Consider the following 56,507-nt stretch of genomic DNA (forward strand, 5'->3'; position numbering starts at 1 on the left):
GCGCTGCGTCCCCTGCTCCCCGACTACGTCCTGTCCATGCCCCGCGGCGCCGCCGTGGTCTACCCCAAGGACGCGGGCCAGATCCTGGCTTTCGCGGACATCTTCCCCGGCGCCCGCGTCGTGGAAGCGGGCGTGGGCTCCGGCTCCCTCAGCAGCTTCCTGCTGCGCGCCATCGGCGACCAGGGCATGCTCCACAGCTACGAGCGGCGGGCCGACTTCGCCGAGATCGCCAAGGACAACGTCGAGCGCTACTTCGGCGGCCCCCACCCCGCGTGGCAGCTGACCGTCGGCGACCTCCAGGACAACCTGTCCGACACCGACGTCGACCGCGTCATCCTCGACATGCTCGCCCCCTGGGAGTGCCTCGAAGCGGTCAAGAAGGCCCTCGTCCCCGGCGGCATCCTCTGCTGCTACGTGGCGACCACCACCCAGCTGTCCAAGACCGTCGAGTCCATCCGCGAGATCGGCTGCTTCGCCGAACCGCAGCCCTGGGAATCGATGATCCGCAACTGGCACGTGGAAGGCCTGGCCGTCCGGCCCGACCACCGCATGATCGGCCACACCGGCTTCCTGGTCACCGCCCGGCGCCTCGCCGACGGCGTCGAGCCCCCGCTGCGCCGCCGCCGCCCCGCCAAGGGCGCCTACGGCGAGGACTACGAGGGCCCCGGCAGCGGCTCCGGCCGAGGCTGACCCACCCACAACCCCACGGCGCCGTGCCGCACTTCCCGCACCACACCGGGAACTGCAGCACGGCGCCTCCGCGTTACCCGCCTGGCCCCGCCACCCGCCGTGTGGGCAATCGTGCCGCCGGGCGATGGGGGTGCCCCCTGCTCGAGCGAAGCCGAGAGCTTGGGGGAGGGTGGGCACACGGCACCGCAGCCCCCGCACTCGCTCCGGACCCCGCCCCGCACCTGCGCCAAGGCCCCTGCCGCGCCCCGCCAAGCGGACCACGGACCCACCGGTTCCGCCCGGCGCAGCGGTATGGCACGATGCTGGCTCCCCGTCATCCCCCGCGCAGGAGACGCCCCCGTGCACAACCCCGCCGAGCCCGCACTCCCGCACAACGACGCCCGCCCCCTGCACTGGCTCGCCACCGCCGCCGCCATGGCCGCCGTCATAGCCGGCGCCGGACTCCTCCAGCCCACCGCCGTAGCCGGCACCCCAGGAACCCCCGGCAAACCCGGAACCCCCGCTTCCCGGATCGCGGCCCCCGACGCCGCACTCGCCCACTACCCCCTGGACTGCCGCGGCGGCCCCCACCAGATCACCGCCACCGCCCACGGCGACCTCGACGGAGACGGCCGGCCCGAGACCGTGGCCGCCGTACGCTGCGACGCCGGCCTCGGCACCCCGCCCAACGCCCTCTACGTCCTCACCCAGGGCACCGCCGCCGGCACCCCGCCCCGGGTCGTCGCCACCCTGCTCCCCGCGGAACAGCGGAAGAACGTCACCGAGCTCACCGTGACCGACGGCAAGATCACCGCCACCCTGCTCGGCTACTCCACCCCCGACGTCCCCCGCTGCTGCCCCGACACCCGGCAGCACGCCAAGTGGGCCTGGACCGGCGGAAAATTCAGCCAGGAGCTGACGGACGCCGCGGCACTCCACGCCTGACGGTCACACCACGCCACCCACAGTCACCGGCCGCACCGGGTCCCCCCGCGCAGCCGGTCACCCCGTGTGCCCGACATCTCCGCCGATACGGCGACACATCCGGTTACGCGACGTCCGGGCCGTACACCTCGACGCCGTCCGAAACCCGCCGCACGTGGATGCACTCGCCCGGACATTCCCGGGCCGAGTCCACCACGTCCTGCAACAACGGCAGCGGCACCGGAGTCGTCGCCCCCGCCTCCTGCAGCAGCTCCTCCTCCGCGCCCTTCACGTATGCCAGACCGTCGATGTCCAGCTCGAACACCTCCGGCGCGTACTGCACGCAGATCCCGTCACCGGTACACAGGTCCTGATCGATCCAGACCTCCAGCGGCTCCCCGGCCGTACCGCCGCCGGTCCCCTCGGCCGGAGCCTCCTGCTGCACGGTCATATCCTTTGCGCTCCCCTGGTGCTGTGCGCGTGCTCTGCGCGGGCGTTGAACGCCTCGACCTTACAACTGGCCGCTTTCCGATGTTGAACGGTGGGTATTCCCCTGGCGTGAGGGGATACGCAAGGGTGAAGATCGGACACACCCCTACCGTCTTTGTGATCTAGGGGTTTCAATCACCACCAGCCCAGGTAGGGTCAGGAAGCGTCCAGCTCCCCTTGGAGGAGGTGAGGACCGTGGCAGCCCACGACGACGACATCAACCGCGGCATCCGGCCCGGGCGGGGGTCCGACGACCCCGCCGGTCAGGTTGCCTATCTCGAGCAGGAAATCGCCGTCCTGCGACGTAAGCTCGCCGACTCTCCGCGACACACGAGGATTCTCGAAGAGCGGATCGTCGAGCTGCAGACAAACCTGGCAGGCGTCTCCGCACAAAACGAACGGCTGGCCAATACCCTCCGCGAGGCCCGCGACCAGATCGTGGCGCTCAAGGAAGAAGTCGACCGGCTCGCCCAGCCGCCGGCCGGCTTCGGTGTCTTCCTCCAGGCGAACGAGGACGGCACCGTCGACATCTTCACCGGCGGCCGCAAGCTCCGCGTGAACGTCAGCCCCAGCGTCGACCCGGAAGACCTCCGGCGCGGCCAGGAGGTCATGCTCAACGAGGCCCTCAACGTGGTCGAGGCCATGGAGTTCGAGCGGGCCGGGGACATCGTCACCCTCAAGGAGATCCTCGAGGACGGCGAGCGCGCCCTGGTCGTCGGGCACACCGACGAGGAGAGGGTGGTGAGGCTCGCCGAGCCGCTCCTGGACATCACCATCCGCCCCGGCGACGCCCTCCTGCTCGAGCCCCGCTCCGGCTACGTCTACGAGGTCGTCCCCAAGAGCGAGGTCGAGGAACTCGTCCTCGAAGAGGTCCCGGACATCGACTACGACAAGATCGGCGGCCTGGGCGACCAGATCGAGCTGATCCGCGACGCCGTCGAGCTCCCCTACCTCTACCCGGACCTGTTCAAGGAGCACGAACTCCGCCCGCCCAAGGGCATCCTGCTCTACGGACCGCCCGGATGCGGCAAGACGCTCATCGCCAAGGCCGTGGCCAACTCCCTTGCCAAGAAGGTCGCCGAGGTGACCGGCCAGCCCGCCGGGAAGTCCTACTTCCTGAACATCAAGGGCCCCGAGCTCCTCAACAAGTACGTCGGCGAGACCGAGCGCCACATCCGCCTGGTCTTCCAGCGGGCCCGCGAAAAGGCCAGCGAGGGCACCCCCGTCATCGTCTTCTTCGACGAGATGGAGTCCCTCTTCCGCACCCGCGGATCCGGAGTCAGCTCGGACGTGGAGAACACCATCGTCCCCCAGCTGCTCGCCGAGATCGACGGCGTGGAAGGCCTGGAGAACGTCATCGTCATCGGCGCCTCCAACCGCGAGGACATGATCGACCCCGCCATCCTCCGCCCCGGCCGGCTCGACGTGAAGATCAAGATCGAGCGCCCGGACGCCGAGGCGGCGAGGGACATCTTCGCCAAGTACCTCAAGGCATCCCTCCCGCTCCACGCGGAAGACCTCGCCGAACACCAGAACTCGCCCGAGGTCGCGGTCCACAACATGATCCAGACCGTTGTGGAGCAGATGTACGCGGAAACCGAGGAGAACCGCTTCCTCGAGGTCACGTACGCCAACGGCGACAAGGAAGTCCTCTACTTCAAGGACTTCAACTCCGGCGCGATGATCCAGAACATCGTCGACCGCGCCAAGAAGATGGCCATCAAGGCATTCCTCGAGCACAACCAGAAGGGCCTCCGGGTCTCCCACCTCCTCCAGGCATGCGTGGACGAGTTCAAGGAGAACGAGGACCTGCCCAACACCACCAACCCGGACGACTGGGCCCGGATCTCCGGAAAGAAGGGCGAGCGGATCGTCTTCATCCGCACCCTCGTCACCGGGAAGCAGGGCGCGGACACCGGTCGCTCCATTGACACGGTGGCCAATACCGGTCAGTACCTCTGATCGAAAGGGGCGGCTGCGGATGCCCGGAATAGGGCACCCGCAGCCGCCTGCTTTCCACAGACACAGCCAGCCGAATCGGCCACTGATTCAATGACTGAAATGATCTCCCCACCAGCGCGGAGCCGCTCTAGGCTCTTCCGTATCGCTCCCGCACGGGAGCGCCGCCGGGCAAGGAGGGCCGCATGACCGTACGGCGCGTGATGGGGATCGAGACGGAGTACGGGATCTCCGTCCCCGGTCACCCGAACGCCAATGCCATGCTCACCTCGTCCCAGATCGTCAACGCCTACGCCGCGGCGATGCACCGGGCGCGACGCGCCCGCTGGGACTTCGAGGAGGAGAACCCGCTGCGGGACGCCCGCGGCTTCGACCTCGCCCGCGAGGCCGCCGACAGCAGCCAGCTCACCGACGAGGACATCGGCCTGGCCAACGTCATCCTCACCAACGGCGCCCGGCTCTACGTCGACCACGCCCACCCCGAATACAGCTCGCCCGAGGTCACCAACCCGCGCGACGCGGTCCTCTGGGACAAGGCCGGCGAACGGATCATGGCGGAGGCCGCCGAACGAGCCGCCCAGCTCCCCGGCGCCCAGCCCATCCACCTCTACAAGAACAACACCGACAACAAGGGCGCCTCCTACGGCACGCACGAGAACTACCTGATGAAGCGGGAAACCCCCTTCTCGGACATCGTGCGCCACCTCACGCCCTTCTTCGTCTCCCGGCAGGTCGTCACCGGCGCCGGCCGCGTCGGCATCGGCCAGGACGGCCGCGAGCACGGCTTCCAGATCAGCCAGCGCGCGGACTACTTCGAGGTCGAGGTCGGCCTGGAGACCACCCTCAAGCGGCCCATCATCAACACCCGGGACGAGCCCCACTCGGACGCCGAGAAGTACCGCCGGCTCCACGTGATCATCGGCGACGCCAACCTCTCCGAGATCTCGACCTACCTCAAGCTCGGCACCACCGCCCTCGTCCTCTCCATGATCGAGGACGCCTTCATCACCGTCGACCTCGCCGTCGACCAGCCCGTGCGCACCCTCCACCAGGTCTCCCACGACCCCGACCTGCGCCACCTGATCACCCTGCGCAGCGGGCGCACCCTGACCGCCGTACAACTCCAGATGGAGTACTTCGAGCTGGCGCGAAAGTACGTGGACGAGCGTTTCGGCGCGGACGCGGACGAGCAGACCAAGGACATCCTGGTGCGCTGGGAGGACGTGCTGGGCCGGCTGGAGAGCGACCCGATGAGCCTCTCGGGGGAGCTGGACTGGATCGCCAAGCGGGAGATCCTGGAGGGCTACCGGCGCCGCGACGGCCTGAACTGGGACGCGGCCAGGCTGCACCTGGTGGACCTCCAGTACTCGGACGTGCGGCCCGACAAGGGCCTGTACAACCGTCTGGTGGCCCGCGGCAAGATGAAGCGGCTGGTGACCGAGCCGGACGTGGAGCGGGCCGAGAGCAAGCCCCCGGAGGACACCCGGGCCTATTTCCGCGGCCGCTGCCTGGAGCAGTACGCGGACGACGTGGCCGCGGCCAGCTGGGACTCGGTCATCTTCGACCTGCCCGGCCGGGACTCGCTCCAGCGGGTCCCCACCCTGGAACCCCTCCGGGGTACCCGGAACCACGTCAAGGAGCTCCTGGACCGCTGCCGCACGGCGGAGGACCTGGTGCGGGTCCTGTCCGGCGGCAAGTGATCCCGGGCCGATCCGGGCCAGCAGCACTTGATCGCCCCGGACGCGGCTGAAAGGCCGCGCAGCCGGGAATCATGAAGACATCCGGACGTTGGAAAGTTCCGGGACGAATGCCGGACCCTCCTTGTAGGGTCCGGCGTAGGGTCTGATCTTGAGGGATCCCCGATCCGCGGGATCCCTCGTCACGAGCGTGCGAACCGAGCGGGGTGAGGTAGACATGGCGACCAAGGACACCGGCGGCGGACAGCAGAAGGCGACGCGCTCGACCGAAGAGGTCGAGGAGCAGACCGCCGAGGCGAGCACCGACCTTGAAGAGCGCATGGAAAAGCTCTCGGACGACGTGGACTCCGTCCTGGACGAAATCGATGATGTGCTCGAGGAGAACGCCGAGGACTTCGTGCGAAGCTTCGTGCAAAAGGGTGGCCAGTAGGGCCCTCTGGCCTTCGAATCGAAGGTAAACCGGGGTGGGTGCCCGAGAGTCGGGCACCCGCCGCCGCGCATGTGGATCTTTGCCGGGGGACGGGTAGGGTCCCTGCCGTATGGCCATCGCATGACCTGGAGGGAAACGCGTGGAAGCGAACAACATGAGCACCGGGCGTCTCCCAGCGGCATTCCTGACGCCGGGTTCGTCCTCCTTCATGGACTTTCTGGCGAACCACTCGCCGGAGCTGCTGCCGGGGAACCGGAAGCTGCCCGAAGGGATCGTGGAGGCGCCGCACGGGACGACGATCGTCGCGGCGACGTTCCCCGGTGGGGTCGTGCTCGCCGGTGACCGGCGGGCGACCATGGGCAACATGATCGCGCAGCGGGACATCGAGAAGGTGTTCCCCGCTGACGAGTACTCGGCCGTCGGCATCGCCGGCACCGCCGGTCTCGCCGTGGAGATGGTCAAGCTGTTCCAGCTGGAGCTGGAGCACTTCGAGAAGGTGGAGGGGACGACCCTCTCCCTGGAGGGCAAGGCCAACCGCCTGTCGACCATGATCCGCAGCAACCTGGGCATGGCCATGCAGGGCCTCGCCGTGGTGCCGCTGTTCGCGGGCTGGGACGAGGGCAAGGAGAAGGGCCGGATCTTCTCCTACGACGTCACCGGCGGGCGGTCCGAGGAGCACGGGTTCGCGGCCACCGGGTCGGGTTCCATCTTCGCCCGCGGGTCGATGAAGAAGCTGTACCGCCCGGATCTGACGGAGGAGCAGGCGACCACGCTGGTCGTGCAGGCCCTCTACGACGCCGCCGACGACGACTCGGCGACGGGCGGCCCGGACCTGGCCCGCCGTATCTTCCCGATCGTCACCGTCATCACCGACGAGGGCTTCCGGAGGCTGACCGAGGAGGAGTCCTCGGCGCTGGCCCGCTCGGTCACCGAGCACCGCCTGGAGCAGCCCGACGGCCCCCGCGCCGCCCTCCTCTAAGTCCTCGTCAGCCCAGAAGAAGAAAGGGGCGGATAGCCGGTGTCGACTCCGTTCTACGTCTCACCCCAGCAGGCCATGGCGGACCGGGCCGAGTACGCCCGCAAGGGCATCGCCCGCGGTCGCAGCCTGGTCGTGCTCCAGTACGCCGACGGCATCGTGTTCGTCGGCGAGAACCCGTCCCGCGCGCTGCACAAGTTCAGCGAGATCTACGACCGCATCGGTTTCGCGGCCGCCGGCAAGTACAACGAGTACGAGAACCTGCGGATCGGTGGTGTGAGGTACGCGGATCTGCGCGGGTACACCTACGACCGTGACGATGTGACGGCGCGTGGGCTGGCGAACGTCTACGCGCAGACGCTCGGCACCATCTTCTCCTCGGCCGGTGAGAAGCCGTACGAGGTGGAGCTGGTGGTGGCCGAGGTCGGTGAGAGCGCCTCGGGTGACCAGATCTACCGGCTGCCGCACGACGGTTCGATCGTGGACGAGCACGGCTCGGTCGCGGTCGGTGGCAACGCCGAGCAGATCAGCAGTTATCTGGACCAGCGTCACCAGGACGGGATGTCGCTGCCGGAGGCGCTGAAGCTGGCGGTGCAGGCGCTGTCCAGCCAGGCGAACGGTGCGGACCGGGAGATCCCGGCGGACCGTCTGGAGGTGGCGGTGCTGGACCGTACGCGGACCCAGCAGCGGAAGTTCAAGCGGATCCGGGGCCGGCAGCTGGCGCGGCTGCTGGAGCCGGAGGTGACGCCGGCCGCGCAGGCGGACGCGGTGTCCAATGACGAGGCGCCCGACGAGGACGCCGAGTAGGAGCGTGTGGCCGTGCCCCGGTCCGCCGTTGTGGCGGGCCGGGGCATCGTCGTGTTCAGGGGCCGGCGGGCCGGGCCGGGGGCGCGGTGGAGCCGCGTACGACGAGTTCGACGGGGAGGTCGGGGGCGGACCACTGGTGGCCCGCGAGGACGGCGAGGAGGGCGGTCATGCCGTGTTCGCCGACGCGTTCGGCGGGGAGGCGGACGGTGGTGAGTTCGGGTTCGACCGCGGTGGCGAGGGCCATGTCGTCGAAGCCGGTGACGGAGAGGTCCTCGGGGATGCGCAGGCCGAGGCGGCGGGCGGCCTTGCAGGCGCCGACGGCGAGGATGTCGTCGTCCGCGATGACGGCGGTGGGACGGGTGGCCGGGTCGGTGAGCCCGGCGAGGGCCTGTTCCATGGCGGCGGTGGCCGCGTTGACGTTGAGGGCGGACCGGACGGTGCGGTGTTCGGCGCCGGGTCCGTGGGCGCCGAGGGCGTGGTGGATCTCCCTGGCGCGGATGTCGAAGGTCCAGGAGTCGATGTCGGCGGCGAGGTGCAGGAAGCGGCGGTGTCCGAGGCCGAGGAGGTGGTCGGTGACCTGTCGTACGCCGTCGGTGATGGCGAGGTTGACGTAGGCGTCGGCGCCGCCTGCGGGGTCGCTGTCGAGCATGACGAGGGGGAGCGGGGTGGCGGTGCCGCTGATGGCTTCGAGAGCGTCGGCGGCCATGGAGGAGGCGATGACGCCGTCGAGGGCGGCCTGGGCGGAGGCGAAGGGGTCGCGGGCGGGGCCGGTGCCGTCGGGGGAGAGGTAGAGGACGACGCCGAAGCCGTGCCGGCCGGCGACGGTGGCGGCGCCGGTGTAGACGCGGGCGAAGAATTCGTTGGTGAGGGCGGGCACGACGAGGAGGGCGGTGCGGGTGGAGCCGAGGCGGAGGTTGCGGGCGGCGAGGTTGGGGCGGTAGCCGAGTTCGCCGGCGGTTTCGCGGACGAGTGCGGCGGTGCGTTCGGAGACGCGGCCGCGCCATTTGTCGCCGAGGACGAGGGAGACGGTGGCCTGGGAGACACCGGCGGCCCGTGCGACGTCGCGGCTGGTGGGTCTCGTCACGCGCTGCTCCTGGTCGTGGGGGTGGCGGGGGTTTGCGGGTGGACGGTTCGGTTGCCGCCATGGTACGTATGATGAGTCAAGTTATACGTATTACGTCGCCCTGTGGGGGCGGAGAGGGGCCGACATGGCCGCGGGGTATGCGGAGCTGCTCAGGACGCGGCATGCCGCACGGCTGCTGGCGGGCACGCTGGTGGGGCGGCTGCCGAACGCGGTCGCCTCGATCGCCATCGTGCTCTTCGTCCGGGGCGAGGGCGGGAGCTACAGCCTGGCGGGCGCGCTCGCCGCCGTCTACGGCGTGGCCAATGCCGTGGGCCAGCCGCTGCTGGGCAGGCTGGTCGACCTGTACGGGCAGCCGCGGGTGCAGCTGCCCGCGGCCGTGGTGTCGGCGCTGGGTGCGGTGTGGCTGGCGCTGGCCGGCATCGGCACGCTGGGGTGGGCGTACGCGGCCGTGGTGGTGGCCGGTCTGTTCACGCCGCCGCTGGAGGGCGGTCTGCGGGCGCTGTGGCCGGGTGTCCTGGGCGGCCGGGAGGAGCGGGTGCACGCGGCGTACGCGATGGACGCGGTGGCCCAGGAGATCATGTTCACGGTCGGTCCGCTGATGGTGACGCTGCTGGCCTCGCTGTGGGATCCGAGGGCCTCGCTGCTGGTGATCAACGCGCTCGGGGTGCTGGGCGCGCTGTCGGTGGTGGTCTCGGAGCCTTCGCGGCGGTGGCGGTCGGAGCCGCGGGAGGCGCACTGGCTGGGCGCGCTGCGTTCGGGCGGGCTGCTGGCGCTGCTGGGGTCGTTCTTCTTCGTGGGTTCGGCACTGGGGTCGATCGCGGTGGCGGGTCTGGCGTACGCGGACGGTCACGGCGGGGACGCGGTGTACGGCTGGCTGATGGCGGCGCTGGGGCTGGGCGCGCTGGTCGGCGGGGTGTCGTACGGGGCGCGGCAGTGGGCGGGGGTGCCGGAGCGGCGGCTGACGGTGCTGGTGGGGCTGCTGGCGGTGGGGTACGTGCCGCTGCTGCTGGTGCCCGGTGCGGTGCCGATGACGGCGCTGACGGCGCTGGCGGGGGTGTTCCTGGCTCCGTCGCTGGCGTGCGCGTTCATCGTGGTGGACCGGCACGCGCCCTCGGGCACGGTGACGGAGGCCTTCTCGTGGCTGGTGACGTTCTTCGGGGTGGGTGCTGCCATGGGTACCGCGCTGGCGGGGCCCGCGGTGGAACTGGGTGGGGCCAGGGCCGGTTTCGGCGTGGCGGTGGCGGGCGGTGTGCTGGCGCTGCTGGTGCTGACGGCCACTCAGCGGGTGCTGTCGGGGTCTGCGGGGCGCGGGCGCACGGTGGCGGGGTCGGCTCCGGGCGGGCAGGCGGACGGGGTGGCGGGCGTGTCGCAGGGCCCTGCTGCTGCTTCCTCGGGAAAATGATCGAACCCGGCTCTCGAACCCGGTTTCAGAACACAGCAGAAGGCGTAATGTTCAGTCATGGACCGCCGCATTTTCGGGCTGGAGAACGAGTACGGCGTCACGTGCACGTTCAGGGGACAGCGCCGACTGTCACCTGACGAAGTGGCGCGCTACCTCTTCCGCCGTGTCGTGTCATGGGGCCGCAGCAGCAATGTGTTCCTGCGGAACGGTGCCCGCCTGTATCTCGACGTGGGTTCGCATCCGGAATACGCAACTCCCGAATGCGACAACGTGACCGAGCTGGTCACGCACGACAAGGCCGGCGAGCGCATTCTCGAGGGTCTGCTGGTCGATGCCGAACGGCGCCTGCACGAGGAGGGAATCGCGGGCGACGTCTACCTCTTCAAGAACAACACCGACTCGGCGGGCAACTCGTACGGATGCCACGAGAACTACCTCGTGGCCCGGCACGGGGAATTCTCCCGTCTGGCGGACATCCTGATCCCGTTCCTCGTCACGCGTCAGCTGATCTGCGGGGCGGGCAAGGTGCTGCAGACCCCGCGTGGTGCGGTGTACTGCGTGAGCCAGCGGGCGGAGCACATCTGGGAGGGCGTCAGCTCGGCGACCACCCGGTCCCGTCCGATCATCAACACCCGGGACGAGCCGCACGCGGATGCGGAGCGTTACCGCCGGCTGCACGTGATCGTGGGCGACTCCAACATGTCGGAGACGACCATGCTGCTCAAGGTCGGGGCGACGGACCTGGTGCTGCGCATGATCGAGGCGGGCACGGTGATGCGGGACCTCACGCTGGAGAACCCGATCCGGGCGATCCGTGAGGTCAGCCACGACATCACCGGGCAGCGGAAGGTGCGGCTGGCCAGTGGCCGGGAGGCTTCGGCGCTGGAGATCCAGCGGGAGTACTACGACAAGGCGGTGGACTTCGCCGAGCGCCGGGGCATCCGGACGGGCACGGTGGAGCAGGTGCTGGAGCTGTGGGGCCGCACGCTGGACGCGGTCGAGGCGGAGGACCTGGACCGGATCGGCACCGAGATCGACTGGGTCATGAAGTACAAGCTCATCGAGCGGTACCGGGCGAAGCACAACATGACGATGTCGAATCCGCGGGTGGCGCAGATAGACCTGGCGTACCACGACATCCACCGCCGGCGGGGGCTGTACTACCTGCTGGAGCGGAAGGGCCAGGCGGAGCGGATCTGCAACGACCTGAAGATCTTCGAGGGCAAGTCGGTGCCGCCGCAGACGACGCGGGCCCGGCTGCGCGGTGACTTCATCCGGCGGGCGCAGGAGCAGCGCCGGGACTTCACGGTGGACTGGGTGCATCTGAAGCTGAACGACCAGGCGCAGCGGACGGTGCTGTGCAAGGACCCGTTCCGGTCGGTGGACGACCGGGTGGAGAAGCTGATCGCCGGCATGTAGTCCGGCATGGGGCCGGGTACGCGGTCCGGCCCGGTGGAGGCCCTGCGCGCGGTGGCGTGCGGGGCCTTCGTCATGTGCGGGGGGTTGGTCTGTGGCTACCAGCCCGTAGAGTGGCGGGGACCAGACGGATCATTCCACCTACCCCGAGGACCACAGTGCGACGCCGACTTGCTGCCGCGTTCATCGTGCCTGCCCTGATGCTCACCGCGGCCTGCGGAGGGGGTGACGACGACAAGAAGGAATCCTCGGATTCCGCGTCGGCCTCGCCCTCGACGGAGGGAGCGCCCAAGCCGGTCGATGCGGCCGACCCGATGCCGTCGGTGGCGGGTGACGCCGGCAAGAAGCCGCAGATCACCGTGCCCAAGGGCGAGCCGAGCGGCAAGTTCGTGGTGCGGACGCTGACCGAGGGCACCGGCCCGGTGGTGCAGAAGTCCGACACCGTGGTCACCAAGTACACGGGCAAGGTCTGGAAGAGCGGGAAGGAGCTGACCCCGGGTTCGTACGACGACAAGGGCCAGCCCCTGATGGTCACGCCGAACAACCCGGAGACGCTGCCGATGTTCGCCGAGGCGGTGGCCGGCAAGAAGATCGGCAGCCGGGTGCTGGTGGTGGCCCCGCCGGCGGCGGCCTTCGGCGCGCAGGGCAGCCAGCAGCTGGAGATCGGTCCGACGGACAACCTGGTGTTCGTGATGGACCTGGACCGGCTGATGCCGAAGAAGGCGGACGGTACCCAGGCGTCGCTGCCGGCGGATCTGCCGCAGATCAAGGCGGACAAGGAGGAGCCCGCCGAGATCAAGATCCCGAAGAACGACCCGCCGAAGGAGCTGGTCGCCAAGACGCTGATCGAGGGCAAGGGGCCGGAGGTCAAGTCCGGTCAGACCGTGTACATGCAGTACAGCGGTGCCGCCTGGAAGATCAACGAGGGCAAGGACAAGGCGACGCTGTTCGACAGCTCCTGGAAGGCCGGGAAGCCGTTCATGACGGCGATCGGCCAGGGCCAGGTCATCGAGGGCTGGGACAAGGGTCTGGTCGGCAAGAAGGTCGGTGACCGGGTGCTGCTGGTGATCCCGCCGGAGCAGGCGTACAAGGACCAGGACAAGGGCGCGGACCTGCCTGCCAACTCGACGCTGGTGTTCGTCGTGGACATCCTCGAAGCGGTGTAAGACTTGTCCCTGACACAGCAGTCAGAAGCAGGAGTGAACACGTGAGCAACCAGCTCGAGAAGCCCGAGATCGACTTCCCCGACTTCCCGGTTCCGGCCGACCTCGTGATCGAGGACATCTGGGAGGGTGACGGCCCGGTGGCCGAGGCGGGGAACGTGGTCTCCGTCCACTACGTGGGTGTGGCCTACTCGACCGGTGAGGAGTTCGACGCCTCCTGGAACCGCGGCAGCGCGCTGCGTTTCCCGCTCGGTGCGGGTCAGGTCATCGCGGGCTGGGACCGGGGCATCCAGGGGATGAAGGTCGGCGGCCGCCGCAAGCTGATCATTCCGCCGCACCTGGGCTACGGCGACCGTGGTGCCGGTGGCGCCATCAAGCCGGGCGAGACGCTGATCTTCGTCTGCGACCTGATGGGCGTCTGATCAGGTCCTGATCACAGCCCGATCCTTCCGGTCGTGACCGGTGTGGGGCCCCAGCTCTTTCGGCTGGGGCCCCTCGCTTTTGTCCGGGCGCGCCGGGGCGGTACGGTCAACGGTCACGGGTAGTAGGTGCCGTCGGCGGGCCGGCGGCGCATCGGAAGGGTGGGAAGGGCGTCGATGGCGATTGCCAAGGCCGAGCGGCTGATGAACCTGGCGCTGTGTCTGCTGGGGACCCGCCGGCCGCTCAGCAAGCGCGAGCTGCGGGGTTCCATCGAGGCGTACATGGAAGCCGGTAACGACGAGTCCTTCAACCGGATGTTCGAGCGGGACAAGGACGACCTGCGCGAGCTGGGTCTGGTCATCGAGACCGTGGAGAACCTGGAGGGCGAGACCGGCTACCTGGCGCGCAGGTCCAGCAACACGCTGCCGCCGGTGTCCCTGGACGCCGAGGAGGCCGCGGCGCTGGGGCTGGCCGCGAAGGTGTGGCAGCAGGCCCGGCTGGCCGGGGCGGCCAGTGGTGCCCTGCAGAAGCTGCGGGCCGGCGGCATGCCGGAGGCGGAGGACCCCTACGAGGGGCGGCACGGCGCGATCGAGCCGCGGATCCCGGTGCACGAGACGGCCTTCGAGCCGCTGATGCTGGCCTGCAGGGACCGGCGGCCGGTGGTGTTCGACTACCGGAAGTCGAACGCGGCGCGGCCCGAGCCCCGGCACGTGGAGCCGTGGGCGCTGGAGTGCTGGCGCGGTCACTGGTACCTGGCGGGGTTCGACCGGGACCGGGGCGCCGAGCGGGTGTTCCGGCTGTCCCGGATCACCGGGAAGGTGAAGTCGCGGGCCGGCGCGTACACGGCGGAGGTCCCGGACGTGGTGACCGTACGGGAGACCGTGGCCGAGTGGGCCGGAGACATCACGGACCGGACCGCGCTGATCCGGCTGCGGTCCGGTGCCGGGTACCCGCTGCGGGCGAGGGCGACCGTGGTCCGTGAGGGCGGGGACGGCTGGGACGAGCTGGAGATCCCCTACGGGCACGGTCTGGACGCCTGGCTGGTGGAGTTCGGCCCGGACGTGGTGGTGGTGGAGCCCGCTGACCTGCGGGCCGATGTGGTGGCCCGGCTGCGTGCCGTGGCGCAGGACTGAGAAGGGGAGGCGTACGGGCGATGGCTGCGAACGCGATCGACCAGACCCGGCGGATGCTGTCCCTGGTGACGTATCTGCGGGAGCGCCCGGGTGCGCACATCGCCGATGTGGCGCGGGCGTTCGGGATCACCGAGGACGAGCTGATCTCGGACCTGGACGTGCTGCCGATGTGCGGGACGAGCTTCCGGGGCGGGGACCTGCTGGACATCGACACCGACGGTGAGCGGATCTGGTGGCGGAACCCGGACGCGTCGGGGGAGTCGACGGCCGAGCCGCTGCGGCTGGCCGCCGACGAGGCGACGGCGCTGCTGGTCGCGGCGAGGGCGGTGGCGACGCTGCCGGGGCTGCGGGAGAGCGACCGTGACGCGCTGCTGCGGGCGACCGCGAAGCTGGAGGCGGCGGCGGGCGAGGCGGCCGGGGCGAGTGCGCGGCTGTCGGTGACCTTCGAGTCGGAGGGCGGGGTCTTCGCGGATGTCGACCGGGCGATCACCGAGGGGCGCCGGATCTGGCTGCGGTACTACTCGCCGGCCCGGGACGAGCTGACCGAGCGCGAGGTCGACCCGATCCGGCTGGTGGCGGTGGGCCACACCTATCTGGAGGGCTGGTGCCACCTGTCGGAGGCCCGGCGCACCTTCCGGCTGGACCGGGTCGCGGAGATCCGGCTGCTGGACGAGCGGTCCGAACCGCCGGCGATCGAGCCGCGGGACCTGTCGGAGGGGCTCGTGCAGCCGGCCGCGGAGGACCCGGAGGTGGTGGTCGAGGTGGGGCCGGGCGGCCGCTGGGTCGCCGAGTACTACCCGCACGACAGCGCCAAGGAGCTGCCCGACGGCGGGCTGCGGATCGCGCTGCGCACCCCGGACCCGGCGAGCCTTCGGAGGCTGGCGCTGCGGCTGGGCCGGGACGGCCGGATCGTGGAGCCGGCGGAGCTGGCCGGGAGCGCCCGCCAGGCGGCCCGGGAGGCGCTGGCCGGTTACGGCCTCTAGCTCCGCGGCGGCGTGCGGGAACCCTGTGGGCGGGGTGCGGTGAGCGGGGCCAGGATCGAGGGGGCGAGGCGGATGTCAGGAAGTGCCGGCCGGTCCGGCGGGGCCGGGGCGGGCGGCGCGCCGGGCCCGGTCACCTTCAAGGCGGCCTGCCCGGACTGCCGGGCCCGCCTGGAGCTGGCGGCGGGTGCGCTGCGTCTGGCGATCGGCGGCAGCCGCCGCACCACCTTCTACTCCTTCACGTGCCCGGAGTGCGGGGCGGCGGTCCGCAAGCCGGCCGGCGAGCGGATCGTGGAACTGCTCACCGGTGGCGGGGTGAGCACCCTGCGCCGGGTGTGAACGCGCTGCGAAGCGTGTGGAGCGTGCTGCGCCGCGTGAACTTCCTGCGAAGTGTGACGGTCATACGGGCTGTGAGAGGTCCGTGCGGGGTGTGAGCCCCCTGCGCACGGTGTGACGGGTCCGGTGCCCTAGGCTCGGGGACATGCTGTGGCCGATGCTCGCGATCGCCCTGGGTTTCCTCGGGTGCGCCGTTCTCGCCGTCCTGTCCGTGCGGGTGTACGTCGAGGTCAGACGGCTGGCCGGGCAGGTCGCCGAATCCAGCCGGAGGATCGCGGAGGCCTCGGGTGATCTTGAGCACGCGGCCGAGGGTCTCGCTCGCGCGGGTCACTCGTTGCGCTAGATCATCGCTGGACCTGCGCAATCAGGGGTACCCCGGGGGATTGCCGGGCGTTTACCCCTGGGGGTTACGATCCTTCAAGGGCTGCTGCGGACGCGTGTCCGGTCAGCCCGCAGTCACTCCAACCAGCCAGCCGTTCCGGTTCGAAGGAAGTCACACATGATCGGCAATCTGAAGCCTCTTGAGATCATTCTGATCATCGCTGTCATCCTGCTGCTGTTCGGCGCCAAGAAGCTCCCGGAGATGGCCCGCTCCCTGGGCAAGTCGGCCCGCATCCTCAAGAGCGAAGCCAAGGCCATGAAGAAGGACGGCGAGAACGAGGCCGCGGCGGCCGCGCCGACCGCCGACGCTCCGCAGCAGGCCGCTCCGCGCACCATCCAGGCCGCGCCGGGTGACGTGACCAGCTCCCGTCCGGTGACCGAGCCCAACCGCACCACCCAGGGCTGATCCCAGCCCCGAGCGCCGCCAGCCAGCTGCAACGAGACAAGGGACGTGGGTTGCTCAAGTCTGCCCGCAAGCAGGGGAACCAAGGCAAGCCGGACAGTGACGCCGAAGGGCGCATGCCGCTTGTCGAGCACCTGCGTGAGCTGAGAAACCGCCTGCTGAAGTCGGTCCTGGCGATCCTGGTGATCACCATCGCGGCGGCCTTCTTCTACAAGGACATCATCGACTTCCTGCTGAAGCCGATGCTGGATTCCGTCGGCTGTACGGACGGGGTGGTGACCCAGCGCAACGGCAAGCCGTGCGCCGACATGACCGTGAACGGTCTCATCGCACCGTTCTCGATCGCCCTGAAGGTCTCGCTGATGGCCGGTGTGGTGCTGGCGGCACCGGTGTGGCTGTACCAGGTGTGGGCGTTCGCCGCGCCCGGCCTGCACAACCACGAGAAGAAGTACGCGATGAGCTTCGTCGCGGTGGGTGCGCCGCTGTTCGCGGCCGGCGCGGTCCTCGCGTACGTGATCCTTCCGCAGACCGCGACGATCCTGCTCGACTTCACGCCCGAGCACGCGCGGAACCTGCTGCCGGTCGACGACTACCTCGACCTGGTCACCCGCATGGTGATCGTCTTCGGTCTGGCCTTCGAGCTGCCGCTGCTGCTGGTGCTGCTGAACTTCACCGGGGTGCTCACCGGCAAGCGGCTGGCGAGCTGGTGGCGGGCGTTCATCCTCGGCATCACCGTCTTCGCCGCGTTCGCGACGCCCACCGGTGACCCGCTCACCATGCTGACGCTGGCCGCGCCGATCGTGGCGCTCTACTTCATCGCCCTGGGTATCTGTCTGCTCAACGACCGCCGCCGCAGGCGCAACGACCCCGATGCCGAACTGTCCGCGGACGAGGCCTCGGAGCTGGACCTGAGCCCGTCCGAGCTCGGCGAGATCGAGTCGGTGGGCGCTCCGGCGGGCCTGCCGGAACAGGCCGACGGCGGCCGGCAACGGATCAACGGTTACGACGACGCGACCTGACAGGTACATTCCGGTGGGTGACTGCTGAGATCACCCTCTTCGTCAATCCCACCGCGGGACGCGGCCGGGGCGCGCAGGGCGCGCAGCCGGCCGCTGCCGCGCTCCGGGCCGCGGGTTTCTCCGTACGGACGGTCGTCGGTACGGACGCCGAGGACGCTCTGGCCCGGCTGCGGGCGGCCGTACGGGAGGGGACCGGTGCGGTGATCGCCGTCGGTGGTGACGGCATGGTCCACCTCGCGCTGCAGGCGCTGGCCGGGACTCTGGTGCCGCTCGGTGTGGTGGCGGTGGGCACCGGAAACGACTTCGCGCGGTCGCTGGGGCTGCCGGTGCGGGACCCGGCGGGCGCCGGGGCGCTGGCCGCGGAAGCGCTCAAGGAGGGCCGGATCCGTGAGGTCGACCTGGGCCGGGTCGGGGACCGCTGGTACGGGACGGTGTTGTGCTCGGGATTCGACTCACGGGTCAATGACCGGGGCAACCGGATGCGGTGGCCCTCGGGCCGGTTCAAGTACGACCTGGCGATGGTGGCCGAGCTGGCCGCGTTCCGGCCGTTCCCGTACCGGATCACCCTCGACGACGGTCCGGTGATCGAGACCGAGGCCACGCTGGTGGCCGTCGGCAACGGCTCCTCCTACGGGGGCGGGATGCGGATCTGCGCCGACGCCCGGACCGACGACGGGCTGTTCGACGTCACGGTGGTCGGCGACTGCTCCCGGTCCACCCTGCTGCGGGTGTTCCCGCAGGTCTACAAGGGGACGCACCTGTCGCACCCCAAGGTGACCGTGCACCGCGCCGCCAGGATCACGGTGGAGGCCGCCGGTATCACCGCGTACGCCGACGGGGAGCGGATGGGGCCGCTTCCGGTGACCGCGACCTGCGTGCCGGGAGCGGTGCAGCTCATCATGTAAATGATCGCGACTGTTGTCAGAGGCGGCGGGTAGGCTCCAGAGCAAGATGACCGAGGACCTCTCACCCGCCGAGCGGTACGCCGCTGCCAGGATCCGCGCCGCCGAGGAAGCCACTGAACTGGCCTCCTTCCGCGAGATGTACGAATTCGGCCTTGACCCCTTCCAGATCGACGCCTGCAAGGCGCTGGAGGCCGGCAAGGGCGTGCTCGTCGCCGCGCCGACCGGCTCGGGCAAGACCGTGGTCGGCGAGTTCGCCGTGCACCTGGCGCTGGCCCAGGGCCGCAAGTGCTTCTACACCACGCCGATCAAGGCCCTGTCGAACCAGAAGTACTCCGATCTGGTCCGGCGCTACGGCGCCGAAAAGGTCGGCCTGCTCACCGGTGACAACAGCGTCAACTCCGAGGCGCCGATCGTGGTCATGACCACCGAGGTGCTCCGCAACATGCTGTACGCGGGCTCGCAGTCGCTGCTGGGCCTGGGCTACGTGGTGATGGACGAGGTGCACTACCTCTCCGACCGGTTCCGCGGGGCCGTCTGGGAGGAAGTGATCATCCACCTCCCGGAGTCGGTGACCCTGGTGTCCCTCTCGGCTACGGTCAGCAACGCCGAGGAGTTCGGTGACTGGCTGGACACGGTGCGCGGCGACACCGAGGTGATCGTCTCCGAGGAGCGGCCGGTGCCGCTGTGGCAGCACGTGATGGCCGGCCGGCGGATCCACGACCTGTTCGAGGAGGAGTCCGACCACGGCGGCCGCGGCTCGGCCCGCCGCGAGGTCAACCCCGACCTGCTGCGCATGGCGCGCGAGGAGAACAGCCGCACGTACAACCCGCGGGACCGGCGGCGCGGCAAGATGGTCCGCGAGGCCGACCGGGAGCGGGAACGCCGGTCCCGGGGCCGGATCTGGACCCCGGGCCGCCCGGAGGTCATCGAGCGGCTGGACAACGAGGGCCTGCTGCCCGCCATCACGTTCATCTTCAGCCGCGCCGGCTGCGAGGCCGCCGTCCAGCAGTGCATGTACGCGGGGCTGCGGCTGAACGACGACGCCGGCCGGCTGCGGGTCCGGGAGATCGTCGAGGAGCGGACCGCCTCCATCCCCGCCGAGGACCTGCACGTGCTCGGCTACTACGAGTGGCTCGAGGGTCTGGAGCGGGGCATCGCCGCGCACCACGCGGGCATGCTGCCGACCTTCAAGGAGGTCGTGGAGGAGCTGTTCGTCCGCGGCCTGGTGAAGGCCGTGTTCGCCACGGAGACCCTGGCGCTGGGCATCAACATGCCGGCCCGCACGGTGATCCTGGAGAAGCTGGTCAAGTGGAACGGCGAGCAGCACGCGGACATCACCCCGGGTGAGTACACCCAGTTGACCGGCCGGGCCGGACGGCGCGGGATCGACGTCGAGGGCCACGCGGTGGTGCTGTGGCAGCGCGGCATGGACCCGGGCGCGCTGGCGGGTCTGGCGGGTACGCGCACGTATCCGCTGCGGTCGAGCTTCAAGCCCTCGTACAACATGGCCGTGAACCTCGTGCAGCAGTTCGGCCGGCACCGGTCGCGGGAGCTGCTGGAGACCTCCTTCGCGCAGTTCCAGGCGGACCGGTCGGTGGTGGGCATCTCCCGTCAGGTGCAGCGCAACGAGGAGGGCCTGGCCGGGTACAAGGAGGGCATGACCTGCCACCTGGGCGACTTCGAGGAGTACGCGCGGCTGCGGCGGGACCTGAAGGACCGGGAGACCGAGCTCGCCAAGCAGGGCGCCGCGCAGCGCCGGGCGCAGGCGGCGGCCTCGCTGGAGCGGCTGAAGCCGGGCGACGTGATCCACGTGCCGACGGGCAAGTTCGCGGGTCTGGCGCTGGTGCTGGACCCGGGTGTGCCGGGCCGGGTGAACGGGCACCGCGGCTACGAGTACCACGAGGGCCCGCGTCCGCTGGTGCTGACGGCCGAGCGGCAGGTGAAGCGGCTGGCCGGGATCGACTTCCCGGTGCCGGTGGAGCCGATCGAGCGGATGCGCATCCCGAAGTCGTTCAACCCGAAGTCCCCGCAGTCCCGGCGGGATCTGGCCTCGGCGCTGCGGACGAAGGCCGGGCACCTGGTGCCGGAGCGGAACCGGCGGGGCCGCGCGGCTGCGGCCGACGACCGTGAGATCGCCCGGCTGCGGGCGGAGTTGCGGGCGCACCCCTGCCACGGGTGTGACGAGCGGGAGGACCACGCCCGCTGGGCGGAGCGCTACCACCGGCTGCAGCGGGACACCCGGCAGCTGGAACGGCGCATCGAGGGCCGGACGAACACGATCGCGCGGACCTTCGACCGGATCCACGCGCTGCTCACGGAGCTGGACTACCTGCGCGAGGACGAGGTCACCGAGCACGGCAGGCGGCTGGCCAGGCTCTACGGGGAACTGGACCTGCTGGCCTCGGAGTGCCTGCGGGCCGGGGTCTGGGAAGGGCTGAGCCCGGCGGAACTGGCCGCGTGCGTCTCGGCGTTGGTGTTCGAGGCGCGGCAGTCGGACGACGCGGTGGCGCCGAAGGTGCCGGGTGGCGCCGCGAAGGCGGCCCTGGGCGAGATGGTGCGGATCTGGGGTCGGCTGGACGCCCTGGAGGAGGAGTACCGGATCAACGGCACCGAGGGCGTGGGCCAGCGGGAGCCGGATCTGGGCTTCGCCTGGGCCGCGTACCAGTGGGCGTCGGAGAAGAGCCTGGACGAGGTGCTGCGCGAGGCGGAGATGCCGGCCGGCGACTTCGTGCGCTGGTGCAAGCAGGTGATCGACGTTCTGGGGCAGATCGCGGCCGCGGCTCCGGGTGCCGAGGGCAACGGCGGTTCGACCGTGGCGCGGAACGCCCGGAAGGCCGTGGACGCGCTGCTGCGGGGCGTAGTGGCGTACAGCTCGGTCGGATAGACGGTTTTGGGCCTTCCTCCGAAGAGGAGGATGGCCCGATCTGATCTCTCGCCATGATCATTTCGGTGCGCGCTGTGCGACGATCTGGCCATGATTCACATGGGTGCCGATGTGGGTGCGGACAGTGACGCGGACGGTGACGCGGACAGGGGCGCGGGCGAGGACACGGGCGCGGGCGAGGGTGCGGCCAGACGGGTCGGCCGACCCCGCGCCGACCGGCGAAGACCGGTGAGCGGCCGGCCGCCGCGCGAGGAACTCCTCGATGCGGCGGCCGAGTTGTTCACGCTCCGCGGGTACGCGGCCACCACCACGCGGGAGGTGGCCCAGCGGGCCGGACTGCGTCAGGCCACGATGTACCACTACTTCCGCGGCAAGGAGGAACTCCTCGTCGAACTCCTGGAGTCGACGGTCGCGCCCTCGCTGCGGATGGCCGCCCGGCTGCTGGCCGATACCGGCCGCCCGGCCGCGCTCCGGCTGTGGGAGCTGTGCCGCGCCGACGCACTGCTGCTGTGCGGCGGGCCGAACAACCTGGGCGCGCTGTACCTGCTGCCGGAGGTGAGCGACGGAGAGCGGTTCGGCCGCTTCCGGAGCTTGCGGGCCGAACTCAAAAGGGCGTACGGGCGGTTGCTGGGAGAGGCGGCCGACGTCGGCGGGTCCGCCGACGCGAGCGGCCTGGACCTGCGGAACGACCTGGTGTTCGGGCTGATCGAGGGGGTCATCCTGGTGCACCGGTCCGCGCCGCAGCGCCCCGTGGACTCCTTCGCGACGGCTGCGGCGGACGCCGCGCTGCGGATCGCGGGGGTGAGCCTGCCTCAGCCGGCTGCGGGTCCCGCGGCCCAGGAGTCGTAGTCCGTCCAGGCCGACAGCGTGCGGGCGCTGGTGAAGCGGTGCTCGGCACCGGTGACCGGATCGGTGAACTCCAGTCGGCGGGCCAGGAGTTGCAGCGGACGGCGGTAGTCGTCCGGGGCCGGGTCGGTGACGACGGGATAGACCGAGTCGCCCAGGATCGGCAGGCCCAGGGAGTTCATGTGCACCCGCAGCTGGTGGGTGCGACCGGTGTGCGGGGTCAGCCGGTAGCGGGCCAGACCGGCCGGGTGGCCGTGTCCGAGGAGTTCCACGGTGGTCTCGGCATTGGGCTCCCCCGGGACCTCCACGGCCGCGATGACCCCGCGGGTCTTCTCGATCCGGCTGCGCAGGGTGCGCGGGAAGCGCAGCGAGGGGTCGTACGCGGCGACGGCCTCGTACTCCTTGAGGACCGACTTCCGCTGGAACAGGTGCTGGTAGGCGCCGCGGTCCTCGGGGCGCACGCTGAACATCACCAGCCCGGCGGTGAGCCGGTCCAGCCGGTGCGCGGGCGACAGGCCGGGCAGCTCCAGCTCGGTGCGCAGCAGGGCCAGGGCGGTCTGGGTGATGTGGCTGCCGCGCGGGGTGGTGGCCAGGAAGTGCGGCTTGTCCACGACCAGCAGGTGCGCGTCGCGGTGCACCACCCGCAGCGGGAACGGCACCGGGGCCTCGGGGGCCAGCTCACGGTGGAACCAGAGGTGCCCGCCCTGCGGCGGGTACGGGTCCTCCGCGCGCACCCCCCGGCCGTCGGGGCCGACCACCCGGCCGGCGCGGAGCAGCTCGGCGACGGCCGCGGCGCCGGGACCGTCGGCGTAGCGGTCGGTGAGGAACGCGCCGACGGTGGCATGGGGGCCGGCCGGGGGCATCCTCAGGTGGACCGGGTCGATGCCCGATCGCTGGGCCAGCGGGGAAGGCGGTACGGCGGCGCGGCGTCTCATGGTGCGCCCAGCCTAGGCGGCGGTCCGTACCGCGGGAGCCCCGGGCGGCATGGCCTAGGGCCTGTCGTCGAACTCGCGTCGTCGCCCGGAGGGCGGCCCCACGGCGTCTGGTGCGTGCTCTCGGCGTGCCGGGCGGGAGCCCCCGTACTGGACGTACTCGGGCTCTCGCCCGGTGCGGCGAGAGTGCGTGCCAGGCGCCGCGGGGCAGACGCGAGTTTGACGGCAGGCCCTAGCCGTGGCGGAAGGTGCCGAGCCCGTTGGTGTCGAGGTACTCGACGGTGACCGTGGCGCTGTCCGTGCCGGCGCCCTTGAAGGTCACACCGGTGCGGCCGACGGCGTTCTCGCCGGTGGTCTCGAAGCTGAACGTGTCGCCCTGGTAGTGGGTGAGGGGGAAGAGCAGCGGCTTGGGCCCCAGGGAGAGGGTGAGTCCGGTCCCGGGCGCTGCTCCCTCCCGCGCCGTGACGGTCAGCTTCCCGTAGTAGGGGTTGTCGTACGTGCCCGTGTACGCGGAGTCCGGACGGGCGGGCGCGGCATCGGCGGGCGGCTTCGCGTAGTCGGTGGGGGAGCGGTCCTCGTCCAGCTGCTGCGCGTACAGGGCGGCGGCCAGCTCCAGCCAGTCGGTGGTCGCCTTTCCGTGCTCGGCGGTGTCGAAGAAGTCCAGGGCGATGGCGTCGGCCTGGCCGACCGGGGCGCCGTTGGTCAGCACGACGATGCCGAGCTGTTCCAGCGGCAGCATGGTCACGTTGGTGTTCGCGCCGAGCTCGAAGGCGCCGGTGTGCGACAGGCGCAGCCGGCCGGCGTCGTCGTAGGAGACGTTCCAGCCCAGGCCGTAGAAGCCGGCCCGGCCGTCGGGTCCGGCGGGCTGACGGGACACGATCGCGGGGGCACGGGTGGCGTCCAGGGGCGGGCCGGCCACGATCCGCCGGCCGTCCAGCTCGCCGTTGCCGAGCTGCAGCCGCAGCCAGCGGGCCATGTCGCGGGCGGTGGAGCTGACCCCGCCGGCCGGGGCCTGGGCGTCGGGGTCGCGGACGTAGCGCGCGGTCCAGCTGCCGTCGGGGTTCCGGACGTGGGTCGCAGCTCTGTTCGCGGCCTTCTCGAAGGCGGCGAAGGTGGTGGAGGTGCTCGACATGCCGGCGGGTTTGAAGAGCAGGTCCTCGTTGAGCTTCTGCCAGCTGACCCCCTTCTCGCGGGCGACGGCCTCGGCGGCCGCGGTCAGGCCGAAGTTGGTGTACGCGTAGCTCGCGCGGAAGGCGGTGAGGGGTTCCAGGCGGAGCCGGCCCAGGATGTACGACTGGTCGTAGCCGAGGTCCTCCAGGAGGTCGCCGGCATGGTCGGGGAGACCGCTGCGGTGCGCGAACAGGTCGGCGGTGGTGACGTGCCGGCTGACCCAGGGGTCCTTGAGGGCGAAGCCGGGGAGTTCGACGGGACGCTCCCAGTCGCCGGGGTCGGTCATGCCGGCGGCGACCACCGTGGACGAGACCGGTTTGGAGAGCGAGGCCAGCTGGAAGACGGTGTCGGGCCCGACCGCGGCCGGGTCGCCGGTCTTCCGTACGCCGTACCCCTTGAGGTGGACCACCCGGTCCCGGTACACGACGGCGACGGAGACTCCGGGGACTCCGGTGCGCTTCATTACCTCGGTGACGTAGGCGTCGAGGTGACGCAGTGCGGCGTCCACCTCGGCGTCGGTGATCTGCGGCTTCGGCGGGGGCGGCGGGCTGGGCGCGGCGGCGGCCGGACCGGTGGCCAGCACCACTGCCACACCGGCCGCCCCGAGTGCGCGGAGCACGGCCATGGCGACATTGTCGCGCCGCGGCCGGAACCCCGCCTGCCGGCGGGCCGGGGGACACCCGGGCGTCAGGCGTGGGCCAGTGACTCCTGCTCGGCCTCGACCTGCGCGTTCCAGTCGCGCTTGATGGCCCGCCAGCCCTCGTCGGTCTCGCCGAGCCGCCAGTAGCCGGAGATGGAGAGGCGTTCGCGGGCGATGCCGCGGTCGGTGCGGAGGTGCCGGCGCAGCTCCTTGACCACGCCCGCCTCGCCGTGGACGAACGCCTGGACATCGGTGGACGGGAAGTCGAGGGAGGTGACGGCTTCGAGGAGGGCCTCGCCGACCGGGCGGTCGCCGCGGTGCAGCCAGACGGGGGTGATCCCGTCCGGGGTGGAGATCGGCTGTTCGTCGGCCGGGCCGGCCACCTCGACGAAGGCGTGCACCCGGGCGCCGCGGGGGAGCCGCTCCAGGGAGGCCGCGATGGCAGGGAGGGCGCTCTCGTCCCCGGCCATCAGGTGCCAGCCGGCCGCGGGAGTGGGGGCGTACGCTCCGCCCGGGCCGACGAAGTGGACGGTCTCGCCGGGCTGGACCCGGGCGGCCCAGGGTCCGGCGAGTCCCTCGTCGCCGTGGAGGACGAAGTCGATCGTCAGGTGCCGCCGTTCGGGGTTCCAGGAACGCACGGTGTACGCCCGCTGGCGAGGCCACTCCTCGCGGGGGTGGGAGCCGCGGATCTGCTCCAGGTCCCAGGGCTCGGCGTACCGGACGCCGTCCGGGGCGAACAGGAGTTTGACGTAGTGGTCGGTGTACTCGCCCGCGCCGAACCCGGCCAGTCCTTCGCCTCCGAGGACGACCCGCACCATGTGCGGGGTGAGCCGCTCGGTGCGGACGACGACTGCGGTGCCGACGGGACGTGATGCCACGGCTGTCTCTCCTGACTCACCCGAATACTTAGGATTGCCTAAGTTAACTTAGCACCTCATCGGTGGAGCGACGCGCTGAGGCGGCTGACCGCCCCGCCAAGACCCCACCGGTGGACCAAAGCGTCGACCTCGTCCGGGTGAGCCGGAGCCGTCGGCAGTGACGGGTCGAACGACGGCAGCGGGACGTCCGTGGCGACCCGCACCACCTTGGGCGCCACCGCGATGTAGGGGCGGGCCTCGTCCAGTCGCTTGCGCTGGGTCGGGGTGAGCCGGGACGACGGGTCGTCGACCGCGGCCATGATCCCCGCCAGGTCCCCGTAGGCGGCCAGCAGCTTCGCCGCGGTCTTCTCGCCGATGCCGGGGACACCGGGCAGGCCGTCGCTCGGGTCCCCGCGCAGCAGGGCCAGATCGGCGTAACCGGGCCCGTCCACTCCGTACTTCTCGCGCAGCACGGCCTCGTCGGTCAGCTGGAGCGTGCCCACCCCCTTGACCGGGTAGAGCACGCGGCGCCCTCGGGCGTCGTCGACCAGCTGGTAGAGGTCCCGGTCACCGGTCACGATGTCGACCGGGCCGGTGGCACGGGCGGTGAGGGTGCCGATGACGTCGTCGGCCTCGTAGCCGGGCACGCCGACCCGGGCGATGCCGAAGGCGTCCAGCGCGGCCTCGATGACGGGCACCTGCGGGGCCAGGGTGTCGGGGATCTCCTCCGCGTCCGGCCCCGACTCCGTCTCCTCGGCTACCCGGTGCGCCTTGTACGAGGGGATCAGCTCGACCCGCCAGTGCGGCCGCCAGTCCGCGTCCATGCAGGCCACCAGGTCGTCGGGGTGGTGGTCGGAGACCAGCCGGGCGATCATGTCGAGCAGCCCGCGGACGGCGTTGACGGGCGTGCCGTCCGGCGCCTTGACGGAGTCCGGCACTCCGAAGTACGCGCGGAAGTAGAGGGAAGCGGTGTCGAGCAGCATCAGGCGACGGTTCATGGGGGTGATGATGCCGTAACCGAAGGTGGCGGAATCGGGCCGGAGGGGAGGGCGGTCCACCCGTGCGCGCGAAACCGGGGGCGAATGCTGCGTAAGGTGCTTACAGCACACCGATGTGCGGAGGACAAGGGGAGGGCAGCCCCGCCATGGACGACAGGGAAAAGGAAAAGGACGCCAAGGAAACGCTTCGGGTGGGTGTGGCCGTGCGGAAGCGGCGACGCGCGCTGAAGCTCACCCTCGCCGCGGTCTCCGGGCGCAGCGGACTCTCGGTTCCCTTCCTCAGCCAGATAGAGAACGAGCGGGCACGGCCGAGCATGCGGTCGCTGGAGCGGGTCGCGGACGCGCTGGAGACCACGGCCGTGGAGCTCCTGGCGGCCTCGGACACCGCGCGCACGGTGGACCTGGTACGGGCCGCCGACGCCGGCGGCATCGAGCCGGCCGCCGGGGTGCGGCCGCTCGTACGCGGCCACCACCAGCTGCACGCACTGGAGTTCACCGGGGACCAGGACGCCGGCCGCGAGTACCAGCACCGCAACGACGAGCTGATGTACGTGGTCGCGGGTGCCTGCCAGGTCGAGGCCGAGGGCCGGGCGTACCGGCTGGAGGCGGGCGACGCGCTGTTCCTGTCGGGCGGGGTCCGGCACCGGTGGCGGGCCGTCACCGAGGACACCCGGATCCTGGTGGTCGCGGTGGGCGAGCACATCCACGCCGTGTCCGAGCCGCCCTCGCCGGAGCACTAGGCCGTGTCTTTCGGATCATGCCGGGCCCGCGGCGTCCGGCGCCGCACCTCGCCGCGTTGTCGGCGGTCGCCGACGCTCCGCGTCGACTCCCTTCTCCGCCTTGCGATGCACGGCGCCGGACGCCGCGGGCTGATCCGGCCTGATCCAAAAGACACGGCCTGGGTGGATCACCGGTGAGGGTCGTCTCGCTGGTGCCCTCGCTGACCGAGGCGGTGGCGGTCAGCGCGCCCGGCGCGCTGGTCGGGGTCACCGACTGGTGCACGCACCCGGCCGGGCTGGAGGCCCGCCGGATCGGGGGGACCAAGAACCCGGACGTGGCCGCGGTCGTCGGGCTCCGGCCCGACCTGGTGATCGCGAACGAGGAGGAGAACCGGGCCCCGGACCTGGCAGCGCTGCGCGCGGCGGGCCTGCGGGTTCTGGTGACCGAGGTCCGCGATCTGGACGGCGCGTTCCGGGAGCTGGACCGGCTGCTGGTCCGGGAACTGGGGCTGGCCCGGCCGGGCTGGCTGGACGCCGCCGAGGCGGCGTGGGAGGGGCTCGCCCCGGTGGGCGACTGGCGGGCCGTGGTCCCGGTGTGGCGGCGGCCGTGGATGGTGCTGGGGCGGGACACCTTCGCCGGGGACCTGCTCGCCCGGCTGGGCGCCCGGAACGTGTTCGCGGGGCACGCCGAGCGGTACCCGAGGGTGCCGGCGGACGGACTGGCGGCGGACTGCGACCTGGTGGTCCTGCCCGACGAGCCGTACCGCTTCACCCGGCAGGACGGCCCGGAGGCGTTCCCCGGACTGCCCGTTGCCCTGGTCAGCGGCCGGCACCTGACCTGGTACGGGCCCTCGCTGGCGGAAGCGCCGCGGGTGCTGGGCGAGGCCCTGCGGAGGGCGTAGGGCCGTGTCCCGGATCCCGTCGGCGGGGGCGGACCCCGGTCGGCCGGGCCCCGCCGGGCCGGTTCAGGCCCGTCGGGGGAGCAGGGTGCCGGCGGCGAGGCCGCGCAGGGTGTGGCCGGCGGCCGCCAGCCAGGCGGTCACCAGCGCGGCGAAGAGCACCGCGGCCAGCCAGGAGAAGGCGGTCAGACCGGTGTGCCGGGCGAGGCCGGCGGCGCCGGTGACGCAGGTGCCCAGCGGGAAGGTGAGCGCCCACCAGGTCATCGCGAAGCCCATCCCGTCACGGGCCGCCCGTACCAGCATGGCCGTGGCCAGGGCCAGCCACAGGAGGGCGAAGCCCATCACCGGGACGCCGTAGATCACCGCGAAGGCGCCGAGCGCGCCGGCGTACGGGGCGCCGATGGCCTGCGGGGCCTGGTCGGCGAGCTGGTTGACGGCGGTGGTGGACTGGCCGAGCGGGCCGAGCACCAGGAACAGGGTCGGGGTGAGGGCGAGGGGCAGGGGGCCGCCGACGATCAGCCGGCCGAAGACCAGCGGCAGCATCAGCAGGGTGGCCAGCAGGCTGACGCCGAACATCGCGTAGCAGGCCAGCAGCAGGGTCTCGCGGGGCTGCCCGGCGGGCAGGTGGGGGATCAGCAGGGGGCCGAGCGCGGCGGACACCATGGGGGCGACCAGGGGGAGCAGCCACACGGGGGTGGCCTGGGAGGGCTCGACCTTGTGGCGTACGACCATCAGGTAGGGCACCACGACGGCCATGACCAGCCCGATGACGGTGCCGGCCGTGAACAGCACGGCATCGGCGGCGACCGCGGCGGGCTCCCCGACGATGTCCTTGCCGACGATCAGGGTGCCTCCGCCGACGGCCAGCAGGGCCATGGAGAGACAGCCGTAGAACGGAGCGACGGCCGGGTCCATGAGGTGGGCGCGGGCCTGGTCACGGTGGTGCAGCCAGTGCCCGGCACGGGCGGCGAGGACGACCGCGAGGACGAGGGCCGAAAGGGCCCAGACGATCCGGCAGGCCACGAGCTGCCCCGGTAGCCGGTAGGGGAGGGTCGCTCCCGCGTTGGCGATGATCGCCGTGCCCATCACCGTGGCGTACCAGTTCGGGCCGAGGTGCCGGAGGGCGGGGAGGGTGAGCGAGCGCTGGGTGTGGCGCTGCTGGTGGCGCTGGTGTTGGCGCGGTTGCGCGAGGGTGGCCATGGGTCCAGCGTCCTGTCGCCGGGGGACAACCGGCAGAGGTCATCTTCCTATGAGGCCATAAGCTGTCTTTATGACCAATGGGCTGGACCTCCCCGTTCCGCTGGCGCACCGGGTGCCCGACCTGGGGGCGCTGGAGCTGCTGCTCGCCGTGGCCCGGGTGGGCAGTCTCGGCGCGGCGGCCCGCGAACTGGGCATCACCCAGCCGGCAGCGAGCAGTCGCATCCGGGCGATGGAGGCCCGGCTGGGGGTGGCCCTGGTGGACCGCTCCCCGCGCGGCTCCACGCTCACGGCGGAGGGCGCCCTGGTCACGGACTGGGCGCGGCGGGTCGTGGAGGCGGCGGAGGCCTTCGACGCGGGCGCGCAGGCGCTGCGCGCGCGGAGGGACTCCCGGCTCCGGGTGGCCGCCAGCATGACCATCGCCGAGTACCTGCTCCCCGGCTGGCTGATCGCACTGCGCGCGGCCCGGCCGGACACGGCGGTGTCGCTGCAGGCGGGGAACTCGGCGACGGTGGCCGAGCGGGTGCTGGCCCACGAGGCCGACCTGGGCTTCGTGGAGGGCCTGAGGGTGCCCGACGGGCTGTCCTCGGTGGTGATCGCCCACGACCGGCTGGTGGTGGCGGTGGCCCCGGAGCACCCGTGGGCCCGGCGCTCCGCGCCGGTGCCGGCGGCGGAACTGGCCGGGACCTCGCTGATCCTGCGGGAATTCGGGTCGGGGACCCGCCAGGTGCTGGACGCCGCGCTGGCCACGGCGGGAGGCCTGGCCGTACCGCTGCTGGAGCTCGCCTCCACGACGGCGGTGAAAGCGGCGGCGGTCAGCGGCGCCGGGCCCTGCGTGCTGTCGGAGCTCTCGCTCGCCGACGAACTGGCCTCGCGCCGCCTGGTGGAGGTGCCGGTGGCGGACGCTGTGCTGCGGCGATCCCTGCGTGCCGTCTGGCCGGCGGGCACCCGCCCGGCCGGCCCGGCCCGGGACCTGCTGTCCCTGACCCGGCGGCCGGCGGCCTGACGAGGTCGACGGGTGGGCGGGACGGGACGGGTGGGGCGGTGCGGGCGTAGTGTGTGATCGCCGGTGCGGCGGGCCGTTGACCGCACCTCCGGGCAGGCCGGGAAGGCACGATGCGCCTGCGGCCATCGCCGTCCGGGTCCGAGGATGGCGGGAGTCCGGGCGGCCATCGGCCCGCCGAGACGACCCGAGCATGCTGTGATCGCGGCCCGGGCACACAGTGATCGATGGCGATCCACGCCCGGCCCACGACCTCCCGTACCCGCCGTCCCGCAGCAGCGAGTAGAGATCGTTTGGCGTCATCCGCCCAACCCCCGGCAGCCCGCACCCGCCGCCTGGCAGAAGCGCGTAGCGATCGATGGCGGCCTATGTCCGGCCCCTGACGGGCCGCGTTCGCTGAGGGACAGGAGCGCGTAGCGATCTGGTGCGCGTGGACCGAGCTGGATTGCGTAGATCTGATCGACTTCGGTCCCGCGTCCGCCCGAAGGGCGGCTGGCCGAGCAGGGCCGCCGCTCGTGCCCACCGAAGCCAGAGCCTCACAACCCGCAGGTCCTCCCTATGCCATTCCCCCGGGGGCCGCCCGACAGTCCTTGTCGTTTCGTGACGGTCGTCGGGGTCAAGGGTGGCCCGAAGGGCCATCGCCGGAGGCGACGCGACCGAAGGGAGCGCCCTTGACGCCGGCGGCCGGCGCGGAATGACACTGGGACTGACGGGCAGCCCCCGGGACGTTCTCGCTCCCGCCCGAGGGCGTCCGCCTTTGGTAACCCCGCCCAGCCGACCGGCCGGGCCACAGCCGAGTCCGGTCGTTGCCCTCGTCCCTGGTCCCGGTCCCCGGTCCCGGCTCCGCCCCCGCTCCGTCGGCTAGCCGACCCGGGCCGGCACCAGGCTCGCGGCGGCTACCAGGCCCGCCATCACGCGGGTGTCGGTGCCGCGTTCCGGGTGCCACTGGACGCCCACCACCCAGGGTTCGCCCGGGAGTTCGATCGCCTCGACCGTGCCGTCCAGTGCGTGCGCCGACACCACCAGTCCCTCGCCCAGCCTGTCCACCGCCTGGTGGTGGTACGTCGGCACCTGGGCCTCCTCCGGGACCAGCGAGGCGTACCGGGTGCCGGTCACCGGGGTGACGGGGTGCGGGGTGACGACACCGTGGCCGTCCGAGTGCCCGTCGATGTGCTGGATCAGCGTGCCGCCCAGCGCCACGTTCAGGGCCTGCATGCCCCGGCAGATGCCGAGCAGTGGGGTGCCCGCCTCCACCGCAGCCCGGATCAGTGCCAGTTCCCAGGTGTCGCGTTCCGGCGCCGCCGGACCGGTGCGGGGGTCGCGGGCGGCCCCGTAGTGCGCCGGGTCCACGTCCGGGCCGCCTGCGATGACCAGGCCGTCCACCCGGCTCAGCACCTCCGCCGCGGCCTCCGGTTCGTCCGGCGGCAGCAGGACGGCCGCGCCGCCCGCCGCCTGTACGAGCCGGTGGTAACCGGTGGGCGTCAGGACCGTGGGGACGTCCCACACGCCGTAGCGGGTGGACGCCTCCACGTAGGTGGTGATGCCGATGAGCGGCCTGGGCACAGCTGGTACCTCCGGAAGGGAACGGCGAACGGTGAACGGGGGTTGGGTGCAGGTCAGTCGCAGGTCAGTCGCAGGTCAGTCGCGGGACAGCTCCGCCTCGGCGGCTGCCAGCGCGGCGAACTCCTCCTCGGGCGCCGAGGCCACCAGATGGTGCCGACTGTAGATCGCGAAGTAGGCCAGGGCGACGGCGTACACGGCCAGTGCGATGAATGCCGCGTCCTTGTCCACCAGGAAGGTGGCGACCAGGGCCGACAGGGCGAGCACGAAGGCCGCCGAGGAGGTGACCACGCCGCCCGGCGTGCGGTACGGCCGGGCCAGGTTCGGCTCGGACCGGCGCAGCACGATGTGCGACAGGGCCATCAGGGCGTACGAGATGGTGGCGCCGAACACCGCGATGTTCAGCATCCGCGCGCCGTTTCCGGTGCCGGCGGCCAGCGCGAAGCCGAGCGCCCCCGGGATGAGCAGCCCCAGGTACGGGGCCTTGCGCCGGGAGGTGAGGGACAGCGCGCGCGGCAGGTAGCCGGCCCGGGAGAGGGCGAACAGCTGTCGGGAGCCGGCGTAGATGAGGGAGAAGAACGAGGCCACCAGTCCGGCCAGGCCGGCGTAGTTGACGAAGCGGCTCAGGGCGGTGGGCTCGCCGTTCCCCTCCAGGGCCACGACCAGGGGGTTGCCGGCCTCCTTGATGGCGTTCGCGCCCTGCGCGCCGGTGGCGGCGAAGAAGGTGATCAGCGCGAGGACGGCGAGGACGCCCATGGACAGTGCGAGGGCCCGGGGCATGGAGCGCACCGGGTCCTTGGCCTCCTCCGCGGCCAGCGGGACCCCCTCGACGCCGAGGAAGAACCACATGCCGAAGGGGAACGCCGCCCAGATGCCCAGCACGCCGAAGGGGAGCCAGGAGGAGGACCCGGCCGCGCCGGTGTCCACCGGGATGTCGTCCAGCCGGGCGACGCTGAAGTCGGTCAGCGCACCGGCCGCGAAGATCAGCAGTGCGGCGACCGCGATGGCGGTGACGATGAGGGAGAAGCGCAGGGCCTCGCCGACCCCCCACAGGTGGACCCCGATGAACAGGACGAAGCAGCCGAGGTAGACCGGCCAGCTGGAGGTCAGCCCGAACAGGCCGAGGGACTCGACGTAGTCGCCGATGAAGATGACGATGGCGGCCGGCGCGAGGATGTACTCGATGAGGATGGCCGTGCCGGTCAGGAAGCCGCCCCAGGGGCCGAGGGCCCGGCGGGCGAATCCGTAGCCCCCGCCCGCCGTGGGCAGGATCGCGGACAGCTCGGCGAGCGAGAAGACCAGGCAGGCGTACATGGCGCCCATGAGCACGGTGGCGATCGCCAGGCCGCCGAACCCGCCCTTGGCGAGGCCGAGGTTCCAGCCGGAGAAGTCTCCGGACACCACGTACGCGACCCCGAGGCCGGTCAGCAGCAGCCAGCCGGCGCTGCCGCGGCGCAGGGTACGGCGCTCCAGATAGGCATCCTCGGGGGAGGATCCGGGAGACGGGCTCGTGGAGGACGGGCTCGCGGAGGACGGGCTCGCGGAGGACGGACTCGTGGAGGAAGGGCCTGCGGAGGACGGTCTTGCGGATGGCGTCGCGGGTGCGATGTCGTCGGCCATGTGCGCTCCTGCCGTGAGGGGGGGCTCGGCAATGGTTGTGCAGCGTACCTTTGCGCCAAGGGGGTGGGGGGCGCAAGACCTCTGCGTTAAACCGCGGTTAACCGCCCCGGCGGGAACAGTGACCAACCGCCGTCACAGGAACCGCGGTCCGAGGAACCCCCGCAGCAGCGCCGCCGTTCCGCAGCAGTGCTCCCGCATCACCTCCCGGGCGGCCTCCGCGTCCCGCTCCAGCACAGCCTCCACCAGCGCGGTGTGCTGCCGCTGCGAATGCTCCAGGTTGCGCACCAGCAGGGGGATGCAGTCCAGCAGGTCGTTGACGGTGGCCCGGACGGCCGCGTACTGCGCCGTCAGGGTGGCCGAGCCTGCGAGTTCGCACAGCGTCAGGTGGAAGAGGGTGTCCTGGCGGCGGTATTCGGCGAGCTGCGCGTCGTGCGTCGCGGCCAGCGCGTCGGTCAGCCGGGCGGTCTCCTCCCCGGTCAGCCCCTGGGCGGCGCACAGCCCGGCCGCGCCCACCTCCAGCACCTCACGGAAACGCAGCACGTCCTCGAGGTCCACGCCGGCGACCCGGCGCCGCAGCTCCTCCTCGGCGCCGCCGGCCGGGGTGTCGGGCCGGGCGCGCACGAACGTTCCGCCGTACCGGCCGCGCCGCGCCTCCACCAGGCCCTGCTCCTGCAGTACCTTCAGCACCTCCCGCAGCGTGACCCGGCTGATCCCCATCCGCTCGGCCAGCTCGCGTTCCGGTGGCAGCCGTTCGCCGGCGGGCACCAGGCCCAGCCGTACCACCTGCAGGATCTGTTCCAGAGCCTCCTCGAAACCGTTGCCGGCCCGCACCTGGCGCAGCACGGGGCGCAGCACGGGATCCAGCCCTCCGGCCGCGCCTTCCCCACCCGCGGTGTTCGCCATATCGGCGTCTCCCCTTCCCAAGCAATGGTTCTGTTCAATACCTTAGACCCACTCGGCTCACCCGAAGGAGAGAATCCCGTGGTAGACCGCAAGCCGCCGCTCGCGCCCGAGGAGCTCCGCTCCCTCGTCGCGAGCGGTGAGATCGACACAGTCGTCCTGGCCTTCCCCGACATGCAGGGACGGCTCCAGGGCAAGCGGTTCGCCGCTCAGTTCTTCCTCGACGAGGTCATGGCCCACGGCACCGAGGGCTGCAACTACCTCCTCGCCGTCGACACCGACATGAACACCGTCGACGGCTACGACATGTCCTCCTGGGACCGCGGCTACGGCGACTTCGCCATGCAACCCGACCTCTCCACCCTGCGCCGCGTCCCCTGGAACGAGGGCACCGCGATGGTCATCGCCGACCTCGCCTGGAACGACGGCACCCCCGTCGTCGCCGCCCCCCGCCAGATCCTCCGGCACCAGCTCGACCGCCTCGCCGCGCACGGATACGCCGCCCAGGTCGGCACCGAGCTGGAGTTCATGGTCTTCAAGGACACCTACGAGCAGGCCTGGAACAGCGGCTACCGCGGCCTGACCCCCGCCAACCAGTACAACATCGACTACTCGGTGCTCGGCACCGGCCGCGTCGAGCCCCTGCTCCGCCGCATCCGCAACGAGATGCAGGGGGCCGGGCTGACCGTGGAGTCCGCCAAGGGCGAGTGCAACCTCGGCCAGCACGAGATCGTGTTCCGCTACGACGAGGCGCTGGTCACCTGCGACCAGCACGCGGTCTACAAGACCGGGGCCAAGGAGATCGCCGCCCAGGAAGGCGTCTCCCTCACCTTCATGGCCAAGTTCGACCAGCGCGAAGGCAACTCCTGTCACATCCACCTCTCCCTCACCGACTCCGACGGGCGCAACGCGATGGCGGGGGAGGGGCCGGACGGTATGTCGGAGGTCATGCGCCAGTTCCTCGCCGGCCAGCTCGCCGCGCTGCGCGACTTCTCCCTCCTCTACGCCCCGAACATCAACTCGTACAAGAGGTTCCGTCCCGGATCCTTTGCCCCGACCGCCGTCGCCTGGGGCTCGGACAACCGGACCTGCGCCCTCCGAGTGGTCGGCCACGGCCGTTCCACCCGCTTCGAGAACCGTCTCCCCGGCGGCGACGTCAATCCCCACCTCGCCGTCGCCGGACTGGTCGCGGCTGGCCTCTACGGCATCGAGAACCGCCTCGAACTGCCCGACCCCTGCACCGGCAACGCCTACACCGCCGACTACGCGCACGTCCCCACCACCCTGCGCGAAGCCGCCGAACTCTGGGAGAACAGCGAGATCGCCAAGGCCGCCTTCGGACCCGAGGTGGTGGCCCACTACCTCAACATGGCCCGCGTCGAACTCGACGCCTACGACTCCGCGGTGACCGACTGGGAACTGCGCCGCTCCTTCGAACGTCTGTGAGGCACCCCGTGACCGACGCGCCTGCCGACCCGACGGCCCCCGAAAAACTGAGCGTCATCAACCCGGCCACCGAAGAACTCGTCGCCCTCGTCCCGGCCGCCACACGGGACGAGGTCGACGCCGCCGTCACCCGGGCCACCGCCGCACAGCGCGCCTGGGCCGCCGCAGCCCCCGCCGACCGCGCCCGGCTGCTGCGCCGCTTCGCCGCCGTGGTCGACGACCACATCGAGGAACTCGCCCTCCTGGAGGTCCGCGAGGCCGGCCACACCCTCGGCAACGCCCGCTGGGAGGCCGGCAACGTCCGCGACCTCCTGGACTTCGCGGGCGGCGGGGTCGAACGGCTCTCCGGCCGGCAGATCCCCGTCCCCGGCGGCCTCGACGTCACCTTCCTCGAACCCCTCGGCGTCATCGGCGTGATCGCCCCCTGGAACTTCCCCATGCCGATCGCCGCCTGGGCACTGGCCCCCGCCCTCGCCGCCGGGAACGCCGTCCTCCTCAAGCCCGCCGAGACCACCCCCCTCACCGCGCTCCGCCTCGCCGAACTCGCCCTCGAAGCCGGGATCCCCGAGCACCTCTTCCAGGTGCTCCCCGGCGAGGGACCGGTGGCCGGCGACGCGCTCGTGGAACACCCCGGCGTGGCGAAGATCGTCTTCACCGGCTCCACCCGGGTCGGCAAGCAGATCATGGCCAAGTGCGCGGACCGGGTGAAGCGCGTCACCCTCGAACTCGGCGGCAAGAGCCCCAACATCGTCTTCGCCGACGCCGACCTGGAGCGCGCCGCCGCCGCGGCCCCCATGGCCTTCCTCGACAACACCGGACAGGACTGCTGTGCCCGCACCCGGATCCTGGTGCAGCGCTCCGTGTACGACCGCTTCCTCGAACTCCTCACCCCCGCCGTCGAATCCGTTGTCGTCGGCGACCCGCTCGATCCGGCGACCCAGATGGGCCCGCTCATCTCGGCCGCCCAGCGGGACCGCGTACGGTCCTACGTCACCGACGACCTCACCGCGATCCGAGGCACCGCCCCCGAAGGCCCCGGGTTCTGGTACCCGCCGACCCTGGTCACCGGCGTCGCCCCGACCGCACCCGTCGCCGTCGAGGAGGTCTTCGGCCCCGTCGCCGTCCTCCTGCCCTTCGAGGACGAGGCGGACGCCGTCCGCCTGGCCAACGCCACCGAGTACGGCCTCTCCGGGTCCATCTGGACCTGCGACGTCGGCCGCGCCGTGCGCGTCTCCCGCGCCGTCGCCGCGGGCAACCTCTCCGTCAACTCCCACAGCAGCGTCCGCTACTGGACCCCCTTCGGGGGCTACAAGCAGTCGGGACTCGGCCGCGAACTCGGCCCCGACGCCCTCACCGCCTTCACCGAGACCAAGAACGTCTTCATCAGCACGGAGGACTGAGCACATGTCCCACGCAGAGCACGCCGAGAACGCAGAGATCGTCTGCCGCCGCCTGGTCGGCCGTACCGCGGTGATCACCGGAGCCGGCAGCGGCATCGGCCTCGCCACCGCCCGCCGGCTCGCCTCCGAAGGCGCCAACGTCGTCTGCGGCGACATCGACGAGAAGGCCGGCAAGGCCGCCGCCGAGGAGGTCGGCGGCACCTTCGTGAAGGTCGACGTCACCGACCCCGAGGAGGTCGAGGCCCTCTTCCGCACCGCCTTCGACACCTACGGCTCGGTGGACATCGCCTTCAACAACGCCGGCATCTCGCCCCCCGACGACGACTCCATCCTCACCACCGGCCTGGAGGCGTGGAAGCGCGTCCAGGACGTCAACCTCACCTCCGTCTACCTCTGCTGCAAGGCGGCCCTGCCGTACATGCAGCGCCAGGGCCGCGGCTCCATCATCAACACCGCCTCCTTCGTGGCGATCATGGGCGCCGCGACCTCCCAGATCTCCTACACCGCCTCCAAGGGCGGCGTGCTCGCCATGTCCCGGGAGCTCGGCGTGCAGTTCGCCCGCGAGGGCATCCGGGTCAACGCCCTCTGCCCCGGACCGGTGAACACCCCGCTCCTGCAGGAACTGTTCGCCAAGGACCCCGAGCGCGCCGCGCGCCGCCTGGTCCACATCCCCGTGGGCCGGTTCGCCGAGGCCGAGGAGATCGCGGCCGCCGTGGCCTTCCTCGCCAGCGACGACTCCTCCTTCATCAACGCCACCGACTTCCTCGTCGACGGCGGCATCTCCGGGGCCTACGTCACCCCCCTGTAGCGGGCCCGGCCGCCGGGCGGCGCAGCCGCATCGCCCCCCGACGGTTCACCACCGCTCCACCACCCCGACAGCCGGGCGTCGCACGACGCCCGGCTGTCGTGTCTACCGTCCCTGACGATCTTGAGGCCGTCCGGCCTCGGTTACGACAGGAGTATCCAGCTCAGTGTCCCGCTCCCAGACCCTCCGGCGGCTGCAGGCCGTCGGCGCCGCCGCGGCCGTCGCCGCCGGCACCCTCGCCGTCTCCGCCTCCGCGGCCCAGGCGGCCCCCGCCGCCGCCCGCTGCACCGCCCCGCAGCTGGCCGGCGGCTGGTACGGCGCCAACCAGGCCCGTCTCCAGCAGCTCATCGACCGGTACCACAGCTGCGACCCGTACCGGGACGCCCGTTCCAAGCCCGTCGCCGTCTTCGACTGGGACAACACCGTCGTCAAGAACGACGTGGGCGACGCCACCATGTACTGGCTGCTGCGCAACGGGAAGATCCGCCAGCCCTCCGGCCGCGACTGGCACACCACCAGCCGCCACCTCACCGACCAGGCGGCCGCCGCCCTCTCCGCGGCCTGCGACGGGCTCGCCCGGCCCGGCGCACCGCTGCCCACCCACACCCCGGCCGGCACCGCCTGCGCCGACCAGATCAACACCGTCTACGGCACCGGCGCCACCACCACTGGCGCCGCCGCCTTCACCGGCTGGAACCGCCGCACCACCGAGCCCTCGTACGCCTGGCTGCCCCAGCTGATGCAAGGCTGGACCGCCAGGGAGATACGGTCCTTCGCCGCCGCCGCCCGCACCGAGAACCTGGCCGCGCCCATCGGCGCCAAGCAGCAGGTCGGCAGCGGCACCGCCACCGGCTGGGTCCGCTACTACGACCAGCAGAAGGACCTGATCAAGAAGCTCCAGAAGGCCGGCTTCGACGTCTGGATCAGCTCCGCCTCCCCGCAGCCCGTGGTCGAGGTGTGGGCCAAGGGCGTCGGCATCGAAGCCGACCACGTCATCGGCATCCGCAACACCACCACCCGCGGCGGGAAGCTGACCCCGCACTTCCAGGGCTGCGGCTCGGTCCGCGACGGCGCCGACACGATGATCACGTACATCGACGGCAAGCGCTGCTGGATCAACAAGGAGATCTTCGGCGTGCGCGGCGCCGCGGCCGAGAAGGTCCAGCCGGCCGCACGCCGCCAGGTCTTCGCCGCCGGGGACTCCGACACCGACATCTCGTTCCTCCGCGACGCCACCGCCCTCCGGCTGGTGGTCAACCGCAACAAGAACGAGCTGATGTGCCGCGCGTACGACAACAGCGACGGCCGCTGGATCGTCAACCCGATGTTCATCGAGCCGAAGAAGCAGAAGACCGGCTCCTACCCCTGCGCCACCACCGGGTACGTCAACCCGGACGGCACCACCGGCCCGGTGCGCCGCTCCGACCGGAGCATCGTCCCGGACCAGCAGGACACCGTCTTCTGAACGGGCGCGTGACCCCGGCCGGCTGACCGCGGGCCGGCCGCGGGCCGCCGGCTAGAGGAAGGTGCGGCCTTCGCCCCGGTACGTCGGGACGGAGGCCGTCACCACGTCCCCCTCCACCAGGTGCAGCCGGTCGAACCGCTCGCACAGCTCCCCGGCCTTCGCGTGCCGGAACCACACCCGGTCGCCGACCAGCAGGTCGTCGGCCGGGGCCCCCAGCAGCGGGGTCTGCACCTCGCCGGCCCCTTCCTGCGGGTCGTACCGCAGCCCACGCGGGAGGTACGGCTCCGGCAGCCGGTCGGCGCCCGCCGCGCCCGAGGCCGGATAGCCGCCGCCCAGCACGGTCACCACCCCCACCCCCGGCCGCCGGACCACCGGCAGCGCGAACAGCGCCGCCGGCCGCCCCGAGAAGGAGGTGTAGTTGTCGAACAGCCGGGGCTGGTACAGCCCTGAACCCGCGGCGATCTCGGTCACCGAGGCCTCCGCCGCCGTGTGCTGCACGCTCCCGGTGCCGCCGCCGTTGACGAACTCCAGGTCCGGCACCACCTCCCGGACGGCCCGCACCACCTCGGCCCGGCGGGCCGCCAGCTCCCGGCGGGCCGCGGCCTGCATCAGCCGGATCGCCCGCGACCGCAGCGGCCGCCCCGCCACCGCGTCGCCGACCCCCGCGACATGGCCCTCGTACGCCATCAGCCCCACCACACGGAACCCCGGCCGCCGCTGCACCGCTTCGGCCAGCCCGGCCAGCTCGGCCGGCTCGCGCAGGGGGGACCGCCGGGCGCCGACCCGCACCCGGCCGCCGAACAGCCGCAGCGCCGTGTCCAGTTCCAGGCAGACCCGGATCTCCTCGCGGCCGCCGTCCCGCGCCCGGTCGATCAGCTCCAGCTGCGCCGGATCGTCGACCATGACGGTGACCGAGCCGGCCAGCTTGGCGTCGGAGGCCAGTTCGGCGAAGCCCGCGCGGTCCGCCGACGGATACGCCAGCAGTACGTCCTCGAAGCCCGACCGGGCCAGCCACACCGACTCCGCCAGGGTGTACGACATGATCCCGGCGAAGCCCGGGCGGGCCAGCACCCGCTCCAGCAGGGCCCGGCACCGTACGGACTTGCTGGCGACCCGTACCGGCTTGCCGGCGGCCCGCCGGACGACGTCGTCCGCGTTGGCGTCGAACGCGTTCAGGTCCACGATGGCCAGCGGCGCGTCCAGGTGGGCGGTGGCCCGGTCGTACCGGGCCCGGTCCGAGGCGGGGGTGTTCATGGGCGCAGCTTGCCAGACCGGTCTACCGGTGGGTAGGGGCCGGAGGCGGCGGTCCGGTCCCGTTCCCGGAGCCGTAAAGTACGGGCAGGCAGCCGTGGCACGGAACAGGGGGCGGAGCGCCGTATGACGACGACCGACCCGCACTCGGCGCTGCCCGCGCCCTGGGCTGTCCCGGGCTCCGGCACGGAGCCGGCCGGACCCGTGACCGACCGCGCCGCCGACGCCGGGACGCCCGCCACAGCAGCCGCATCCGCGATATCCGCCATATCCGCCGTGTCCTCGGCATCCGCTGCATCCGCCGCATCTCCCGGGTCGGCTGCATCCACGGCATCCGCGGGGTCCGCGGGCTCTGCCCTGCCCGTCCGCACCGTCGCCGCCGCGGTGTGCGGCGCGCTCGGTCTCGGCCTGCTCGGCTGGGCCGGCTGGCTCGTCTGGCAGGACCACCGCGAGGCGAACCGCGTGCCGTCGGCCGTGGAGACCTACCGGCGGGCGGGCACCCTCGGGAACCGGGCCCCGGTCGACACCCTCTTCCCCCCTGTCCTCGACGGAGCCGGCGCGGGCCCCGGAGGCGCCGACCGCAAGTGGACCCGGATCGCGGTGTCCCCCCGGACGGACTGCGCGGAGGGCCTGTCGAAGGAATGGCAGAAGGAGATGGAGCGCACCGGCTGCACCCAGGTGCTGCGGGCGACCTACACGGACGCGACCCGCAGCGCCATGGTGTCCGCCGGACTGGTCTTCACACCGGCCGGCCCGGAGGCGATGGACGAACTGCGCGGGCAGCTGTCCGCGCCCGCCGCGCTCGGTATCGGCGGCGGGCAGCGGGCCGCGTACAAGGTGTCCGTGCGGTCCGACGCGCCGGTGATCGTGTACACGGTGTCGGCCTTCTCCGACAAGCGGGACGTCCCCCAGGCCCGGCCCGCCGAGGACGCGATGAAGCCCGCCGACCGCAGCGCCGTCGCGCTGGCCGGGCTCGGGCACGCCGCCGAGTCGGTCGCCGACGGCCTCGAAGCGGCCCTCGCCGCCCAGGTTGCCCCCGCCGCACCGGAGACCCGCTCATGACCCCGCGCCCGTCCGCCTCGTACGCCCGCCGCGCCCGGGCCGGCCTGGCCGCGCTGCTCGGCGGGGTGCTCGTGGCCGTCGCCGCCACCCCCGCCTCGGCCGACGCCGTCCGCGACAGGCAGTGGGCGCTGACCGTGCTGCGCGCCGAGGAGGCGTGGGGCGTCACCCGGGGCGAGGGGGTCACCGTCGCCCTCCTCGACACCGGGGCTGACGGAACCCACCCCGACCTCACCGGCCGGGTCCTGCCCGGCAAGGACCTCGTCGGATTCGGCGCCTCCCCGGGGGACAAGACCTGGGCCCGCCACGGCACGGCCATGGCCGGGATCATCGCCGGCCACGGCCACGGCCCCGACCGCCGGGACGGGGTGATGGGCATCGCCCCGGCCGCGAAGATCCTGCCGGTCCGGGTGATCCTCGAGGAGGGCGACCCGGCCCGGGGCCAGGCCCGGGAGAAGAAGGGCGGGGCCCTCGCGGAAGGCATCCGCTGGGCCGCCGACCACGGCGCCGACGTGATCAACCTGTCCCTCGGCGACGACAGCGCCTCCGCGCACCACGAGGCCGCCGAGGACGAGGCCGTCCAGTACGCCTTGGCCAAGGGCGTGGTCGTGGTCGCCTCGGCCGGCAACAGCGGGCGCAAGGGGCACCCCGTCTCCTACCCGGCGGCCTACCCGGGCGTGATCGCCGTCACCGCCATCGACCGCAAGGGCCAGCGGGCCGGCTTCTCCACCCGGAACTGGTACGCCAGCGTCAGCGCCCCCGGCCAGGACATCGTGATCGCCGATCCGGACCGGAAGTACTACCCGGGCGGCTGGGGCACCAGCGCCGCCGCCGCGTACGTCTCCGGCACCGTCGCCCTGATCCGGGCGAAGTACCCGAAGCTGTCCCCGTCCCAGGTCAAGCGGCTGCTGGAGGACACCGCCTCGGACCGCCCGCGCGGCGGCCGGGACGACTCGCGCGGTCGAGGCCTGGTGGACCCGGTGCTCGCCCTGCAGAAGGCCGAGCGGTGGAAGCCGGAGCCCGTGCTGCCGGCCGCCGCGGCCCACCAGAGCCGTTACTTCGGCTCCGGCCCGGAGCCGGAACGCCCGGGTGCCCGCGGTCACGGGCTGCTCGCCGGGGTGGCCGCGGGCGGGGGACTGGCGCTGCTGGCGGCGGCCGCCGTGCTCGCCCGGCGCCGACGGGGCCCGGCCACCGGATAGGGTCGGGTAACTGTGGCGCAGAAGAACATCCCAGACCCCGGTTTCTCCGACGACGACGGCTCCGCCGATCCCCGGCTGAGCGCGGCCCTGGCCGCCTGGGCCGAGGACCGGTCCAGGGAGCCGGAGGTCCTGGCGGCCCTGCGCGGTGCCCGCCTGCTCGTCCCGGTGGTCGCCGTGCTCGGCGAGGTGGAGACCGACCCGGAGACCGGCCTGAAGCGCGAGAAGACCAGCGACATGGCCGTGCCGACCCTCACCGCCGGGAACCGGCGGGCGCTGCCCGCCTTCACCTCGCTCGACTCACTGGCCCGCTGGGACCCGGCGGCCCGCCCGGTCGCGGTGCCGTTGCACCAGGCCCTGAAGGCCGCCGCCCACGAGCGGGCCGACACCGTGGTGCTGGACCTCGCGGGCCCGGTCGCGTACCAGCTGACCGGGGCGGCGCTGCGGGCGCTCGCGGAGGGCCGTACGGACGCGGACCCGCTGGCCGACCCGGCCGTCACGGAGGCGGTCCGGGCGGCGGTGGCCAAGGAGCCTTCGGTGCTCCGCGCCCACCTGCTGCCCGGCGGAGCCTCGGCCGACGGCATCCTCGCGGTGGTGCTGGTGGGCGGTGCCGACCCGGCGGCGGGGGCGCGCCGGGTGGCGGAGGCGCTGGCCGCCGACGACACCCTGAGGGAGCGGCTGGTGCGCGGGCTGGAGATGGCCCTGCTGCCGGCGGACGCGCCTGCGCCGCCGGGGGAACCCCTCTTCACCCGCTGATCCCGGCTCCACCCGTTGCTCCCGCTGCTCCCGCCGGTCCGGGCCCGGGCAGCGCGAAGGGGGCATACGCGGTGCGTATGCCCCCTTCGGGTTCCGGCGGTCAGGCGTAGACGGGACCGGTGAACTTCTCGCCCGGGCCCTGGCCCGGCTCGTCCGGGACGATGGACGCCTCGCGGAACGCCAGCTGGAGCGACTTCAGACCGTCACGCAGCGGAGCCGCGTGGAAGGAGCTGATCTCGGTGGCGCTCGCGGTCACCAGACCGGCCAGCGCGGTGATCAGCTTGCGGGCCTCGTCGAGGTCCTTGTGCTCGGAGTCCGGCTTGTCCAGGCCCAGGTTGACCGCGGCGGCGCTCAGCAGGTGGACCGCCACCGTGGTGATCACCTCGACGGCGGGCACGTCCGCGATGTCACGGGTCATGGCGTCGTAGTCGGGGGCGGCGGAAGCCTCGGGAGCGGTGGGGGTCGCGTCAGTCATGTCCTTCACCATAAGCGTTCCCGCCGATTGGTCTCCCCGGGGCGTGGGTGCTAACCTTGTGTGACGACCGGCCGGAGACGTATGTCCCCGGCCCACAAGTGGAGGCTCCGAACTCCCACCTGACCACCCTCCGGGGAGGCAGGTCATCCGGTCAGGCGGCATCCATCGTTCCGTACGGACGATGGAAAGCCGCCCGAGTCTGCGCCCCGCGGTCGACGCGGCGGTGCTCCGGTTGTGCTTGGAGCTCCCGCCTGTGTCCCGTCCGGGGCGTTTTTGCGTTCCGCCCGCGGTGGTCCGTTCAAACAGACGTGCACGACTGTCTGCCAGGCAGTCGTGTGGTGCTACCTAGGAGGATCCATCAGCGCCGAGCCCCGCATCAACGACCGGATTCGCGTTCCCGAGGTGCGACTTGTCGGTCCCAGCGGCGAGCAGGTCGGGATTGTTCCGCTTGCCAAGGCCCTCGAGCTTGCGCAGGAGTACGACCTCGACCTGGTCGAGGTCGCGGCGAACGCCCGTCCGCCCGTCTGCAAGCTCATGGACTACGGCAAGTTCAAGTACGAGTCGGCCATGAAGGCCCGTGAGGCGCGCAAGAACCAGGCGCACACGGTCATCAAGGAGATGAAGCTCCGGCCGAAGATCGACCCGCACGACTACGACACCAAGAAGGGTCACGTCGTACGGTTCCTCAAGCAGGGCGACAAGGTCAAGATCACGATCATGTTCCGTGGTCGCGAGCAGTCCCGGCCGGAGCTCGGCTACCGACTGCTGCAGCGCCTGGCGGAGGACGTCCAGGAGCTCGGTTTCGTCGAGTCGAACCCGAAGCAGGACGGCCGCAACATGATCATGGTCCTGGGTCCGCACAAGAAGAAGACCGAGGCGATGGCCGAGGCCCGCGAGGCGCAGGCCGCCCGCAAGGCCGAGCGTCAGGGCCAGGTCGCGGAGGCGCCCGCCGAGGGTGTCGCCGAGCCCCAGGCCGAAGAGCAGGTCGAAGACCAGCCCTCCGCCGAGGCCTGATACCGGGGCAGCCCGTCCCGGAATCAACCCACACAACTGACGCTCCGGTGCGCCGGTCCGGAAACGGGCCGGCAGGAGCGGCACCGACGAGGAGATAACGGCGCTATGCCGAAGAACAAGACCCACAGCGGTTCCAAGAAGCGCTTCAAGATCACCGGCTCCGGCAAGGTGCTCCGTGAGCGCGCCGGCAAGCGCCACCTGCTCGAGCACAAGTCGTCCAAGCTGACGCGTCGCCTCACCGGCAACGCCGAGATGGCCCCGGGCGACGCCGCGAAGATCAAGAAGCTTCTCGGCAAGTGATGTCCGCCCGCTCCCGCACAGTGGAGCGGGGCGAGACGTCTGGACCGGGACCCAATCGATTTCGGGTCGTGTGAACACAACCACGGCCCCGCTACAAGGAGTTAACAAGTGGCACGCGTCAAGCGGGCAGTAAACGCCCACAAGAAGCGCCGGGCGATCCTCGAGGCGGCCTCCGGCTACCGCGGTCAGCGTTCGCGCCTGTACCGCAAGGCCAAGGAGCAGGTCACCCACTCGCTGGTCTACAACTACAACGACCGCAAGAAGCGCAAGGGCGACTTCCGTCAGCTGTGGATCCAGCGCATCAACGCCGCTGCCCGCCAGAACGGCATGACGTACAACCGCCTCATCCAGGGTCTGAAGGCCGCCAACATCGAGGTGGACCGCAAGATCCTCGCCGAGCTGGCCGTCAACGACATCAACGCGTTCGCCGCGCTGGTCGAGGTCGCGCAGAAGGCCCTTCCGGCCGACGTCAACGCCCCGAAGGCGCCCGCTGCCGCCTGACGGCAGCAGTAGCCCCACCAGGCTGATCCCGGACCCGCAGGCGTCTCGCCTGCGGGTCCGGGTGCTTTCACCCCGAGCCCCCGAGCCCCGAGCCCGGCGCCCCGAACCCCGAGCCCCGAGCACCGAGCACCGCTCCCGGGCTTCCCGAGCCCGGCGCCCGAGCCCCCGCAGCCCCGAGAGAGAACCGACAGGACATGGCTTCCCCCGCCGAGCTGATCTCCCCGCGCAACCCCCGGGTGGCCGCCGCCCGCCGGCTCGCGCGGCGCAACTTCCGCACCAAGGAGCGCCGCTTCATCGCCGAGGGTCCGCAGGCCGTCCGGGAGGCCGTCGAGCACCGCGGCGAGGCCGGGCCCACCCTGATCGAGCTGTTCGCCACCGTCGAGGCCGCCGAGCGCTACGCCGACATCGTCTCCGCGGCGAGCGACGCCGGAGCACGCGTCCACTACGCCTCCGACGAGGTGCTCGCCGAGGTCTCCCAGACGGTCACCCCGCAGGGCCTGGTCGGTGTCTGCCACTTCCTCGACTCGCCGTTCGAGGAGATCCTCAAGGCGGAGCCCAAGCTGGTCGCCGTACTCGCGCACGTCCGCGACCCCGGGAACGCCGGCACCGTGCTGCGCTGCGCCGACGCCGCCGGCGCCGACGCGGTGGTGCTCACCGACGCCTCCGTGGACCTCTACAACCCCAAGTCCGTCCGCGCCTCCGTCGGCTCCCTCTTCCACCTGCCGGTCGCCGTCGGCGTCCCCGTGGAACAGGCCGTCGAGGGCCTGCGGGCGGCCGGCGTACGGATCCTGGCCGCCGACGGGGCGGGGGAGCACGACCTCGACGCCGAGCTCGACGCCGGCACCATGGGCGGCCCCTCGGCCTGGGTCTTCGGCAACGAGGCATGGGGCCTGCCCGAGGAGACCCGCGCCCTGGCCGACGCGGTGGTACGGGTGCCGATCCACGGCAAGGCGGAGAGCCTGAACCTCGCCACGGCGGCGGCGGTGTGCCTCTACGCCTCCGCGCGAGCACAGCGGGCGCCCGGAGGGTGCCGCAGCGTGACCCTCAGCCAGTAGAGTTGCGGCCCGGGGGCCCACCGCGCTCCTGAAGAGATGTGGGGTACGGGGACATGACTGTCGGTACGAACAGCTCTCCGCGCCAGGCCGCGGTCGCCCCCGCGGCGCAGGACTGTTTCGGGCTGGACCCGGACGAGCTGCCCGACGGGCTGGTGGTCGCGGACGACACCGGACGGGTGATCTGCTTCAACCGGGCCGCCGCCCGGATCACCGCCATCTCCCCCCACGACGCCCTCGGCGCGCGGATCGAGCGGGCCCTGCCCCTGGAGGACCTCGACGGACGCCGCTGGTGGGCGCTCACCGACCCGTACGGGGGCCTCGCCACCCGCTGCCGGCAGCCCGAGCGCAACCTGCTGCTGCCCGGCGGGCGGGAGGTGCTCGTCTCCGCCCAGTACGTCCGCACCCGGCCGTCCGGCCCGCTGCGCCGGCTCGTGGTCACCCTGCGCGGCACCGAGGCGCGCCGCCGCACCGAACGCAGCCACGCCGAGCTGATCGCCACCGTCGCGCACGAACTGCGCTCCCCGCTGACCTCGGTCAAGGGGTTCACTGCCACCCTGCTGGCCAAGTGGGAGCGCTTCACCGACGACCAGAAGCGGCTCATGCTGGAGACCGTCGACGCCGACGCCAACCGGGTCACCCGGCTGATCGCCGAACTCCTCGACATCTCCCGCATCGACTCCGGCCGGCTGGAGGTCCGGCGGCAGCCGGTGGACATCGCCACCGCCGTCGGCCGGCACGTCCAGGCCCTCACCGCGAACGGACAGGCCCCCGACAGGTTCCTCGTCCGGGTGAGCCGCCCGCTGCCCGATCTGTGGGCCGACCCGGACAAGGTCGATCAGATCCTGGGCAATCTTCTGGAAAATGCGGTGCGGCACGGAGACGGAACGGTCACCATCGACGTGAGCCCGCACGAGAAGGGAACAGCCGTCACCGTGACCGATGAAGGCCCCGGCATCCCCGAGGAGTCCATGGGCCGCGTCTTCACCCGCTTCTGGCGGGGCAGCAAGCGCGGCGGCACCGGGCTGGGCCTGTACATCGTCAAGGGCATCGTCGAGGCCCACGGCGGGACGATCACGGTCGGCCGCGGCCCCGGAGGCGGCGCCGAGTTCCGATTTATCCTGCCCGTCGGCGCGCCGGCCTACCTCACGCAGTAGTCACTGCGGACGGTCTCGCCAGGCGGCCCACGGGCCCCTCCATCCCCGGCGACCTTTAGACTCGTCCTTTGGCACCTTTGTGTCCTTGTGGCGAACACCATGCGTCGCGCGGACCACCAGCCAGCCATCGGAAGTACGGGAAGAGATGTCGGCACCGAACAAGTCGTACGACCCTGTCGAGGTCGAGGCACTGAAACCGGAAGAGATCGAGCGCATGCGGGACGAGGCGCTCGCCGCCTTCGCGGCCGCCGGCGACCTCGACGCACTGGCGCACGAGAAGACCGCCCACACCGGCGGCACCTCGCCCCTGGCGCTCGCCAACCGCGAGATCGGCGCGCTGCCGCCGCAGGCCAAGGCCGAGGCGGGCAAGCGGGTCGGCCAGGCCCGCGGCGCCGTGAACAAGGCGTACGCGGAGCGCCTCGCCCAGCTCGAGACCGAGCGCGACGAGCGGGTGCTGGTCGAGGAGGCGGTGGACGTCACGCTGCCGTACGACCGCGTCCCGTCCGGCGCCCGGCACCCCCTGACCACGCTGATGGACCGCGTCGCGGACGTCTTCGTGTCCATGGGCTACGAGGTGGCCGAGGGCCCCGAGGTCGAGGCGGAGTGGTTCAACTTCGACGCCCTCAACTTCACGCCCGACCACCCCGCGCGCCAGATGCAGGACACCTTCTTCGTCCAGGGCCCCAAGGGAACCGAGGGCGACGAGTCCGGCGTCGTGCTGCGCACCCACACCTCCCCGGTACAGGCCCGCGCCCTGCTGGAGCGCCGCGAGCCGCCCGTCTACATCGTGTGCCCCGGCCGCGTGTACCGCACGGACGAGCTGGACGCCACCCACACCCCCGTGTTCCACCAGGTCGAGCTGCTCGCCGTGGACAAGGGCCTCACCATGGCCGACCTCAAGGGCACCATCGACCACATGGTCAAGGAGCTCTTCGGCGAGGACACCACCACCCGGCTCCGCCCGCACTTCTTCCCGTTCACCGAGCCGTCCGCCGAGATGGACATGCAGTGCTACGTGTGCCGCGGCGCGTCGGTGGGCAACCCCGACCGCCCCTGCCGCACCTGCTCCAGCGAGGGCTGGATCGAGCTCGGCGGCTGCGGCATGGTCAACCCCAAGGTGCTGGTGGCCTGCGGCGTGGACCCCGAGGTCTACTCCGGCTTCGCCTTCGGGTTCGGCATCGAGCGGATGCTGATGTTCCGCCACAACGTTGAAGACATGCGAGACATGGTCGAGGGTGACATCCGGTTCACCCGGCCGTTCGGGATGGAGATCTGATGCGGGTCCCGCTTTCCTGGCTGCGGGAGTACGTCGACCTCCCCGCCGGCACCACCGGCCGCGACGTGGCCGCCAAACTGATCGACGCCGGCCTGGAGGTCGAGACCGTCGAGCAGCTCGGCGGGATCAAGGGCCCCCTGGTCGTCGGCAAGGTGCTCACCATCGAGGAGCTGGAGGGCTTCAAGAAGCCGATCCGCTTCTGCACCGTCGACGTCGGCGACGCCAACGGCACCGGCGAACCGCAGGAGATCGTCTGCGGCGCCCGCAACTTCGCCGTCGGTGACAAGGTCGTCGTGGTCCTCCCCGGCGCCGTCCTGCCCGGCGACTTCGCGATCGCCGCGCGCCAGACGTACGGCAAGACCTCGCACGGCATGATCTGCTCCGACAGCGAGCTGGGCATGCCCGACGACGGCTCGCACGGCATCATCGTGCTGCCCCCGGAGCACGAGGCCGGCACCGACGCCATCGAGCTGCTGGAGCTCGTCGACGAGGTCCTGCACATCGACGTGACCCCGGACCGCGGCTACTGCATGTCCATGCGCGGCATCGCCCGCGAGGTGGCCACCGCCTACGGGCTGCCGCTGCGCGACCCGGCGCTGCTCGACGTGCCGGCCCCGAACTCGTACGGCTACCCGGTCAAGGTCGAGGACCCGGCCGGCTGTGACCGCTTCACCACCCGCACGGTCGTCGGTCTCGACCCCGAGGCCCGCTCGCCGATCTGGCTGCAGCGCCGTCTGCAGAAGGCCGGCATGCGCCCGATCTCGCTGGCCGTGGACATCACCAACTACGTGATGCTGGAGCTCGGCCAGCCGCTGCACGCCTACGACCGCTCCCGCGTCGACGGCACCATCGGGGTCCGCCGCGCCGAGCAGGGCGAGAAGTTCACCACCCTCGACGGGGTCGTCCGCACCCTCGACGCCGAGGACCTGGTGATCACCGACGGCAGCGGGCCGATCGGCCTCGCCGGTGTCATGGGCGGCGCCAACAGCGAGATCGCCGACTCCGTCACCGACCCCGAGACCGGAGTGGTCACCGGCACCACCGAGGTGGTCATCGAGGCCGCGCACTTCGACGCGGTGTCGATCTCCCGCACCGCCCGCCGGCTCAAGCTGTCCTCCGAGTCGTCCAAGCGCTTCGAGCGCGGCGTCGACCCGCAGGCCGCCGCGGCGGCCGCGCAGCGCACCGTGGACCTGCTGGTGCTGCTGGCCGGCGGCACCGCCGAGGCCGGCGTCACCGAGGTCGCAGCCCCGGCCACCCCGCGCACCGTCGCGATGCGCGCGGACCACCCGGACCGGGTGGCGGGCATGGACTACGGCCGCGAGACCGTCGTCCGCCGCCTCCAGGAGATCGGCTGCGACGTCTACGGCCAGGACGAGCTCGTCGTCACGGTCCCGAGCTGGCGCCCGGACCTCGCCGCGCCCAACGACCTCGCCGAAGAGATCATCCGGCTGGAGGGCTACGTCAACCTGCCCTCCACCCTGCCGCAGGTGCCCTCCGGGCGGGGCCTGACCCCGCGCCAGGTGCTGCACCGCCGGGCCGGCCGCGCACTGGCCGGCGCCGGCTACGTCGAGGCGCTCAGCTACCCGTTCATCGGCGAGCAGGTCTTCGACCAGCTCCAGCTGCCCGCGCACGACGCCACCCGCCAGGTGGTCAAGCTGGTCAACCCGCTGTCCGACGAGGAGCCGGCGCTGCGCACCACGCTGCTGCCGGGCCTGCTGGGCGCACTGCGCCGCAACGACAGCCGGGGCAGCCACGACCTCGCCCTGTTCGAGACCGGTTCGGTCTTCCGGGCGGGCGACCGGCCGGGCCTCGCGGTCCGGCTGCCGGTCGACCGCCGTCCCACGGACGAGGAGATCGGCACCCTCGACGCGGCCCTGCCCGCGCAGCCGCGCTACGCCGCGGTCGTGCTGGCCGGTGCCCGCGAGCAGGCCGGCTGGTGGGGCAAGGGCCGCCCGTCGGACTGGGCGGACGCGGTCGAGGCCGCCCGCTCGCTGGCCCGCGAAGCCGGTACCGAGCTGGTGATCCGCGGCGGCCAGTACGGTCCCTGGCACCCGGGCCGGTGCGCCGAGCTGATCGTCACCCTGAACGGGGTCGAGACGGTCATCGGCCACGCCGGTGAGCTGCACCCGCGGGTGGTCAAGGCGATGGGCCTGCCGGCCCGGACCTGCGCCATGGAGATCGACCTGGACCGCCTCGCGGCGGCCGGCGGCGAGCCGGTGACGGCTCCGCGGATCTCCTCCTTCCCGGTGGCCACCCAGGACGTCGCGCTCGTCGTCGACGCGTCGGTGCCCGCCGCCACGGTGGAGGCCGCGCTCCGCAAGGGCGCCGGAGAGCTCCTCGAATCGCTCCGCCTCTTCGACGTCTTCACCGGCGAGCAGATCGGCGAGGGCAAGAAGTCCCTGGCGTACGCGCTGCGCTTCCGCGCCCCCGACCGCACGCTGACGGCCGAGGAGTCCACGGCCGCCCGCGACGCGGCGGTCGCGCTGGCCACGGAGCGCACCGGGGCGGTGCTGCGCGGGGCGTGAGCCCGGCGATCGCGTAGGCGCACGAAGGCGAGCGCAGGAACGCCTGGGTGCACGAAGGCGCGAGGGGCGCGTCCGGGAAACCGGACGCGCCCCTTTCTGCTTGAAAGGACAACAACGGGGTCCTCACTCATTTGGGTGAGAACGCCGATGACCCGTGTCCCGCGCACCGGGCGGTCGACACAATCGTTCCCGGCCGAGGGGAGGCCGGAAAGAGATGACGATGCGCGGGGAGATGCCCCGGGTGCGCCGGGTGTGCGTCCTCGCATGGGGCGGGGCCGCGGTGTCCTGGGAGCTGTCCTCCCCGGGAGCCCTGGTGCCGAGTCTGGCGACGTGCGCGGCCTTCCTGATGCTGGCCGGCGGCAGCGTGCTGCACATGCGGCAGCGGCTGCTCGCGGAGCTGCGCCGCGCACGGCAGAACGCCGGTGCCGCCCGGCAGGCCCTGCTGCGGCCGCTGCCGCCGCGGGTCGGCGGCCTGGCACTGGCCGCGGTGCACGGGGCGGAGGCGGGCGGCGACCTCTACGACGCGCTGCCGACGCCGTACGGGGTGCGGGTGGTCATGGGGGACGTACGGGGGCACGGGATCCCGGCGCTGGGCGCCGCGACGGCGGTGCTCGGGGCCTTCCGGGAGGCCGCGCACGAGGAGCCGTCCCTGGCGGGAGTGCTGCGGCGGATGGAACTGGCGCTGGCCTGCCACCTCCGGGACCGGGCCGCCCTGGAACACCTCATGGGCGGTACCGGGCCCGACTCCCCGCCGGCGGAGGAGTTCGTGACCGTCCTCCTGCTGGAAATCGGCCGCGACGGCACCCTGACCGCCCTGAACTGCGGCCACCCCTGGCCCTACCGCCTGCCGCCCGTGTCCGCCGTACACAGCCTTGCCCCCACCCCGTGGGAAGACACGGCGGAGCCGGGGGACGCGCGGCCGGCGCGCGACCCGGGCCCGCCGGAGTTACCGGCGGAGCCGGAGCGGCTGGACTGCGGCGAGACCCTGCCGCCGCTCGGGGTGTGGCCGCTCCCGGACGAGCTGGCGGCGCGGGACTGCGGGGAGCTCCGCCGCGGAGAGGGGCTGTTCCTGCACACCGACGGCGCGGCGGAGGCACGCGACCCCGACGGCCGGTACTTCCCGCTCGGCGGAGCCATCGCGGAGGCCGCCGCCGCGACGCCCGCGCGGCTGGTGGAGGGCGTGCACGACGCGCTGTTGCGTCACACCGGCGGGCACCTCGACGACGACGTCGCCCTGCTCGTGCTGCGCCGGTAGGCGAGGGCGGTGGCGGTGATGGCGCCGGCCGGACGGCAGGGGGCGCCGGAGGGCCCGGGCCCGGCCATGATCCGCCGGACACCCCCTGGGCGGCCCGCCCGCTCCGGCGGGGCCGAGGGAGGCCGCGCGGAGCCGGCGGAACCGCAGCGGGCCGGTCCCGGGTGGGTGGGGGCCGGCCCGGTCCGCCGCGCACCGGAGACCAACCGGCTGCGGCGGAGCGGTGAGAAGCGCCGCCCGCCTGCCGTGGAGTGTCGGGCAGACAGCAGGACGGGCGGCGCCGTGCGGGCCGTCGCACTGTACGAGGGGGAGCCGACGGCCCGGGCTGCCTCTTGTCGAGGCGAGACCACCAGTCAAGCGTGCCGCCGCACCCCGCGGCAGCGTGCGCGCCGCATTTATGCGCGTACCGGTTTCACACCCCGTGTGAACGGAGCACCCATTAGCCTGGGAGCGACCCTGGAGGGGCCCATGCAGTCCAACGCCCTGCTCGACGCCCTCCTCGCCGAGGCGGGCATGTCCCACGCCGGACTCGCCGCGTACGTGAACCAGGCCGGCCGCGCCCGTGGACTCGCACTGCGCTACGAACACACCGCGGTGGCCCGCTGGTTGAAGGGCCAGCGGCCGCGCGGCCAGGTGCCCGACCTGATCTGCGAGGTGCTCGGGCAGCGGCTGCGCCGCCCGGTCGGGCTGGACGACATCGGACTCGGACTCCCGGGGCGGACCGCCGCACCGCACGGGATCCCGCTCAGCGGGTTCGTGGACCGGGCCACCGCCCTGTGGCGGACCGACGAGCAGAGCCGGACGCACCTGCTGAGCGCCACCGCGGTCACCGGCACGCCCGCCGTGATCCCCGTATGGGAGTGGGAGAACCCGCCGGAGGACGCGGACGTGTCCCGCGCCGGTCCCACCGCCATCGGCCCCGAGCACATCGAGGTCCTGCGCGCCGCCCGCGTCCACTACGAGTTGATGTACCGGCGGGCCGGCGGCGTGGCCACCCGCTCGCGGATCGTCCGCTTCCTGGGCAGCGAGACCGCGCCCATGCTGCGCGGGAGTTACTCCGACGCCGTCGGCCGCAGACTGCACCGGGCCTCCGGATCGCTGGTGGCGGTCGCGGGCATCTGCGCCTACGACTCCGACGCGCACGGCCTGGCCCAGCGCTACTTCCACCAGGCGCTGCGGCTGGCCAAGGCCAGCGGTGACCGCGGACTCGGCGCCTATGTGATCGCGCTGATCGTCAACCAGTCCCTGCACCTGCGGGAGTTCCGGCAGGCGGTGGCCTTCGCGGAGGCCGCGCTGCGGGCGGCCGGCCGGCACATCACTCCCGCGCTGGCCGCCGACCTCTACGCGATGCAGGCCAAGGCCTACGCCCGACTCGGGGACACCCGGGCCGCGCTGACGTGCATCCGGCATGCCGAGGGGGCCGCCGTGCGGATCCGGCGGGGCAGCGAACCGGACGAGACCGGATACGTGCAGCCGGGCCTGGTCAACGTACAGGTGGCCGAGGCCCTGCTCAGTCTGGGAGATCTCGACGCGGCGTACGAGCAGGCCACCGCGGCGGTCGGGACACCTGCGCACGACCGCGGACGGGTGCACCGGCTGGCCATGCTGTGCGAGATCCAGCTGCGCCAGGGGGAGGCGGACCGGGCGGTGGCCGCGGTGGCCGAAATGGCCGAAACGGCCAAGGGGATGGAGTCGCTGCGGCTGCGCGACCGGCTGCGGACCGTCCGGGAACAGCTGCTGGCCAGCGGGTGCGCCGACGCGGAGGAGACCGCCCGGCTCATCGACGGGGCGCTGCGCGTTCCGCTGTGAGCGCCGCGGCTGCTGCCATGTTGCCACCGACTCGAACGGAAGGTGGCAGAACCGTGCAGTGGACCAACCTGAGCGAACAGACCGTGTACAAGAACCGCTGGTTCGACGTCAACCTCGCGGATGTGGAGCTCCCCGACGGCCGGCACCTGGACCACTTCGTCATCCGGCTGCGGCCGGTCGCCGTCGCGACGGCCGTCAACGAGGCCAACGAGGTGCTGCTGCTGTGGCGGCACCGCTTCATCACCGACAGCTGGGGCTGGGAGCTCCCCGCCGGTGTGGTCGAGGACGGCGAGGACATAGCCCTCGCCGCCGCACGGGAGATGGAGGAGGAGTCGGGCTGGCGTCCCGGCCCGCTGCACCACCTGATGACCGTCGAGCCCGCCAACGGGCTGACCGACGCCCGTCACCACCTCTACTGGGCGGACGGCGCGACGTACACCGGTCCGCCCGAGGACGCCTTCGAGTCCTCGCGCCGCGAGTGGGTCCCCCTCAAACTCGTGCCCGGCATGATCGCGCACGGGGAGGTCCCGGCCGCCAACATGGCGGCCGGGCTGCTCCTGCTGCACCATCTCAGGCTGGGGTAACGCGCGGGCCCGTCAGGCGTACGCGTAGAAGCCCGAGCCGGTCTTGCGGCCGAGGCGGCCCGCGTCGACCATCCGCTGCAGCAGCGGGGGAGCCGCGTACAGAGGCTCCTTGTACTCGGTGTACATCGAATCGGCGATCGAGGCGATGGTGTCCAGGCCGATCAGGTCCGAGAGCTTGAGCGGACCCATCGGGTGGGCGCAGCCGAACTCCATGCCGTTGTCGATGTCCTCGCGGCTGGCGATGCCCGACTCGAACATCCGGATGGCGGACAGCAGGTAGGGCACGAGCAGCGCGTTCACCACGAATCCGGACCGGTCCTGCGCCCGGATGGCGTGCTTGCCCAGCACGTCGTGCACCAGGGCCTC

At 72.1% G+C, this 56,507-nt stretch carries 53 protein-coding genes (2 of these 53 running past the window's edge); 40 read left to right on the top strand and 13 right to left on the bottom strand.

Annotated features, from left to right (window positions below; translation table 11 throughout):
* Together ACGFQ9_RS29705 and ACGFQ9_RS29710 are read left to right on the top strand one after the other, a co-directional pair.
* On the top strand, positions 1-690 hold the 3' portion of the coding sequence (locus ACGFQ9_RS29705) for a tRNA (adenine-N1)-methyltransferase (RefSeq protein WP_150210670.1). Its footprint begins 210 nt before the window's first position; only the last 690 of its 900 coding nucleotides appear in the window; its start codon lies beyond the left edge, outside the window; it ends in the stop codon at positions 688-690.
* Between the two features lie 339 nt (positions 691-1,029).
* Positions 1,030-1,614: a hypothetical protein gene (locus tag ACGFQ9_RS29710; RefSeq protein ID WP_393578019.1), complete on the top strand. Its 585-nt coding sequence runs from the start codon at positions 1,030-1,032 to the stop codon at positions 1,612-1,614.
* A gap of 103 nt (positions 1,615-1,717) precedes the next feature.
* Here the strand turns inward: ACGFQ9_RS29710 and ACGFQ9_RS29715 are convergent, their stop codons facing one another.
* Complete coding sequence (locus ACGFQ9_RS29715; protein ID WP_393578020.1) at positions 1,718-2,044, bottom strand: ferredoxin; 327 nt, start codon at positions 2,042-2,044, stop codon at positions 1,718-1,720.
* Positions 2,045-2,277: 233 nt separating this feature from the next.
* Between ACGFQ9_RS29715 and arc the strand changes: the two genes are divergently transcribed.
* From arc to prcA, 5 genes are all read left to right on the top strand, one after another.
* The gene (gene arc / locus ACGFQ9_RS29720) at positions 2,278-4,044 is read left to right on the top strand and encodes a proteasome ATPase (protein ID WP_393578021.1); all 1,767 of its coding nucleotides are present in this window, start codon (positions 2,278-2,280) and stop codon (positions 4,042-4,044) included.
* Between the two features lie 182 nt (positions 4,045-4,226).
* The gene (dop, locus tag ACGFQ9_RS29725) at positions 4,227-5,741 is read left to right on the top strand and encodes a depupylase/deamidase Dop (protein ID WP_393578023.1); all 1,515 of its coding nucleotides are present in this window, start codon (positions 4,227-4,229) and stop codon (positions 5,739-5,741) included.
* A gap of 214 nt (positions 5,742-5,955) precedes the next feature.
* Complete coding sequence (locus ACGFQ9_RS29730; RefSeq protein ID WP_393578024.1) at positions 5,956-6,168, top strand: ubiquitin-like protein Pup; 213 nt, start codon at positions 5,956-5,958, stop codon at positions 6,166-6,168.
* 139 nt (positions 6,169-6,307) lie between these two features.
* A complete protein-coding gene (prcB, locus tag ACGFQ9_RS29735) occupies positions 6,308-7,147 on the top strand; it encodes a proteasome subunit beta (RefSeq protein ID WP_393578025.1) in 840 nt (279 codons plus the stop codon).
* Between the two features lie 39 nt (positions 7,148-7,186).
* On the top strand, positions 7,187-7,951 hold the full coding sequence (gene prcA, locus ACGFQ9_RS29740) for a proteasome subunit alpha (protein ID WP_393578026.1): 765 nt from the start codon (positions 7,187-7,189) through the stop codon (positions 7,949-7,951).
* Between the two features lie 55 nt (positions 7,952-8,006).
* On the opposite strand, the gene ACGFQ9_RS29745 is transcribed toward prcA, so the two are convergent.
* Complete coding sequence (locus ACGFQ9_RS29745) at positions 8,007-9,035, bottom strand: LacI family DNA-binding transcriptional regulator (RefSeq protein WP_393578028.1); 1,029 nt, start codon at positions 9,033-9,035, stop codon at positions 8,007-8,009.
* 124 nt (positions 9,036-9,159) lie between these two features.
* On the opposite strand from ACGFQ9_RS29745, the gene ACGFQ9_RS29750 reads away from it, so the two are divergent.
* From ACGFQ9_RS29750 to ACGFQ9_RS29810, 13 genes are all read left to right on the top strand, one after another.
* On the top strand, positions 9,160-10,437 hold the full coding sequence (locus tag ACGFQ9_RS29750; RefSeq protein WP_393578029.1) for an MFS transporter: 1,278 nt from the start codon (positions 9,160-9,162) through the stop codon (positions 10,435-10,437).
* Between the two features lie 57 nt (positions 10,438-10,494).
* Positions 10,495-11,856 carry a Pup--protein ligase gene (gene pafA, locus ACGFQ9_RS29755; protein ID WP_393578031.1) on the top strand — a complete coding sequence of 454 codons (1,362 nt, stop codon included), beginning with the start codon at positions 10,495-10,497 and terminating at the stop codon, positions 11,854-11,856.
* 155 nt (positions 11,857-12,011) lie between these two features.
* A complete protein-coding gene (locus tag ACGFQ9_RS29760) occupies positions 12,012-13,019 on the top strand; it encodes an FKBP-type peptidyl-prolyl cis-trans isomerase (protein WP_393578032.1) in 1,008 nt (335 codons plus the stop codon).
* Positions 13,020-13,060: 41 nt separating this feature from the next.
* On the top strand, positions 13,061-13,438 hold the full coding sequence (locus ACGFQ9_RS29765) for an FKBP-type peptidyl-prolyl cis-trans isomerase (RefSeq protein WP_393578034.1): 378 nt from the start codon (positions 13,061-13,063) through the stop codon (positions 13,436-13,438).
* A gap of 174 nt (positions 13,439-13,612) precedes the next feature.
* Positions 13,613-14,569 carry a helix-turn-helix transcriptional regulator gene (locus ACGFQ9_RS29770; RefSeq protein WP_393578035.1) on the top strand — a complete coding sequence of 319 codons (957 nt, stop codon included), beginning with the start codon at positions 13,613-13,615 and terminating at the stop codon, positions 14,567-14,569.
* A gap of 20 nt (positions 14,570-14,589) precedes the next feature.
* Positions 14,590-15,552, top strand: coding sequence for a helix-turn-helix transcriptional regulator (locus ACGFQ9_RS29775; protein ID WP_393578037.1), 963 nt, complete (start codon positions 14,590-14,592; stop codon positions 15,550-15,552).
* 72 nt (positions 15,553-15,624) lie between these two features.
* On the top strand, positions 15,625-15,888 hold the full coding sequence (locus tag ACGFQ9_RS29780; protein ID WP_393578039.1) for a hypothetical protein: 264 nt from the start codon (positions 15,625-15,627) through the stop codon (positions 15,886-15,888).
* A 142-nt stretch (positions 15,889-16,030) separates the two neighbouring features.
* Positions 16,031-16,228 carry a hypothetical protein gene (locus tag ACGFQ9_RS29785; RefSeq protein ID WP_393578041.1) on the top strand — a complete coding sequence of 66 codons (198 nt, stop codon included), beginning with the start codon at positions 16,031-16,033 and terminating at the stop codon, positions 16,226-16,228.
* Between the two features lie 156 nt (positions 16,229-16,384).
* Positions 16,385-16,672, top strand: coding sequence for a Sec-independent protein translocase subunit TatA (gene tatA, locus ACGFQ9_RS29790; protein WP_393578042.1), 288 nt, complete (start codon positions 16,385-16,387; stop codon positions 16,670-16,672).
* Between the two features lie 50 nt (positions 16,673-16,722).
* Positions 16,723-17,688: a twin-arginine translocase subunit TatC gene (gene tatC, locus ACGFQ9_RS29795; RefSeq protein ID WP_393578043.1), complete on the top strand. Its 966-nt coding sequence runs from the start codon at positions 16,723-16,725 to the stop codon at positions 17,686-17,688.
* A gap of 17 nt (positions 17,689-17,705) precedes the next feature.
* Positions 17,706-18,593 carry a diacylglycerol kinase gene (locus ACGFQ9_RS29800; protein ID WP_393578044.1) on the top strand — a complete coding sequence of 296 codons (888 nt, stop codon included), beginning with the start codon at positions 17,706-17,708 and terminating at the stop codon, positions 18,591-18,593.
* A 46-nt stretch (positions 18,594-18,639) separates the two neighbouring features.
* Positions 18,640-21,477: a DEAD/DEAH box helicase gene (locus ACGFQ9_RS29805; RefSeq protein WP_393578045.1), complete on the top strand. Its 2,838-nt coding sequence runs from the start codon at positions 18,640-18,642 to the stop codon at positions 21,475-21,477.
* Positions 21,478-21,567: 90 nt separating this feature from the next.
* Complete coding sequence (locus ACGFQ9_RS29810; RefSeq protein ID WP_393578046.1) at positions 21,568-22,326, top strand: helix-turn-helix domain-containing protein; 759 nt, start codon at positions 21,568-21,570, stop codon at positions 22,324-22,326.
* On the opposite strand, the gene ACGFQ9_RS29815 is transcribed toward ACGFQ9_RS29810, so the two are convergent.
* From ACGFQ9_RS29815 to ACGFQ9_RS29830, 4 genes are all read right to left on the bottom strand, one after another.
* A complete protein-coding gene (locus tag ACGFQ9_RS29815; RefSeq protein WP_393578047.1) occupies positions 22,290-23,258 on the bottom strand; it encodes a pseudouridine synthase in 969 nt (322 codons plus the stop codon). The genes ACGFQ9_RS29810 and ACGFQ9_RS29815 overlap by 37 nt on opposite strands.
* A 229-nt stretch (positions 23,259-23,487) precedes the next feature.
* A complete protein-coding gene (locus tag ACGFQ9_RS29820; RefSeq protein ID WP_393578049.1) occupies positions 23,488-25,050 on the bottom strand; it encodes a serine hydrolase in 1,563 nt (520 codons plus the stop codon).
* Positions 25,051-25,112: 62 nt separating this feature from the next.
* A complete protein-coding gene (locus ACGFQ9_RS29825) occupies positions 25,113-25,943 on the bottom strand; it encodes a siderophore-interacting protein (protein WP_393578050.1) in 831 nt (276 codons plus the stop codon).
* Between the two features lie 56 nt (positions 25,944-25,999).
* Positions 26,000-26,905 carry a 5'-3' exonuclease H3TH domain-containing protein gene (locus ACGFQ9_RS29830; protein WP_393578191.1) on the bottom strand — a complete coding sequence of 302 codons (906 nt, stop codon included), beginning with the start codon at positions 26,903-26,905 and terminating at the stop codon, positions 26,000-26,002.
* Between the two features lie 161 nt (positions 26,906-27,066).
* On the opposite strand from ACGFQ9_RS29830, the gene ACGFQ9_RS29835 reads away from it, so the two are divergent.
* Entirely contained in the window at positions 27,067-27,660 is a 594-nt protein-coding gene (locus ACGFQ9_RS29835) for an XRE family transcriptional regulator (RefSeq protein ID WP_365106056.1), read from the top strand.
* A gap of 173 nt (positions 27,661-27,833) precedes the next feature.
* Positions 27,834-28,541, top strand: coding sequence for a helical backbone metal receptor (locus ACGFQ9_RS29840; protein WP_393578051.1), 708 nt, complete (start codon positions 27,834-27,836; stop codon positions 28,539-28,541).
* Between the two features lie 63 nt (positions 28,542-28,604).
* On the opposite strand, the gene ACGFQ9_RS29845 is transcribed toward ACGFQ9_RS29840, so the two are convergent.
* Positions 28,605-29,738 carry a TDT family transporter gene (locus ACGFQ9_RS29845; protein WP_393578053.1) on the bottom strand — a complete coding sequence of 378 codons (1,134 nt, stop codon included), beginning with the start codon at positions 29,736-29,738 and terminating at the stop codon, positions 28,605-28,607.
* Positions 29,739-29,808: 70 nt separating this feature from the next.
* Here ACGFQ9_RS29845 and ACGFQ9_RS29850 point away from each other — a divergent pair, with 70 nt between their 5' ends.
* Positions 29,809-30,741, top strand: a complete 933-nt coding sequence (locus ACGFQ9_RS29850; protein ID WP_393578054.1) for a LysR family transcriptional regulator — start codon at positions 29,809-29,811, stop codon at positions 30,739-30,741.
* 858 nt (positions 30,742-31,599) lie between these two features.
* On the opposite strand, the gene ACGFQ9_RS29855 is transcribed toward ACGFQ9_RS29850, so the two are convergent.
* From ACGFQ9_RS29855 to ACGFQ9_RS29865, 3 genes are all read right to left on the bottom strand, one after another.
* Positions 31,600-32,301, bottom strand: coding sequence for a gamma-glutamyl-gamma-aminobutyrate hydrolase family protein (locus tag ACGFQ9_RS29855; RefSeq protein WP_393578055.1), 702 nt, complete (start codon positions 32,299-32,301; stop codon positions 31,600-31,602).
* A gap of 75 nt (positions 32,302-32,376) precedes the next feature.
* Entirely contained in the window at positions 32,377-33,918 is a 1,542-nt protein-coding gene (eat, locus tag ACGFQ9_RS29860) for an ethanolamine permease (protein WP_393578056.1), read from the bottom strand.
* Positions 33,919-34,050: 132 nt separating this feature from the next.
* A complete protein-coding gene (locus ACGFQ9_RS29865) occupies positions 34,051-34,821 on the bottom strand; it encodes a FadR/GntR family transcriptional regulator (RefSeq protein ID WP_393578057.1) in 771 nt (256 codons plus the stop codon).
* Positions 34,822-34,899: 78 nt separating this feature from the next.
* Here ACGFQ9_RS29865 and ACGFQ9_RS29870 point away from each other — a divergent pair, with 78 nt between their 5' ends.
* The 4 genes from ACGFQ9_RS29870 (at position 34,900) to ACGFQ9_RS29885 (ending at position 39,934) form a co-directional block, all read left to right on the top strand.
* Positions 34,900-36,264, top strand: coding sequence for a glutamine synthetase family protein (locus ACGFQ9_RS29870; protein WP_393578058.1), 1,365 nt, complete (start codon positions 34,900-34,902; stop codon positions 36,262-36,264).
* An 8-nt stretch (positions 36,265-36,272) separates the two neighbouring features.
* A complete protein-coding gene (locus tag ACGFQ9_RS29875; RefSeq protein ID WP_393578060.1) occupies positions 36,273-37,664 on the top strand; it encodes an aldehyde dehydrogenase family protein in 1,392 nt (463 codons plus the stop codon).
* Positions 37,665-37,668: 4 nt separating this feature from the next.
* Positions 37,669-38,472, top strand: coding sequence for a 3-oxoacyl-ACP reductase (locus tag ACGFQ9_RS29880; protein WP_393578061.1), 804 nt, complete (start codon positions 37,669-37,671; stop codon positions 38,470-38,472).
* 163 nt (positions 38,473-38,635) lie between these two features.
* Positions 38,636-39,934 carry a haloacid dehalogenase-like hydrolase gene (locus ACGFQ9_RS29885; RefSeq protein WP_393578062.1) on the top strand — a complete coding sequence of 433 codons (1,299 nt, stop codon included), beginning with the start codon at positions 38,636-38,638 and terminating at the stop codon, positions 39,932-39,934.
* 51 nt (positions 39,935-39,985) lie between these two features.
* On the opposite strand, the gene ACGFQ9_RS29890 is transcribed toward ACGFQ9_RS29885, so the two are convergent.
* Positions 39,986-41,188: an amino acid deaminase/aldolase gene (locus ACGFQ9_RS29890; RefSeq protein WP_393578063.1), complete on the bottom strand. Its 1,203-nt coding sequence runs from the start codon at positions 41,186-41,188 to the stop codon at positions 39,986-39,988.
* Between the two features lie 123 nt (positions 41,189-41,311).
* Between ACGFQ9_RS29890 and ACGFQ9_RS29895 the strand changes: the two genes are divergently transcribed.
* From ACGFQ9_RS29895 to ACGFQ9_RS29905, 3 genes are read left to right on the top strand one after another with little or no spacing between them, the layout of a single operon-like run.
* The gene (locus ACGFQ9_RS29895) at positions 41,312-42,247 is read left to right on the top strand and encodes a hypothetical protein (RefSeq protein ID WP_393578065.1); all 936 of its coding nucleotides are present in this window, start codon (positions 41,312-41,314) and stop codon (positions 42,245-42,247) included.
* Positions 42,244-43,443: a type VII secretion-associated serine protease mycosin gene (mycP, locus tag ACGFQ9_RS29900; protein ID WP_393578066.1), complete on the top strand. Its 1,200-nt coding sequence runs from the start codon at positions 42,244-42,246 to the stop codon at positions 43,441-43,443. The genes ACGFQ9_RS29895 and mycP overlap by 4 nt, the downstream gene beginning before the upstream one ends.
* 12 nt (positions 43,444-43,455) lie before the next feature.
* Positions 43,456-44,196 (top strand): SseB family protein, encoded by a 741-nt coding sequence (locus ACGFQ9_RS29905; RefSeq protein WP_393578067.1) that lies wholly within the window; start codon positions 43,456-43,458, stop codon positions 44,194-44,196.
* 100 nt (positions 44,197-44,296) lie between these two features.
* Here ACGFQ9_RS29905 and ACGFQ9_RS29910 read toward each other — a convergent pair whose 3' ends face one another.
* A complete protein-coding gene (locus tag ACGFQ9_RS29910; protein WP_393578069.1) occupies positions 44,297-44,671 on the bottom strand; it encodes a DUF1844 domain-containing protein in 375 nt (124 codons plus the stop codon).
* A gap of 333 nt (positions 44,672-45,004) precedes the next feature.
* Between ACGFQ9_RS29910 and infC the strand changes: the two genes are divergently transcribed.
* From infC to ACGFQ9_RS29960, 10 genes are all read left to right on the top strand, one after another.
* Entirely contained in the window at positions 45,005-45,685 is a 681-nt protein-coding gene (gene infC, locus ACGFQ9_RS29915) for a translation initiation factor IF-3 (protein ID WP_393578070.1), read from the top strand.
* A 105-nt stretch (positions 45,686-45,790) separates the two neighbouring features.
* Positions 45,791-45,985 carry a 50S ribosomal protein L35 gene (gene rpmI, locus ACGFQ9_RS29920; protein WP_030192941.1) on the top strand — a complete coding sequence of 65 codons (195 nt, stop codon included), beginning with the start codon at positions 45,791-45,793 and terminating at the stop codon, positions 45,983-45,985.
* A gap of 108 nt (positions 45,986-46,093) precedes the next feature.
* A complete protein-coding gene (gene rplT / locus ACGFQ9_RS29925) occupies positions 46,094-46,486 on the top strand; it encodes a 50S ribosomal protein L20 (RefSeq protein WP_365106009.1) in 393 nt (130 codons plus the stop codon).
* Positions 46,487-46,680: 194 nt separating this feature from the next.
* The gene (locus tag ACGFQ9_RS29930; RefSeq protein ID WP_393578072.1) at positions 46,681-47,541 is read left to right on the top strand and encodes a TrmH family RNA methyltransferase; all 861 of its coding nucleotides are present in this window, start codon (positions 46,681-46,683) and stop codon (positions 47,539-47,541) included.
* A gap of 53 nt (positions 47,542-47,594) precedes the next feature.
* On the top strand, positions 47,595-48,695 hold the full coding sequence (locus tag ACGFQ9_RS29935; RefSeq protein ID WP_393578073.1) for an ATP-binding protein: 1,101 nt from the start codon (positions 47,595-47,597) through the stop codon (positions 48,693-48,695).
* A gap of 145 nt (positions 48,696-48,840) precedes the next feature.
* Positions 48,841-49,971, top strand: coding sequence for a phenylalanine--tRNA ligase subunit alpha (gene pheS / locus ACGFQ9_RS29940; RefSeq protein WP_393578075.1), 1,131 nt, complete (start codon positions 48,841-48,843; stop codon positions 49,969-49,971).
* Positions 49,971-52,496, top strand: a complete 2,526-nt coding sequence (gene pheT / locus ACGFQ9_RS29945; protein ID WP_393578077.1) for a phenylalanine--tRNA ligase subunit beta — start codon at positions 49,971-49,973, stop codon at positions 52,494-52,496. Before pheS ends, pheT begins: the two co-directional genes overlap by 1 nt.
* Positions 52,497-52,710: 214 nt before the next feature.
* On the top strand, positions 52,711-53,751 hold the full coding sequence (locus ACGFQ9_RS29950) for a PP2C family protein-serine/threonine phosphatase (RefSeq protein ID WP_393578079.1): 1,041 nt from the start codon (positions 52,711-52,713) through the stop codon (positions 53,749-53,751).
* 465 nt (positions 53,752-54,216) lie between these two features.
* Complete coding sequence (locus ACGFQ9_RS29955; protein WP_393578080.1) at positions 54,217-55,557, top strand: transcriptional regulator; 1,341 nt, start codon at positions 54,217-54,219, stop codon at positions 55,555-55,557.
* Positions 55,558-55,610: 53 nt separating this feature from the next.
* On the top strand, positions 55,611-56,141 hold the full coding sequence (locus ACGFQ9_RS29960; protein WP_393578082.1) for an NUDIX hydrolase: 531 nt from the start codon (positions 55,611-55,613) through the stop codon (positions 56,139-56,141).
* Positions 56,142-56,153: 12 nt separating this feature from the next.
* Here the strand turns inward: ACGFQ9_RS29960 and ACGFQ9_RS29965 are convergent, their stop codons facing one another.
* Positions 56,154-56,507 carry the 3' end of a 3-hydroxybutyryl-CoA dehydrogenase gene (locus ACGFQ9_RS29965; protein ID WP_393578083.1) on the bottom strand. 519 nt of this gene lie beyond the right edge of the window, so 354 of the gene's 873 nt are visible here — the last part of the coding sequence; the start codon falls outside the window, past its right edge; its stop codon occupies positions 56,154-56,156.

The organism is Streptomyces sp. NPDC048603 (assembly GCF_043199475.1).
Lineage (GTDB): Bacteria > Actinomycetota > Actinomycetes > Streptomycetales > Streptomycetaceae > Streptomyces.

Coding starts and splice junctions, on each gene's coding strand:
- ACGFQ9_RS29850 (WP_393578054.1), top strand. CDS start 29,809: ATGACCAATGGGCTGGACCTCCCCGTTCCGCTGGCGCACCGGGTGCCC.
- ACGFQ9_RS29805 (WP_393578045.1), top strand. CDS start 18,640: ATGACCGAGGACCTCTCACCCGCCGAGCGGTACGCCGCTGCCAGGATC.
- ACGFQ9_RS29895 (WP_393578065.1), top strand. CDS start 41,312: ATGACGACGACCGACCCGCACTCGGCGCTGCCCGCGCCCTGGGCTGTC.
- ACGFQ9_RS29830 (WP_393578191.1), bottom strand. CDS start 26,905: ATGCTGCTCGACACCGCTTCCCTCTACTTCCGCGCGTACTTCGGAGTG.
- ACGFQ9_RS29910 (WP_393578069.1), bottom strand. CDS start 44,671: ATGACTGACGCGACCCCCACCGCTCCCGAGGCTTCCGCCGCCCCCGAC.
- ACGFQ9_RS29730 (WP_393578024.1), top strand. CDS start 5,956: ATGGCGACCAAGGACACCGGCGGCGGACAGCAGAAGGCGACGCGCTCG.
- ACGFQ9_RS29820 (WP_393578049.1), bottom strand. CDS start 25,050: ATGGCCGTGCTCCGCGCACTCGGGGCGGCCGGTGTGGCAGTGGTGCTG.
- dop (WP_393578023.1), top strand. CDS start 4,227: ATGACCGTACGGCGCGTGATGGGGATCGAGACGGAGTACGGGATCTCC.
- ACGFQ9_RS29835 (WP_365106056.1), top strand. CDS start 27,067: ATGGACGACAGGGAAAAGGAAAAGGACGCCAAGGAAACGCTTCGGGTG.
- ACGFQ9_RS29845 (WP_393578053.1), bottom strand. CDS start 29,738: ATGGCCACCCTCGCGCAACCGCGCCAACACCAGCGCCACCAGCAGCGC.
- ACGFQ9_RS29880 (WP_393578061.1), top strand. CDS start 37,669: ATGTCCCACGCAGAGCACGCCGAGAACGCAGAGATCGTCTGCCGCCGC.
- ACGFQ9_RS29950 (WP_393578079.1), top strand. CDS start 52,711: ATGACGATGCGCGGGGAGATGCCCCGGGTGCGCCGGGTGTGCGTCCTC.
- ACGFQ9_RS29865 (WP_393578057.1), bottom strand. CDS start 34,821: ATGGCGAACACCGCGGGTGGGGAAGGCGCGGCCGGAGGGCTGGATCCC.
- ACGFQ9_RS29935 (WP_393578073.1), top strand. CDS start 47,595: ATGACTGTCGGTACGAACAGCTCTCCGCGCCAGGCCGCGGTCGCCCCC.
- ACGFQ9_RS29780 (WP_393578039.1), top strand. CDS start 15,625: ATGTCAGGAAGTGCCGGCCGGTCCGGCGGGGCCGGGGCGGGCGGCGCG.
- pheS (WP_393578075.1), top strand. CDS start 48,841: ATGTCGGCACCGAACAAGTCGTACGACCCTGTCGAGGTCGAGGCACTG.
- ACGFQ9_RS29770 (WP_393578035.1), top strand. CDS start 13,613: ATGGCGATTGCCAAGGCCGAGCGGCTGATGAACCTGGCGCTGTGTCTG.
- ACGFQ9_RS29930 (WP_393578072.1), top strand. CDS start 46,681: ATGGCTTCCCCCGCCGAGCTGATCTCCCCGCGCAACCCCCGGGTGGCC.
- ACGFQ9_RS29890 (WP_393578063.1), bottom strand. CDS start 41,188: ATGAACACCCCCGCCTCGGACCGGGCCCGGTACGACCGGGCCACCGCC.
- eat (WP_393578056.1), bottom strand. CDS start 33,918: ATGGCCGACGACATCGCACCCGCGACGCCATCCGCAAGACCGTCCTCC.
- pafA (WP_393578031.1), top strand. CDS start 10,495: ATGGACCGCCGCATTTTCGGGCTGGAGAACGAGTACGGCGTCACGTGC.
- ACGFQ9_RS29715 (WP_393578020.1), bottom strand. CDS start 2,044: ATGACCGTGCAGCAGGAGGCTCCGGCCGAGGGGACCGGCGGCGGTACG.
- ACGFQ9_RS29750 (WP_393578029.1), top strand. CDS start 9,160: ATGGCCGCGGGGTATGCGGAGCTGCTCAGGACGCGGCATGCCGCACGG.
- ACGFQ9_RS29775 (WP_393578037.1), top strand. CDS start 14,590: ATGGCTGCGAACGCGATCGACCAGACCCGGCGGATGCTGTCCCTGGTG.
- pheT (WP_393578077.1), top strand. CDS start 49,971: ATGCGGGTCCCGCTTTCCTGGCTGCGGGAGTACGTCGACCTCCCCGCC.
- tatA (WP_393578042.1), top strand. CDS start 16,385: ATGATCGGCAATCTGAAGCCTCTTGAGATCATTCTGATCATCGCTGTC.
- ACGFQ9_RS29810 (WP_393578046.1), top strand. CDS start 21,568: ATGATTCACATGGGTGCCGATGTGGGTGCGGACAGTGACGCGGACGGT.
- rpmI (WP_030192941.1), top strand. CDS start 45,791: ATGCCGAAGAACAAGACCCACAGCGGTTCCAAGAAGCGCTTCAAGATC.
- ACGFQ9_RS29815 (WP_393578047.1), bottom strand. CDS start 23,258: ATGAGACGCCGCGCCGCCGTACCGCCTTCCCCGCTGGCCCAGCGATCG.
- ACGFQ9_RS29785 (WP_393578041.1), top strand. CDS start 16,031: ATGCTGTGGCCGATGCTCGCGATCGCCCTGGGTTTCCTCGGGTGCGCC.
- ACGFQ9_RS29955 (WP_393578080.1), top strand. CDS start 54,217: ATGCAGTCCAACGCCCTGCTCGACGCCCTCCTCGCCGAGGCGGGCATG.
- mycP (WP_393578066.1), top strand. CDS start 42,244: ATGACCCCGCGCCCGTCCGCCTCGTACGCCCGCCGCGCCCGGGCCGGC.